46 protein-coding genes, 1 tRNA gene and 1 pseudogene (1 of these 48 running past the window's edge) are annotated in these 57,671 nt (G+C 61.6%); 25 read left to right on the top strand and 23 right to left on the bottom strand.

The window, feature by feature from the left end:
• Together KGA88_RS02725 and KGA88_RS02720 are read left to right on the top strand one after the other, a co-directional pair.
• Positions 1-520: the 3' portion of an ATP-dependent DNA helicase gene (locus KGA88_RS02725; protein ID WP_223588770.1), read on the top strand. Its footprint begins 1,769 nt before the window's first position; only the last 520 of its 2,289 coding nucleotides appear in the window; its start codon lies beyond the left edge, outside the window; the stop codon is at positions 518-520.
• Between the two features lie 13 nt (positions 521-533).
• Positions 534-2,453 carry a PAS domain-containing sensor histidine kinase gene (locus KGA88_RS02720; protein ID WP_223588766.1) on the top strand — a complete coding sequence of 640 codons (1,920 nt, stop codon included), beginning with the start codon at positions 534-536 and terminating at the stop codon, positions 2,451-2,453.
• Here KGA88_RS02720 and KGA88_RS02715 read toward each other — a convergent pair.
• The 4 genes from KGA88_RS02715 to KGA88_RS02700 all read right to left on the bottom strand — a co-directional run bounded on the left by KGA88_RS02715 (position 2,431) and on the right by KGA88_RS02700 (position 6,699).
• Positions 2,431-3,792: a cation:proton antiporter gene (locus KGA88_RS02715; RefSeq protein WP_110659177.1), complete on the bottom strand. Its 1,362-nt coding sequence runs from the start codon at positions 3,790-3,792 to the stop codon at positions 2,431-2,433. The two genes, KGA88_RS02720 and KGA88_RS02715, sit on opposite strands and share 23 nt — an antisense overlap.
• Complete coding sequence (locus KGA88_RS02710; protein ID WP_110659175.1) at positions 3,792-4,403, bottom strand: Yip1 family protein; 612 nt, start codon at positions 4,401-4,403, stop codon at positions 3,792-3,794. Before KGA88_RS02710 ends, KGA88_RS02715 begins: the two co-directional genes overlap by 1 nt.
• A gap of 74 nt (positions 4,404-4,477) precedes the next feature.
• The gene (locus tag KGA88_RS02705) at positions 4,478-5,335 is read right to left on the bottom strand and encodes an SDR family oxidoreductase (RefSeq protein ID WP_110659173.1); all 858 of its coding nucleotides are present in this window, start codon (positions 5,333-5,335) and stop codon (positions 4,478-4,480) included.
• Between the two features lie 209 nt (positions 5,336-5,544).
• Positions 5,545-6,699, bottom strand: a complete 1,155-nt coding sequence (locus KGA88_RS02700; protein ID WP_223588762.1) for a MalY/PatB family protein — start codon at positions 6,697-6,699, stop codon at positions 5,545-5,547.
• 323 nt (positions 6,700-7,022) lie between these two features.
• Between KGA88_RS02700 and fdnG the strand changes: the two genes are divergently transcribed.
• The 7 genes from fdnG (at position 7,023) to KGA88_RS02660 (ending at position 16,117) form a co-directional block, all read left to right on the top strand.
• A complete protein-coding gene (gene fdnG / locus KGA88_RS02690; RefSeq protein WP_223588757.1) occupies positions 7,023-10,088 on the top strand; it encodes a formate dehydrogenase-N subunit alpha in 3,066 nt (1,021 codons plus the stop codon).
• Complete coding sequence (fdxH, locus tag KGA88_RS02685; RefSeq protein WP_102701380.1) at positions 10,089-11,024, top strand: formate dehydrogenase subunit beta; 936 nt, start codon at positions 10,089-10,091, stop codon at positions 11,022-11,024.
• Positions 11,021-11,686, top strand: coding sequence for a formate dehydrogenase subunit gamma (locus KGA88_RS02680; protein WP_110660707.1), 666 nt, complete (start codon positions 11,021-11,023; stop codon positions 11,684-11,686). Before fdxH ends, KGA88_RS02680 begins: the two co-directional genes overlap by 4 nt.
• 3 nt (positions 11,687-11,689) lie before the next feature.
• The gene (gene fdhE / locus KGA88_RS02675; RefSeq protein WP_223588754.1) at positions 11,690-12,616 is read left to right on the top strand and encodes a formate dehydrogenase accessory protein FdhE; all 927 of its coding nucleotides are present in this window, start codon (positions 11,690-11,692) and stop codon (positions 12,614-12,616) included.
• Between the two features lie 51 nt (positions 12,617-12,667).
• A complete protein-coding gene (selA, locus tag KGA88_RS02670; protein ID WP_223588750.1) occupies positions 12,668-14,098 on the top strand; it encodes an L-seryl-tRNA(Sec) selenium transferase in 1,431 nt (476 codons plus the stop codon).
• The gene (gene selB, locus KGA88_RS02665; RefSeq protein ID WP_223588747.1) at positions 14,095-16,002 is read left to right on the top strand and encodes a selenocysteine-specific translation elongation factor; all 1,908 of its coding nucleotides are present in this window, start codon (positions 14,095-14,097) and stop codon (positions 16,000-16,002) included. Before selA ends, selB begins: the two co-directional genes overlap by 4 nt.
• A 19-nt stretch (positions 16,003-16,021) precedes the next feature.
• A tRNA-Sec gene (locus tag KGA88_RS02660) sits at positions 16,022-16,117 on the top strand.
• 180 nt (positions 16,118-16,297) lie between these two features.
• Here the strand turns inward: KGA88_RS02660 and KGA88_RS02655 are convergent.
• Positions 16,298-17,068: a DUF3313 domain-containing protein gene (locus tag KGA88_RS02655; RefSeq protein ID WP_181432163.1), complete on the bottom strand. Its 771-nt coding sequence runs from the start codon at positions 17,066-17,068 to the stop codon at positions 16,298-16,300.
• 294 nt (positions 17,069-17,362) lie between these two features.
• Here KGA88_RS02655 and KGA88_RS02650 point away from each other — a divergent pair, with 294 nt between their 5' ends.
• Positions 17,363-18,388, top strand: coding sequence for an NAD-dependent epimerase/dehydratase family protein (locus KGA88_RS02650; RefSeq protein WP_223588744.1), 1,026 nt, complete (start codon positions 17,363-17,365; stop codon positions 18,386-18,388).
• Positions 18,389-19,454: 1,066 nt separating this feature from the next.
• Here KGA88_RS02650 and KGA88_RS02645 read toward each other — a convergent pair.
• The 10 genes from KGA88_RS02645 to KGA88_RS02600 all read right to left on the bottom strand — a co-directional run bounded on the left by KGA88_RS02645 (position 19,455) and on the right by KGA88_RS02600 (position 32,911).
• Positions 19,455-21,812, bottom strand: a complete 2,358-nt coding sequence (locus KGA88_RS02645) for an efflux RND transporter permease subunit (protein ID WP_411740831.1) — start codon at positions 21,810-21,812, stop codon at positions 19,455-19,457.
• Entirely contained in the window at positions 21,809-22,942 is a 1,134-nt protein-coding gene (locus KGA88_RS02640; RefSeq protein WP_223588740.1) for a WD40/YVTN/BNR-like repeat-containing protein, read from the bottom strand. The genes KGA88_RS02645 and KGA88_RS02640 overlap by 4 nt, the downstream gene beginning before the upstream one ends.
• A gap of 80 nt (positions 22,943-23,022) precedes the next feature.
• Positions 23,023-24,375: a DUF1329 domain-containing protein gene (locus KGA88_RS02635; RefSeq protein WP_223588737.1), complete on the bottom strand. Its 1,353-nt coding sequence runs from the start codon at positions 24,373-24,375 to the stop codon at positions 23,023-23,025.
• Positions 24,376-24,391: 16 nt separating this feature from the next.
• Positions 24,392-26,263 (bottom strand): DUF1302 domain-containing protein, encoded by a 1,872-nt coding sequence (locus KGA88_RS02630; RefSeq protein WP_223588733.1) that lies wholly within the window; start codon positions 26,261-26,263, stop codon positions 24,392-24,394.
• A gap of 247 nt (positions 26,264-26,510) precedes the next feature.
• Complete coding sequence (locus tag KGA88_RS02625) at positions 26,511-27,989, bottom strand: DUF1254 domain-containing protein (RefSeq protein WP_223588731.1); 1,479 nt, start codon at positions 27,987-27,989, stop codon at positions 26,511-26,513.
• Positions 27,990-28,365: 376 nt separating this feature from the next.
• A complete protein-coding gene (locus KGA88_RS02620; protein WP_223588728.1) occupies positions 28,366-29,433 on the bottom strand; it encodes an alpha/beta fold hydrolase in 1,068 nt (355 codons plus the stop codon).
• A 164-nt stretch (positions 29,434-29,597) separates the two neighbouring features.
• Entirely contained in the window at positions 29,598-30,956 is a 1,359-nt protein-coding gene (locus tag KGA88_RS02615) for an ATP-binding protein (protein WP_223588727.1), read from the bottom strand.
• Positions 30,932-31,597: a response regulator transcription factor gene (locus tag KGA88_RS02610; protein ID WP_223588726.1), complete on the bottom strand. Its 666-nt coding sequence runs from the start codon at positions 31,595-31,597 to the stop codon at positions 30,932-30,934. Before KGA88_RS02610 ends, KGA88_RS02615 begins: the two co-directional genes overlap by 25 nt.
• A gap of 83 nt (positions 31,598-31,680) precedes the next feature.
• Entirely contained in the window at positions 31,681-32,118 is a 438-nt protein-coding gene (locus KGA88_RS02605; RefSeq protein WP_223588725.1) for a hypothetical protein, read from the bottom strand.
• A gap of 28 nt (positions 32,119-32,146) precedes the next feature.
• Positions 32,147-32,911 carry a hypothetical protein gene (locus tag KGA88_RS02600; protein ID WP_110659732.1) on the bottom strand — a complete coding sequence of 255 codons (765 nt, stop codon included), beginning with the start codon at positions 32,909-32,911 and terminating at the stop codon, positions 32,147-32,149.
• A gap of 164 nt (positions 32,912-33,075) precedes the next feature.
• Between KGA88_RS02600 and KGA88_RS02595 the strand changes: the two genes are divergently transcribed.
• Positions 33,076-34,080 carry a helix-turn-helix transcriptional regulator gene (locus KGA88_RS02595; protein ID WP_223588721.1) on the top strand — a complete coding sequence of 335 codons (1,005 nt, stop codon included), beginning with the start codon at positions 33,076-33,078 and terminating at the stop codon, positions 34,078-34,080.
• Here KGA88_RS02595 and KGA88_RS02590 read toward each other — a convergent pair whose 3' ends face one another.
• Positions 34,081-34,947 carry a LysR family transcriptional regulator gene (locus KGA88_RS02590; protein ID WP_110659734.1) on the bottom strand — a complete coding sequence of 289 codons (867 nt, stop codon included), beginning with the start codon at positions 34,945-34,947 and terminating at the stop codon, positions 34,081-34,083.
• A gap of 118 nt (positions 34,948-35,065) precedes the next feature.
• Between KGA88_RS02590 and KGA88_RS02585 the strand changes: the two genes are divergently transcribed.
• The 7 genes from KGA88_RS02585 to KGA88_RS02555 all read left to right on the top strand — a co-directional run bounded on the left by KGA88_RS02585 (position 35,066) and on the right by KGA88_RS02555 (position 42,230).
• Positions 35,066-36,301, top strand: a complete 1,236-nt coding sequence (locus KGA88_RS02585; RefSeq protein WP_223588717.1) for a cyanate transporter — start codon at positions 35,066-35,068, stop codon at positions 36,299-36,301.
• Positions 36,302-36,386: 85 nt separating this feature from the next.
• The gene (locus tag KGA88_RS02580; RefSeq protein ID WP_110659735.1) at positions 36,387-37,157 is read left to right on the top strand and encodes an ABC transporter substrate-binding protein; all 771 of its coding nucleotides are present in this window, start codon (positions 36,387-36,389) and stop codon (positions 37,155-37,157) included.
• Positions 37,158-37,291: 134 nt separating this feature from the next.
• Positions 37,292-37,981 carry an ABC transporter permease gene (locus KGA88_RS02575; protein ID WP_223588714.1) on the top strand — a complete coding sequence of 230 codons (690 nt, stop codon included), beginning with the start codon at positions 37,292-37,294 and terminating at the stop codon, positions 37,979-37,981.
• Positions 37,978-38,691 (top strand): ABC transporter permease, encoded by a 714-nt coding sequence (locus KGA88_RS02570; protein ID WP_110659737.1) that lies wholly within the window; start codon positions 37,978-37,980, stop codon positions 38,689-38,691. Before KGA88_RS02575 ends, KGA88_RS02570 begins: the two co-directional genes overlap by 4 nt.
• Positions 38,692-38,716: 25 nt before the next feature.
• Positions 38,717-39,484, top strand: a complete 768-nt coding sequence (locus tag KGA88_RS02565) for an ABC transporter ATP-binding protein (protein WP_223588712.1) — start codon at positions 38,717-38,719, stop codon at positions 39,482-39,484.
• A gap of 80 nt (positions 39,485-39,564) precedes the next feature.
• Positions 39,565-40,764 carry an amidohydrolase family protein gene (locus KGA88_RS02560; protein WP_223588710.1) on the top strand — a complete coding sequence of 400 codons (1,200 nt, stop codon included), beginning with the start codon at positions 39,565-39,567 and terminating at the stop codon, positions 40,762-40,764.
• A complete protein-coding gene (locus KGA88_RS02555) occupies positions 40,761-42,230 on the top strand; it encodes an amidohydrolase family protein (protein ID WP_223588708.1) in 1,470 nt (489 codons plus the stop codon). The genes KGA88_RS02560 and KGA88_RS02555 overlap by 4 nt, the downstream gene beginning before the upstream one ends.
• A gap of 513 nt (positions 42,231-42,743) precedes the next feature.
• On the opposite strand, the gene KGA88_RS02550 is transcribed toward KGA88_RS02555, so the two are convergent.
• The 4 genes from KGA88_RS02550 to KGA88_RS02535 form a co-directional block, all read right to left on the bottom strand.
• Entirely contained in the window at positions 42,744-43,916 is a 1,173-nt protein-coding gene (locus tag KGA88_RS02550) for a helix-turn-helix transcriptional regulator (RefSeq protein ID WP_223588706.1), read from the bottom strand.
• Between the two features lie 153 nt (positions 43,917-44,069).
• Positions 44,070-45,962, bottom strand: coding sequence for a sulfate adenylyltransferase subunit CysN (gene cysN, locus KGA88_RS02545; RefSeq protein ID WP_223588704.1), 1,893 nt, complete (start codon positions 45,960-45,962; stop codon positions 44,070-44,072).
• Positions 45,962-46,906: a sulfate adenylyltransferase subunit CysD gene (cysD, locus tag KGA88_RS02540; protein WP_223588702.1), complete on the bottom strand. Its 945-nt coding sequence runs from the start codon at positions 46,904-46,906 to the stop codon at positions 45,962-45,964. Before cysD ends, cysN begins: the two co-directional genes overlap by 1 nt.
• A gap of 65 nt (positions 46,907-46,971) precedes the next feature.
• Positions 46,972-47,442 carry an SRPBCC domain-containing protein gene (locus tag KGA88_RS02535; RefSeq protein WP_223588700.1) on the bottom strand — a complete coding sequence of 157 codons (471 nt, stop codon included), beginning with the start codon at positions 47,440-47,442 and terminating at the stop codon, positions 46,972-46,974.
• A gap of 209 nt (positions 47,443-47,651) precedes the next feature.
• Here KGA88_RS02535 and KGA88_RS02530 point away from each other — a divergent pair, with 209 nt between their 5' ends.
• The 4 genes from KGA88_RS02530 to KGA88_RS02515 are packed head-to-tail and all read left to right on the top strand — an operon-like array spanning position 47,652 to position 51,746.
• Positions 47,652-48,767, top strand: a complete 1,116-nt coding sequence (locus KGA88_RS02530; protein ID WP_223588698.1) for a hypothetical protein — start codon at positions 47,652-47,654, stop codon at positions 48,765-48,767.
• A complete protein-coding gene (locus KGA88_RS02525) occupies positions 48,764-49,933 on the top strand; it encodes a sulfotransferase family protein (protein WP_223588695.1) in 1,170 nt (389 codons plus the stop codon). Before KGA88_RS02530 ends, KGA88_RS02525 begins: the two co-directional genes overlap by 4 nt.
• 37 nt (positions 49,934-49,970) lie before the next feature.
• Entirely contained in the window at positions 49,971-50,759 is a 789-nt protein-coding gene (locus KGA88_RS02520) for an SDR family oxidoreductase (protein ID WP_223588691.1), read from the top strand.
• Between the two features lie 12 nt (positions 50,760-50,771).
• The gene (locus KGA88_RS02515) at positions 50,772-51,746 is read left to right on the top strand and encodes a DHH family phosphoesterase (RefSeq protein WP_223588689.1); all 975 of its coding nucleotides are present in this window, start codon (positions 50,772-50,774) and stop codon (positions 51,744-51,746) included.
• A 235-nt stretch (positions 51,747-51,981) separates the two neighbouring features.
• On the opposite strand, the gene KGA88_RS02510 is transcribed toward KGA88_RS02515, so the two are convergent.
• The 3 genes from KGA88_RS02510 to KGA88_RS02500 all read right to left on the bottom strand — a co-directional run bounded on the left by KGA88_RS02510 (position 51,982) and on the right by KGA88_RS02500 (position 54,739).
• Positions 51,982-52,587, bottom strand: coding sequence for a class I SAM-dependent DNA methyltransferase (locus tag KGA88_RS02510; protein ID WP_223588687.1), 606 nt, complete (start codon positions 52,585-52,587; stop codon positions 51,982-51,984).
• 138 nt (positions 52,588-52,725) lie between these two features.
• A complete protein-coding gene (locus KGA88_RS02505; protein ID WP_223588685.1) occupies positions 52,726-53,358 on the bottom strand; it encodes a dTMP kinase in 633 nt (210 codons plus the stop codon).
• A gap of 163 nt (positions 53,359-53,521) precedes the next feature.
• Positions 53,522-54,739: a M24 family metallopeptidase gene (locus KGA88_RS02500; RefSeq protein ID WP_223588682.1), complete on the bottom strand. Its 1,218-nt coding sequence runs from the start codon at positions 54,737-54,739 to the stop codon at positions 53,522-53,524.
• A gap of 160 nt (positions 54,740-54,899) precedes the next feature.
• Here KGA88_RS02500 and KGA88_RS02495 point away from each other — a divergent pair, with 160 nt between their 5' ends.
• The 3 genes and pseudogenes from KGA88_RS02495 to KGA88_RS02485 form a co-directional block, all read left to right on the top strand.
• On the top strand, positions 54,900-55,466 hold the full coding sequence (locus KGA88_RS02495; RefSeq protein WP_110660713.1) for a helix-turn-helix domain-containing protein: 567 nt from the start codon (positions 54,900-54,902) through the stop codon (positions 55,464-55,466).
• A 264-nt stretch (positions 55,467-55,730) separates the two neighbouring features.
• Positions 55,731-57,332: an ABC transporter substrate-binding protein gene (locus tag KGA88_RS02490; protein WP_110660714.1), complete on the top strand. Its 1,602-nt coding sequence runs from the start codon at positions 55,731-55,733 to the stop codon at positions 57,330-57,332.
• 206 nt (positions 57,333-57,538) lie between these two features.
• Positions 57,539-57,671: pseudogene (locus KGA88_RS02485) on the top strand (peptide ABC transporter permease); the annotation flags it as partial.

The following is a 57,671-nucleotide window of genomic DNA, read 5'->3' as shown; positions in this document are numbered from 1 at the left end:
GCGCCCCGGCAACTACCTGGCGTTTTTCAGCAGTTTCGATTATCTGCAGCAGGTGGCGCAGTTACTCGCCGAGAAACACCCGAACATCCGTCTGTGGTCGCAGTCCCGCGGCATGGACGAAGCGCAACGTCAGCAGTTTCTCGATCAATTCCACGCCGACGGCCAGGGTGTCGGTTTTGCCGTGCTGGGCGGGGCCTTTGGTGAAGGCATCGATTTGCCCGGTGCCCGGTTGATCGGCGCATTTATCGCCACCTTGGGGCTGGCCCAGCTCAATCCGGTGAACGAACAACTGAAACGACGCATGGCCGCCATTTTTGGCGCCGGTTACGACTATACCTATCTGTTTCCCGGCGTACAGAAAGTGGTGCAGGCCGCTGGCCGGGTGATCCGCACCCAGCAGGATCAAGGGGTCGTGATGTTGATCGACGACCGTTTTGGCGAGAGCAAGGTCAGGCAACTGCTGCCGCGTTGGTGGGCTTTCCAAATTCCCGCTATGACGCATACTCCAGAGAAACAATGAATTGGTGGGATCAATGAGCGAAGATCGAAACAAGGTCAGTGCCATCGAAGACGGCCGTTTTCGGCTATTGATCGATGCGGTGATCGACTACGCGATCTACATGATTGATCCGGACGGCATCATTACCAGTTGGAATGCCGGCGCCAGGCGTTTCAAGGGCTATGAGGAGGCCGAAATCCTCGGTGAGCACTTCTCGCGCTTCTACACCGATGAGGACCGCCGTGCCGGCTTGCCCCAGCGGGCACTGGACACGGCGATCCGTGAAGGACGTTTCGAGGGAGAAGGCTGGCGGGTGCGCAAGGACGGCACGCATTTCTGGTCCCACGTGGTGATCGATCCGATCCTCGATCCGTCGGGCACCTTGCTGGGTTTCGCCAAGATCACCCGGGACCTCACCGATCGCAAAATGGCCGAGGAAGTCCTCAAGCAAAGCGAACAACAGTTCCGCCTGCTGGTGCAGAGCGTTACCGACTATGCGATCTACATGCTTTCCCCGGATGGTCGGGTGAGCAACTGGAACCCCGGCGCCCAGCGCATCAAGGGTTACTTGCCGGAGGAGGTCATCGGCCGGCACTTTTCGATGTTCTACACCCCGGAGGATCGCGCTGCCGGCGAGCCGCAACGGACACTGGAGATCGCGGTCCGTGAGGGGCGCTTTGAAAACAAGGGCTGGAGGATGCGCAAGGACGGAACGCGGTTCCTCGCCCATGTGATTGTCGATCCGATCAGGGGGGACACCGGCAAATTGCTCGGTTTTGCCAAGATTACCCGGGATATCACTGAGGCCACGCACGCGCAGCAGGTTCTGGAGCAAACCCGCGAAGCCTTGTTCCAGGCGCAGAAAATGCAGGCCATCGGCCAGCTCAGCGGCGGGATCGCCCACGACTTCAACAACCTGCTGACGGTGATCCTCGGCAATCTGGAGATCGTACGGAAACGGGTGACAGAAGATGCAAAAGTTACCCGCCTGATCGACAACGCCACCCAAGGTGCCTTGCGCGGTGTTTCCCTGACCCAGCGCATGCTGGCGTTTGCCCGACGCCAGGAACTCAAGTCGGAACCTGTGCGGATACCGGCGTTGGTGGAAGGCATTTCCGGGCTATTGCGCAGTTCCCTCGGGCCTTCGGTGAACGTCGAAACGCGCTTTCCCGAGGGTCTCGAACCGGTGATGGCTGACCTCAACCAGCTTGAGCTGGCGGTATTGAACCTGGCGACCAATGCCCGTGATGCCATGCCCAACGGCGGGACCATCATCTTCAGTGCCAGGACCGATGCAGTGAACGACAGCGCCACCTCATCCCTTGCGCCGGGGCGTTATGTTTGCCTGAGTGTGACCGATACCGGCGAGGGCATGGATGAAACCACGCTGGCCTCGGCAATGGACCCGTTCTTCACCACCAAGGGCGTCGGCAAGGGCACCGGCCTGGGGTTGTCGATGGTCCACGGTTTTATCGAACAATTGGGTGGGCGCTTCATCCTCAAAAGCAACCAGAACCAGGGTACGACGGCCGAGTTGTGGCTGCCGGTCGCCACCCGGGATTCAGCGACCCGACCTGTCGTCGAAACACAGGCCGTGAGCGTGCCGCGCATAAGCGTACTGGTGGTCGACGATGACAGCCTGGTGTTGACCAGCACCAGCTTGCTGCTCGAAGACCTCGGACACAGGGTGATCAGTGCGGCATCCGGTGCCATGGCGCTGGAGCTGTTTGTCAGTGAGCCGGATATCGATCTGGTCATAACCGACATGGCCATGCCGCAAATGAATGGTGCACAACTGGCCCATGCCATCCGGATCATACGGCCGAATGTGCCGATCATCCTCGCCACCGGTTATGCCGAGCGCCTGGAAGGCTTTGCCGCTCACTTGCCGCGCTTGCCGAAGCCATTTACCCAACTCAACCTGGTCGAGATCATTGCCCAGGCGATGAAATGACGCGGCGATTGTGCTGTTCATAACGGGCCAGCATCGGCTGGGTGCTGATGCCGTGGAGCAGGATGCTCATGGCTACCACCGAGAGCGTCAGGTCGGCACACAAGGTGGCCACTGATGGCAACAGATCGTGGTTCAAGGCGTAGAACAGGTAGTAGAAACTGCCGATGCCGCGAATGCCGAACCAGCCGATCAACCAGCGTTGCGGGCCGTTGAGCAGCGAGCCCCATGGCATCAGCCAGACCATCAGCGGACGAATCACCGCGAACAGCATCAGCGCGACCACCAGCGCCCGCCAGTCCCAGTGTGCAGTCAGCACGACCCCGAGCAAGGTCACCAGAAACACTTCCATGGCCCGTTCCACCAGGCTGCCGAACGACAGCATGTCGCCCATCATGATCCCGGCGGCGACTTGCTTGTCTTCCAGGTGGTCGACATTGCCGGCCACGGCCGCCTCCGGTTCGACATGCTGATGACCGACCACCGGCTGGACCAGATGTTCGGCCGGTGTACGGGTGTCACTGCTGGTACTGACCTCGGCCTGGCGCAAGCCAAGGCCGGCGGCGAATACCGAGAGAAACCCGTAGCCCTGAAGGGTTTCGGCCACGACATAGGCCAGTGCGATCAAGGCCAGGGCCAGGTAATCATTGGGGGAAAAGGTGCTGTCGGCATTCTTGATGCGCATGAACAGGGTCAGGCGGCCGATACCGCGCCCCATCCAGTAACCGGTCAGCAATCCGGCGGGCACTGCCCATAGCAGCCGCTTGAGCGCCCATTCGTCGAGCCATGGACCCGCGTGCTCACCTTGTTGCAGAATCAGCAAACCGAGGATGACAAAAGGGAATGCACTGCCGTCGTTGAGACCGGCTTCGCCCGTGAGCCCGAACCTGACCGGGTCGTAGTCCTTGGCATCGCTGACCTGCACCAGGGAGGCCAGGACCGGATCGGTGGGTGCCAGAATCGCCCCGATCAACAGCGATGGCCCCCAGGCGAATCCAAACCCGAAATGCAGCAACAGGCTCACACCGGCAATCGTCAGGATCATCACCGGTCCCGCCAGCGTAAATGCCACCCGCCATCGGCGATCGCCCAGGGGCAAGCGCAACTTCAACCCGCAGACGAACAGGGAAAAAAGCACCGCTACTTCCGACAGATGCTCCATCCAGAAGGCGGCGTCCTTGATATCCAGCCTGAGCAAACCCAGGCCCGACGGACCGATGGCCACGCCCAGCACCAGACAGACCGCCGAGGTGGTCACGGGCAACCAGCGCAAGTAGGACGAGGTGAGCGCCAGTGTCAGCAATACGGCGCCCAGCACCGCCACCCACGCCGTGAAGCCCATCAACCGACAGGCGCGCGCAGGTACTCAGGGGTGAGCACGTTGAACCACACCAGGATCATCGTGACCAGGATCGTTACCAACACCAACAACCCGACACCCCACACGCAGGCGGCGTTGAGCAGACCTTGCTCCTTGCGCTCGTGCATGAAGGTCGGCAAGCCGATGAACAACAGGAACGTCGAATAAGCCGATGCTGCCGCCAGCACCGCAATCGCCAGCCAGCGACTGGGGTACAGGCCTGCCAGGCCGGCAATGAAGAACGGCGTTACGATGTAGGCAGCAAAGCCGATGCATTGATTGAGCGTTGGCTGCGCCTCGAAGGTGCGAGACATCCAGCGGATGAACGCGCCGATGACCACGACGCCGGCAACGATGGTCAGGTACAGCAACACACACAGTTGAAGTGCGCTGTGGGTGCTGAGCCGCACGGTTTCGTTTTCCGCCAGGCTCCAGCCCACGTAAGTCGTACCGAAAAACAGGCAGACGGCGGGAATCAGGGCCAGCAGCAACAGATGCGCGAGGTAATGACGTGGATGGGCTTCTTCTTCCTTGCGGATATCCAGCCAGGCGAAGTTCGGTTGAGTGAACAGTTTGACAATGGGTGCGGACATGACGACCTCCAGCGATCAGTGTCTATACGCTGTGGAGCGCCGGAGGACGTCGCCGGTTCAATTTTTCGACGCGGTCACAGGATCGGTTTGCCGCCGGTGACGCCGTAGCGCTGGCCGGTGATGTAACTGGCCTCATCCGAGGCCAGCAGCACGTAGATCGGCGCGACTTCCACGGGTTGGCCCGGCCGCCCAAGGGAGGTGTTGGCGCCGAAGTTCTGTACCGTCTCCTCAGGCATGGTCGAGACGATCAACGGCGTCCAGATCGGTCCGGGGGCGACGCTGTTGACGCGGATGTTCCTGGGCCCAAGCATTTGCCCGAGGCCGGCGCTGAAATTGGCGATCGCGCCCTTGGTGGTGGCGTAGGCCAGCAGTGTCGGGTTCGGCAGGTCGGAATTGACCGAACTGGTGTTGATGATCGAACTGCCGGGCTTCATGTGTTTCAGGGCTGCCTGGCAGATCCGGAAGATGGCGGTGATGTTGACGTCGAAGGTCATCACCCATTCCTCGTCCGATATGTCTTCGAGGCTGTCATGCGTCATCTGGTACGCGGCATTGTTGACCAGTACGTCGATGCGGCCAAAGCGCTCCACGGTTTTCTCCACCAGGGCCTGGCAGTGTGCCTTTTGCGCCAGGTCTCCCGGCAGCAACAGGCACTGACGGCCGGCCTGTTCGATCCAGTGCGCGGTTGCCTTGGCGTCTTCATGTTCGTTGAGGTAGGCGATGGCCACATCGGCGCCTTCACGGGCGAAGGCGATGGCGACCGCACGGCCAATGCCGCTGTCGCCGCCGGTGATCAAGGCGATTTTGTCGGCCAGGCGACCGGTGCCCTTATAGGAATGCTCGCCGCAATCCGGAACGGGGTCCATGGTGCGCTGAGTGCCGGGAACCGGCTGATGTTGTTTGGGGAAGGGCGGTTTTGGATAGTCGGTCATCATCGATCTCCAGTCTCGAGGCCAGGGTGTCAGAAGGTTGACCCTGGCGTTTTGGCTGGAGTTCGACTGGATTTTCGATATCGAAAAAACACCAATCTCCCTGTAGGAGCGAGCTCGCTCGCGATGGTCGCTAACGATAACGCGTGTTTGCTGAATAAACGCGGCGCTCTTGAGTCCATCGCGGGCAAGCCCGCTCCGACAGGGATCGATCAGGCCTTGAGATTGCGCAAACTGCGCTCCATCCGCGCAATGCCTTCTTCCAGCAACGACCGTGGGCAGCCGAAGTTCAGGCGCACGAACTGCTGGCAGTCATCGCCGAAGTCCAGGCCGGCGCTCAAACCGACCTTGGCCTGTTCGAGGAAGAACTGTTGCGGATTGTCCAGGCCCAGGGCCGTGCAGTCGAGCCAGGCGAGGTAGGTGCTTTGCGGCAGGTTCATGGTGACGCCCGGCAGACGAGTGCGCACGGCCTCGGCGAGGAAATCGCGGTTGCCTTGCAGGTAGGTCTTCAGCTCGGCCAGCCAGGGCGCGGCTTCGCTGTAGGCGACGCGGGTGGCTTCCATGCCCAGCGGATTGACGCTGTCGACCATGCCGCAACGGGCGTGGTTGACCTTCTCGCGCAGGTGGCGGTCCTGGATGATCATGAACGAGGTCTTCAGGCCGGCGATGTTGTAGGCCTTGCTCGCCGACATCAGCGTGATGGTGCGCTGGGCCACTTGCGGGCTCAAGGTGGCCATCGGAATGTGTGTGCGGCCGTCGAAGCACAACTCGGCGTGGATCTCGTCGGAAATGATCCAGGCATCCTGCTCAAGGCAAATGTCGGCAATGGCTTGCAGCTCTGCGCGGGGGAAGGCCTTGCCCAGCGGGTTGTGCGGGTTGCTCAGGAGCAACGCGCCGCCACCTTGCAACGACTGGCTCAAGGTATCCAGCGGCGTGGTGTAGGTGCCATCGGCTTGCGCATCGAAACTCAGTTCGACCTTGTTCAGGCCCCAATGCCCGGGGGCGTGGCGCAGCGGAGGGTAGTTGGGCACCTGCACGACGACGTTCTGTGGCGCCTGCACCAGGGCCTTCAACGCCATGTTGAAGCCCGACTCGACGCCCGGCAGGAAGATCAGCTCTTGCGGTTCGACGCGCCAGGCGTACTTGTTCCAGAGGTCGGCGACGATGGCCTCGCGCAGGTCATCCTGGGCCACGCTGTAGCCGACCATCGGGTGTTCCAGGCGTTTTTGCAGGGCCTGGATGATCACCGGCGGCGCGGCGAAATCCATGTCGGCGACCCACATCGGCAACACATCGGCCGGGTAGCGGCTCCACTTGGTGCTGCCGGTGTGGTGGCGGTCGAACACCTGATCAAAATCGAAAGTCATGCGGGATCTCGTGAAGGCGGGGTTAATCATGCCGGCCATGATAAGCGCGCAAGCAAGTCTGCACACCCCCCCTGTGGGAGCGGGCTTGCTCGCGAAGAGGGCGTGTCAGCCGACATCAATGCTGACTGACACACCGCATTCGCGAGCAAGCCCGCTCCCACAGGTTTTGTATCAACCCCGGGCAGAGGGGCCGACGGTCGGCTGTCATGGTGAATTCGACAGCATTGACTAAAGTTTTTAGTGTCGGCAGCCAGACTGCCGAAACCGTGTTTGTTCAAAAAGGCCCGGCCACGTACCGGGTCCCACCTGATCAGGAGTGCACGATGGATCTCAGCCGTCGTCAGTTCTTCAAGGTCGCCGGTATCGGCCTTGCAGGCTCTAGCCTGGGTGCGTTGGGCATGGCCCCGACGCTTGCCTTTGCCGAACAGGTGCGTCATTTCAAGCTCGCCCACACCCATGAAACCCGCAACACCTGCCCGTATTGCTCGGTCGGTTGCGGCTTGATCATGTACAGCCAGGGCGATACGGCCAAGAATGTCGCGCAAAACATCATCCATATCGAAGGTGACGCCGACCACCCGGTCAACCGCGGCACCCTTTGCCCCAAAGGCGCGGGCCTGCTGGACTTCATACACAGTCCCGGGCGCCTGCAATATCCGCAGGTGCGTAAACCCGGCAGCACTGAGTGGACCCGCATTTCCTGGGATGAAGCCCTCGATCGCGTCGCCGACCTGATGAAGGCCGACCGTGACGCCAACTTCATCGAGAAAAATGCCCAGGGCCAAACAGTGAACCGCTGGCTGACCACCGGTTTCCTCGCGGCCTCGGCGGCGTCCAACGAAGCCGGCTACATCACCCACAAGGTGGTGCGCAGTCTCGGCATGCTGGGGTTTGATAACCAGGCGCGTGTCTGACACGGCCCGACGGTGGCAAGTCTTGCCCCGACGTACGGCCGTGGTGCCATGACCAATACCTGGACCGATATCGCCAACGCGAATCTGGTCCTGGTGATGGGCGGCAACGCAGCAGAAGCGCATCCGTGCGGCTTCAAATGGGTGACCGAAGCCAAGGCGCACAACAAGGCGCGGCTGATCGTGGTCGACCCGCGTTTTACCCGGACCGCCTCGGTGGCCGACTACTACGCGCCGATCCGTACCGGCACCGACATCGCCTTCATGGGCGGGTTGATCAATTTCCTGCTGACCGAGGACAAGATCCAGCACGAATACGTGCGCAACTACACCGACGTGTCGTTCATCGTCAGGGCCGGCTATGGCTTCGAGGACGGGATCTTCAGCGGCTATGACGCCGAAAAACGCCTGTACACCGATAAATCCGGCTGGGGTTATGAACTCGGCGAGGACGGTTTTGCCAAGGTCGATCCGACTTTGCAGGACCCACGCTGCGTCTATCAATTGATGAAGCAGCACTACAGCCGCTACAACATCGACCTGGCGAGCCAGATCTGCGGCATGCCGGTCGATGCCATGCAGAAGATCTGGGACGAGATCGCCACTTGCTCGCAACCCGGCAAGACCATGACCATCCTCTATGCGCTGGGCTGGACCCAGCACTCGATCGGCGCGCAGATCATCCGCAGCGCGGCGATGGTGCAACTGTTGCTGGGTAACGTCGGCATGCCGGGCGGGGGCGTGAATGCCTTGCGCGGCCACTCCAACATCCAGGGGCTGACGGACCTTGGGCTGTTGTCCAACTCACTGCCGGGCTACCTCACGCTGCCGGGCGATGCCGAACAGGATTACAACGCCTACATCGTCAAGCGCACGCAGAAACCGTTGCGCCCGGGGCAGTTGTCCTATTGGCAGAACTACGGCAAGTTCCACGTCAGCCTGATGAAGTCCTGGTACGGCGCCAATGCCACGGTCGAGAACAATTGGGCCTACGACTACCTGCCGAAGCTGGACATCCCCCAATACGACATCCTCAAGGTGTTCGATCTGATGGGGCAAGGCAAGGTCAACGGCTACATGTGCCAAGGGTTCAACCCTATCGCTGCACTGCCGGACAAAAACCGCGTGATGCTGGCGCTGGCCAAGCTGAAGTGGCTGGTGGTGATGGACCCGCTGGCCACCGAGACCTCGGAGTTCTGGCAAAAGGTCGGGCCGTATAACGATGTCAAGAGCGCCGACATCCAGACCGAAGTGATTCGCCTGCCCACTACCTGCTTTGCCGAGGAGGACGGCTCGCTGGTCAACAGCAGCCGCTGGCTGCAATGGCACTGGAAGGGCGCCGACGGCCCTGGCGAAGCGCGCACCGACATTCGGATCATGAGCGAATTGTTCCTGCGTCTGCGCCAGCGCTACCAGGCCAATGGCGGCAAGTTTCCCGACCCTCTGCTCAAGTTGACGTGGCCGTACAAGATCCCCGAAGAACCTTCGCCGGAAGAACTGGCCAAGGAAATCAACGGCTCAGCCACGGTGGACTTTACCGACGCCACGGGCGCTGCGATCAAGGCCAACGCGCAGTTGGCCGGATTCAGCCAGCTAAAGGACGATGGCAGCACGGCGTCCGGCTGCTGGATTTTCTGTGGCAGCTGGACCGAACTCGGCAACCAGATGGCCCGGCGCGACAATGCCGATCCTTACGGCATGCATCAACACCAAGGCTGGGCCTGGGCCTGGCCGGCCAACCGGCGGATTCTCTACAACCGCGCCTCGGCCGACCTGCAAGGCAAGCCATGGGACCCGAAAAAACGCCTGGTGTGGTGGAACGGCAAAGCCTGGGCTGGCACCGACGTGCCGGACTACAAGGCCGACGTGCCGCCGGAAGCCGGGATGAACCCGTTCATCATGAACCCCGAGGGCGTGGCGCGGTTCTTCGCCGTCGACAAGATGAACGAAGGCCCGTTCCCCGAGCACTACGAGCCATTCGAAACGCCAATCGGGATCAACCCGCTGCACCCGAACAACAAGAAAGCCACCAGCAACCCGGCGGCGCGGATCTTCGATTCGGTCTGGGATTCCCTCGGCGTGGCCAAGGACTACCCGTACGCCGCCACCAGTTACCGGCTGACCGAGCATTTCCACTTCTGGAGCAAGCACTGCAAGCTCAACGCGATTGCCCAGCCCGAGCAGTTCGTGGAAATCGGCGAAGTGCTGGCCAAGGAAAAAGGCATCGCCGCGGGCGACCGGGTACGGGTCAGCAGCAAGCGTGGCTTCATTGAAGCGGTAGCGGTGGTGACCAAGCGGATTCGACCGCTGCAGGTCAACAATCAGGTGGTGCACCAGATCGGCATTCCGCTGCACTGGGGGTTTACCGGCCTCACGCGGCACGGTTACCTGACCAACACCCTGGTGCCGTTCCTCGGCGATGGCAACACCCAGACCCCGGAATCCAAGTCATTCCTGGTCAACGTGGAGAAAGTCTAAATGGCCAGCCAAGACATCATTGCCCGCTCGGCCACCACCACACCCGCGCCCTCGGTGCGCGGCATGGAGGAAGTCGCCAAGCTGATCGACACCACCAAATGCATCGGCTGCAAGGCCTGTCAGGTGGCCTGCTCGGAATGGAACGAGCTGCGCGACGAAGTCGGCCACAACCATGGTACCTACGACAACCCGCAGGACCTCAGCGCAGAAACCTGGACCTTGATGCGCTTCACCGAGCACGAGACCGACGCCGGCAACCTCGAATGGCTGATCCGCAAGGATGGCTGCATGCATTGCGCCGAACCCGGTTGCCTGGCGGCGTGCCCCAGCCCCGGTGCGATCATCAAGCACGCCAACGGTATCGTCGATTTCGATCAGGACCATTGCATCGGCTGCGGCTACTGCATCACCGGGTGTCCGTTCAACATTCCACGGATCTCGCAGAAGGATCACAAGGCCTACAAGTGCACCTTGTGCTCGGACCGGGTGGCGGTAGGGCTGGAACCGGCCTGCGTGAAAACCTGCCCGACCGGTGCCATCGTGTTCGGCTCCAAGGACGACATGAAGGAGCATGCCGCCGAGCGCATCGTCGACCTCAAGAGCCGGGGCTTTGAGAACGCCGGCCTGTACGATCCCGAAGGCGTGGGTGGCACCCACGTGATGTACGTGTTGCACCACGCCGATACGCCAAGACTGTACGCCGGCCTGCCCGATCACCCGGCGATCAGTCCGTTGGTGGGGTTGTGGAAAGGCATCAGCAAACCACTGGCGCTGCTGGCCATGGGCGCGGCGGTGCTGGCCGGGTTCTTCCACTACGTGCGCGTCGGGCCGCAAATCGTCGAAGAGGATGAGCATCCGGAGCCGCCGGACAACGCCGTGCATGAAGTCGATCCGTCGGTGCACACCTTCGATCCCCGTGGGGAGGGCAGGCCATGAGCAACAAGACGATCCTGCGCTACACCAGCAACCAGCGCACCAATCACTGGCTGGTGGCGATTCTGTTTTTCATGGCCGGGTTGTCCGGGCTGGCGCTGTTCCACCCGGCACTGTTCTGGCTGAGCAACCTGTTCGGCGGCGGGCCATGGACACGCATCCTACATCCGTTCATGGGCGTGCTGATGTTCCTGTTGTTCCTTGGCCTGGTGATTCGCTTTTGGCGCGCCAACTACTTCATCGCCAACGATCGGCTTTGGCTCAAGCGCATCGACCGGGTGATGCTGAACCAGGAGGAGGGCGTCCCGCCCATCGGCAAGTACAACCCCGGGCAGAAGCTGCTGTTCTGGACTTTACTGCTGTGCATGCTGGGGCTGTTATTCACCGGGCTGGTGATCTGGCGTGCGTATTTCAGCGCTTATTTCGGCATTACCGTGATCCGTTGGGCCATGCTGTTGCACGCACTGGCCGGGTTTGTGCTGATTCTGAGCATCATCATCCACATTTACGCAGGCATCTGGATCAAGGGCTCCGTCAGCGCCATGGTGCATGGCTGGGTCAGCCGCGGTTGGGCGAAAAAACACCACGAACTCTGGTATCGCCAAGTGACTCAAGATGAGACCCGCGACGAAGCTCCCTCGCGACCGATCACCAAGAAGGGCTGACATTTGCCAACCATCCTCGAACCCGGAGAAATCGAAGCGGCGGCCAGTTCGCCGCCGTTTCTGTACATGCCACCGCACAACCTGTTCAGCCTGCGCGCTCAACGGCTGGAGCAACTGGCCGAAGGGCACGCGCTGACCGATTACCTGCGCCTGATTGCCGGATTGTGCCGGGTGCAGCAACAGGTGCTGGACGACCCGCCCTCAAGCGACCCCCTTGACCGACAACGCATCGAGTTGTGCCAGCAACACGGCTTGCCGCCGTTCGCGGCCGACAGCCTGGCGCGTGAAGATGATTGGCAGCTTTACCTCGATGCCTTGCTGCAGCGCTATCGCGCACCGTCGCCATCCGTCGTGGCCGATGCCGTACAAACCTTGCGCCTGACCAGTGCCGGGCAACGCCGCGCATGGGCGGTGGCGTTGGTCAGCGGCCAGTATTCGCTGGTGCCGGCTGCGTTGGTGCCGTTTCTCGGCGCGGCGTTGCAAACCGCCTGGAGCCACTGGCTGTTGAGCACGCCCAATCTGCAACTGACCCCCGGCGACAGCCTCAGCCAGTGCCCGGCCTGTGGCTCGCCGGCCATGGCCGGGGTCATCCGCCATCGCGGCAAGCACAATGGCTTGCGTTATCTGGTCTGTTCGCTGTGTGCCTGCGAGTGGCATGTGGTGCGGGTCAAGTGCGTGTATTGCGAGCAGAGCAAGGGCCTGGAATACCTCAGCCTGGAAGATGACCGCCATGCCGCCAACCAGGCGCCGTTGCGCGCCGAAGTCTGCCCCGGTTGCAACAGCTATCTGAAGTTGCTCTATCTGGAGAACGATGCGGACGCTGAGGCGTTGTCGGCGGACCTGTCCAGCCTGATGCTCGACATGCGCCTGGCGCAGGACGGTTATCAGCGCCTGGCACCCAATCTGTTGCTGGCACCGGGAGACGAGTAACCGCAGCGTCTACACTCTGGCGCGACGGCCATTCGTTTTCAGGAGCGCCAGATGTCTGCACGCGGTGCCAGCCAACCCCTGCGTCTACCTTCCATTGACAGTCTGTTGCGTCATCCCGCGTGCCTGCCACTGGCCGAGCGCTATGGACGCGACACGTTGCTGGGTGCCTTGCGGCTATTGCTGGATGAATTGCGCGAAGGGGTACGGCAGGGTTTGCTCGAAGCGGTTGAAGTCAGCCCTGAGGTACTGGCGGGCAGGGTCGGGGAGCGATTGGCAGTGCAGCATCGCAGCCATGTACGCAGGGTGTTCAACCTCACCGGCACGGTCTTGCACACCAACCTCGGCCGCGCGCTGTTGCCCGAAGAAGCGATTGAAGCGGTGCAAATGGCCGCGCGCTATCCGCTCAACCTCGAATTCGACTTGCGCAGCGGCAAGCGCGGAGATCGCGACGACCTGATCGAGGGCCTGATCCGCGAACTGACCGGCGCCGAAGCCGTGACTGTGGTCAACAACAATGCTGCCGCGGTCCTCTTGAGCCTCAACAGCCTGGGCGCGCGCAAGGAAGGGATTATTTCCCGGGGCGAACTGATTGAAATCGGCGGCGCCTTCCGCATCCCCGACATCATGGCCCGCGCCGGGGTGAAGCTGCATGAGGTCGGCACCACCAACCGCACCCATGCCCGCGACTACGAGGCCGCGATCGGCCCGCGCAGTGGTTTGATCATGCGCGTGCATGCCAGCAACTACAGCATCCAGGGCTTCACCACGAGCGTGCCGACCGCCGAACTGGCGCAACTGGCCCACCTGCACGGTCTGCCGCTGCTCGAAGACCTCGGCAGCGGCAGCCTGCTGGACTTGACCCGTTGGGGTTTGCCCGCCGAACCGACGGTACGCCAGGCGCTGCTCGATGGCGCGGACATCGTCACCTTCAGTGGCGACAAACTGCTCGGTGGGCCGCAAGCCGGGCTGATTGTCGGCCGCAAGGAACTGATCGCCAGGATCAAGAAGAACCCGCTCAAGCGTGCGCTGCGGGTCGACAAAATGACCCTGGCTGCGCTGGAAGCGGTGTTGGGTCTGTATCGCAACCCGGAGCGACTGGCCGAGCGCTTGCCGAGCCTGCGCCTGTTGACCCGGCCACAGGCCGATATCCTCGCCCAGGCCGAGCGCTTGCAGCCAGCGCTGGCCCGGGTGCTGGGCAATGGCTGGAGCGTCAGCGCCATGCCGGCACTGGGCATGATCGGCAGCGGCAGCCAACCGGTAGCGCGGCTGGCCAGCGCCGCGCTGTGTCTGCGCCCACTGACATCCAAGCGCTTGCGCGGGCGCTCGCTGTTGACGTTGGAAGTAGCCTTTCGCGCCTTGCCGATTGCGGTCCTCGGGCGTATCGACGATGACGCCCTGTGGCTGGACCTGCGGCAACTGGACGACGAGCCGGCATGGCTGGCGCAACTCGATCAATTGCAAGTGGAGGGCCGGGCAGGGTGATCGTCGGCACCGCAGGGCACATCGACCATGGCAAGACGGCGCTGCTCCAGGCACTGACCGGCCAGGCCGGGGACCGGCGCCGGGAAGAGCGTGAACGCGGCATGACCATCGACCTCGGCTACCTGTATGCCGCGCTGGAGCCGGGTGCGCAGTTGACCGGTTTCATCGACGTTCCTGGGCATGAACGCTTCACCCACAACATGCTCGCTGGAGCGCAGGGTATCGATCTGGTGTTGCTGGTGGTGGCCGCCGATGACGGGGTGATGCCGCAGACCCGCGAGCACTTGGCGATTGTCGAGTTGCTCGGCATTCCCCGGGCGCTGGTGGCCATCACCAAATGCGACCGGGTCGACGGCGACCGGGTGCAGGCCGTTCGTGAGCAGGTGGGCGCGTTACTGGCACCGGGGCCGTATGCCGATGCGCCGCTGCTGGCGTTGTCGAGCGTGACGGGTGAGGGCGTCGAAACCCTGCGCCAGGCGTTGCTCGACGCACAACGGCAGGTGTCGCAACGCAGCACCGAAGGTGGTTTTCGCCTGGCGATCGATCGGGCCTTCAGCGTGGCCGGGGCCGGTATCGTGGTGACCGGTACGGCGCTGTCCGGCCAGGTCGCGGTGGGCGATACCCTGCTGCTGGGCCCACAAGGCAAACCAGTGCGCATTCGCGGCCTGCATGCGCAAAACCAGGCCGCCGACCGCGCCCGTGCCGGCCAGCGCGTGGCGTTGAACCTGAGTGCCGATCGGCTGGCGCTGGAGCACATCCATCGCGGTCACTGGTTGCTGGCCGAGGGCTTGTATGCGCCCACCCAGCGCCTGGACATCGATATGCAGTTACTCCCTGGCGAATCCCGGGCCTTCGATCACTTTCAACCGGTGCACGTGCACCTCGGCACCCAGGACGTCACCGCTCGAGTGGCCTTGTTGGAGGGCGCCAGCCTGGCCCCCGGCGGGCGGATGTTTGCGCAACTGCTGCTCAATACACCCGTGCATGCGGTGAAGGGCGATCCGCTGATCCTGCGCGACCAGAGTGCCCAACGCACGCTGGGCGGCGGCCGGGTGCTCGATCCGTTTGCCCCGACACGCCAGCGCCGCAGTCCGGAACGGCTGGCGCAACTGGCCGAGCTGGCGAACAGCGCCGGTCTGGAAGAGGTACTGCCGGCCTTGCTGGCCCACAGCGACACCGGGTTCGATCCGCGGCGCCTGGAGCGACAATTCAACCGCCCGCGCGACCGTTGGGTGTTGCCCGCTGGCGTGCGCTTGATCGACACCCGCCAAGGCGCGGTGCTGTTCAGTACGAGTCGTTGGGAAACCTTGAAGGCCGCAGTGCTGGAACACCTCGCACGCTTTCATCAGCTCGAACCGGATCAAATGGGGCCAGACCGCGATCGCCTGCGCCGATTTGCCGGCAGCACGCTGGAGCGCCCGAGGTTTATCAGCCTGCTCGATGAACTGCTGGCCAGTGGCGCTATTGCCAGCAGAGGGCCGTGGTTGCACCTGCCCGAACATCAGGTGCGCTTGAGCGAAGAAGATCAAGCCTTGTGGCAACGCTTGCAGCCGTTGCTCGACCAAGCCGGTTTCGACCCGCCCTGGGTGCGCAACCTCGGGCATGAGGAGGCAACCGCCCGCGCATTGCTGCTCAAAATGGCCCGGCTGGGGCTGCTCCATCAAGTGGTCCGCGATCTGTTTTACACCGACAGCATGATCCACCAATTGGCGGCTATGCTGTTGCAACTGGCGGACGCCAACCCGGTGATCCAGGTGGCGGCGTTTCGTGATGCGGTGGGCCTGGGGCGCAAGCGCAGTATCCAGATACTGGAGTACTTTGATCGTATCGGCCTGACCCGGCGTTTTGGCGATCGACGGCAGATTCGCCTGGACAGTGCGTTGGCCCGGCGCAACGAGCCCTGATTCAGGCGCAGGAATTCAAGGAAGGCAATCGCGCCCGGTGGCGCGGCCGGGCTTCAAACCCGGTTGGGGACGGCATCCGTTCCCGGGCAGGTTCGACTCCGGCTGCCTTCCGCCAATCAACCCCCAACTCTCCGAGCCCACCCAATCCCCCTGTAGGAGCGAGCTCTGCTCGCGATGGTCACCCGTTCGCCGCGTATACCCAGGGGGTACGCGTCATCGTTGACGACCATCGTGAGCAAGCTCACTCCTACAGGGATCGCGGGTTCTCAATGCGAGCGCAGTCACGTTGCAGGATTTACTCGGTGGCTACGACGCAATTGGTTGCGCCACGCCGCTCGCAGAGCCGATTACGCAAGCGTTCGGCCCAGTAGCGGCCAGCCTCGTTGACATCGCTCCAGGAGTCGTAGGTGCTGCTTTCGAACAGGCCGATGATCGGTTTGCGGGCACCCACGCGCCGGTCGATCTCGGCGGCGATGACTTCACCGGTTTGTGCATCCGCCAGTTTGCCTTCGATGGTCACTTGCCCGCTGAACGGCGGTTTGCCGGTGGTGTGGGTCATCGTTTGCATGGCCGCGGCCTTGGCACCTGGCAGACCGAGGGGGATGGGAATGTAGGACGCCGCTTTCATCGACGAGTCTGCCGCTTCCGCATCGACAATCGCCACCGAAATTCGCAGGGTGTCCGGCCCCGGTTGATCGACGATCTTGTAGTCCTTGCCCAGTTGGTCGGCCACCAGTTTATGGAAGTTCTGCGATATCGCGGCGGTGTCGCCCGCGGGCGCGTCCTTGAGTTTGGACTTGGGCCCGCCGTACAACTTGATCGGGTCCAGGAGCACTTTGTTGTACTGGGCAAAAGCCGTCTTGTCGGCGTATTTCGGGTTGCGATACAGACGCAGCGCTTCGTCCCCCTGGCCATCTTTCATTTTCGGGTAGACGTCCTCCATGAAGCCGGAACCGGTCAGGTTTTCCCCCAGGGTGGTGCTTCTGCCTGGCTGCGAGGTTGACGAACAACCGGCCAATACGATCAGTGCGACACCGAGTGTCAATGTATTCAAGCGTGGTTTCATGCAGTTCTTCCTTAGTCGCATCATGGATTGCCGGGTTGGTTGACACACCAGGTTCAAGGGTAGCCCAGCGGATCGATCAGGCAATGCGTGTGCCGTGGATCTTTGGATGCGAAGCCCAACCTTTGCATAGTCTCGGGCGGTCTTTACTACGCTGGCATGAACTGATGGGAAATTGGCGCGAAATGGACAATCCGCATGGCCAAGGTGCATCAAGCTAGGCATGGATCTGCGTGATCCCTCACTCTAAAAACAGCACTCAGCGCGACGGCCCTGGGCACGTCGCAAGGATCTCGTATGACGAAAGCAAGCATGCCCGTTGGCGCGGGCGGGCAAACACCGGAGGTTCCCCGTTCGGTATTCATCACCGGGGCCAACGGTTTTATCGGCAAGGCACTGCTCAAACGCTACAAGGATCTGGGTGCGCACGTGCGCGGCATGGACCTGTTTGCCGACCCGGCGAACGATGTGGTGGCCGGTGACCTGACCCAACCACAGGCCTGGGCCGAGCACGCCAGGGGGTGCGACCTGTTCATCAACACGGCAGCGGTGGTGTCGCTGGCGGCGCCCTGGAAACTCTACCGCGAGGTCTCGGTGCAGGGAGTGCGCAATTGTCTCAACGTCGCGATTGCCGGCGGTGCCAAGCGTTTCGTGCACATCTCTTCGATTGCGGCGCTGGGCTGGACCTATCCGGACATGGCCGACGAGTCTTGCGATGTGGTGATCGGCGAGCAGTATCGCTATGGCGTGGCCAAGGGCGCGAGCGAGCATGTGGTGCTGGCCAGCCATGCCGCCGGGGAAATCGATTGCACCGTGGTGCGTCCGGGGGATGTGTACGGGCCGGGGTCGCGGGCCTGGCTGATCGAGCCCCTGAAAATGGCCAAGGCCGGCGCACTGATTTTGCCCAATGGCGGCAAGGGTGTCTTCACCCCGGTGTATGTCGATGACCTGCTTGACGGCATCATGCTCGCGGCGGGCCTTGACCAGGGGCGGGGACATATTTTCCACCTCAGCAGCGCCAGCCCGACCACCTGCAAGGCGTTCTTCGCCAATCACTGGCGCTGGGCAGGACGCAGCGGTGCACCGCGCACGCTGCCCCTGCACCTCGCGGCAGCGTTGACCCGCCTGATCTGGCGGGTCAACGGCTTGCTCAAGATCAAGAGCGAAGTCACCCCGGACACGATGTACATGCTCGCCCGCACCGGCGATATCTCCATTGCCAAGGCCCGGCGCTTGCTCGGTTATGAACCGAAGGTGTCCCTGGCAGATGGCTTGCGCCGCTCTGAAGACTGGTTGCGGCTGAGCGGCCAGATCACCCCCTGAAAGGCACCACACCTCCCACAGAGGGGTGTGGTGATCAAGAAAAAAAGGTTCTTCACGCAATCCCGGGAAACACGCACAACCTGTAGGAACCGGCTTGCCGGCGATGGATTCAAGTGCGCCGCGTTTATCCGGTTTACCTGCGTTATCGTTAGCGTCCATCGCGAGCAGGCTTGCTCCTACAAGGGACCGCGCAGTACCTGTAGGAGTCGGCTTGCCGGCGATGGATTCAAGTGCGCCGCGTTTATCCGGTTTACCTGCGTTATCGTTAACGACCATCGCGAGCAGGCTCGCTCCTACAAGGGACCGCGCAGTACCTGTAGGAGCCGGCTTGCCGGCGATGGATTTAAGTGCGCCGCGTTTATCCGGTTTACCTGCGTTATCGTTAGCGTCCATCGCGAGCAGGCTCGCTCCTACGAGGGACCGCGCAATACCTGTAGGAGCCGGCTTGCCGGCGATGGATTCAAGTGCGCCGCGTTTATCCGGGTTACCTGCGTTATCGTTAGCGTCCATCGCGAGCAGGCTCGCTCCTACAAGGGACCGCGCAAAACCTGTAGGAGCCGGCTTGCCGGCGATGGATTCAAGTGCGCCGCGTTTATCCGGTTTACCTGCGTTATCGTTAGCGTCCATCGCGAGCAGGCTCGCTCCTACAAGGGACCGCGCAGTACCTGTAGGAGCCGGCTTGCCGGCGATGGATTCAAGTGCGCCGCGTTTATCCGGGCTACCTGCGTTATCGTTAGCGTCCATCGCGAGCAGGCTCGCTCCTACAAGGGACCGCGCAGTACCTGTAGGAGCCGGCTTGCCGGCGATGGATTCAAGTGCGCCGCGTTTATCCGGGTTACCTGCGTTATCGTTAGCGTCCATCGCGAGCAGGCTCGCTCCTACAAGGGACCGCGCAGTACCTGTAGGAGCCGGCTTGCCGGCGATGGATTCAAGTGCGCCGCGTTTATCCGGTTTACCTGCGTTATCGTTAGCGTCCATCGCGAGCAGGCTCGCTCCTACAAGGGGCCTCCAAACCAGTGAAGCCAAAAACGGCAGCCAATGGCTGCCCTTTTTGCCTTTGCCTAACCTACCGCGTGTGTTTGTTGAACATTAGCATCGACGCCAGCGCCGGCATCAACAGCAGTGCACCGACCATGTTCCACAGGAACAACAGCACCAGCAGCAGTCCCATGTCGGCCTGGAATTTCAGGACCGAGAACGACCAGGTCGCCACGCCCAGCGCCAGGGTGATGCCGGTGAACGCCACCGAAGTACCGGTGGTCTTCAGCGCTTCAAAGAACGCGGCCTGGAACTTCAATCCCTGATGCAGGAAGCCTTCGATGCGGCTGTACAGGTAGATCCCGTAGTCCACACCGATCCCCACGCCGAGGGCAATCACTGGCAGCGTGGCGATTTTCACCCCCAGGCCCATTTTCGCCATGACCGCTTCGCACAACACCGTGGACAGGTACAACGGCGCCATGAGGGCGAAGGTGACCTTGAGCGAGCGGAACTCCCACAACACCACCAGGCTGATGATCACGAACACCAGGATCAGCATGGTTTTTTCCGATTGCTGGATCGTCATGTTGGTCGCCGCTTCGATCCCCGCGTTGCCGGCGGCTTGCAGTATCTCGAAATCGCCAGTGTCGTAGCGCGCGGTGAAGGCGTTCACGGCGTCGACCACCCGGGACAGGGTTTCAGCCTTATGGTCGGCCAGGTACAGGCTGATCGGCGCGACGCTGCAGTTGGGGTCGACGAACTCGCCCGAGACACTGGAGCGGGCGTTGTTCATCACGAACTGGTCACGGGAAAACTCGGCCCATTTCGGATTGCCCTCGTTGCGCGCCAGGATGTTGAAGCGCATCGCGTTGTACAGCGATTGCACCGACTCCACGCCCGGCACTTCACGCATCTGCTGCTCGAACTGGTTGGCCAGGTCGGCGGCGGCATACCGCGAGCACTGCTCTGCCGGGGTCTTGAACATCACCACGAACACATCCGTGCTGGTGGTGTAGTGGTCGAGCAGGTAGGCGTTGTCCTGGTTGTAGCGCGATTCCGGGCGGAACTCCGGGGCGCCTTTATCCAGGTCGCCGATCTTCAGGTCCTGGCGCGCGTAATAACCGACCCCGAGTAGCATCAGGCTGACCACGATCAACGCCGTCGCACGCCGTGGCTGGACGATGCCCGCCACCCGGCGAAACACCGGCCATGAGGAGCGGCTGCGCTTGAGTTGCTGGCGCATGCCCCGAGGGCTGACGCCGACATAGGACATCAACACCGGGAGCAGGAACATCTTGGTGAAGATCGCTACGAACACGCCGATGCTCGCAGTGATCGCCAATTGCTGGATAACGCCGATGTCGATCACCAGCAAGGTGATGAAACCCACGGCATCGGCCAGCAAGGCGGTGGTGCCGGGAATGAACAGGGCGCGGAAGGTACGCCGCGATGCTTGCACGGGCGTAGCGCCCTGGCTCATTTCGCTCATCATCAGGTTGATGTTCTGTACCGCGTGGCTGATGCCGATGGCAAAGATCAGGAACGGCACCAGGATCGAATACGGATCCAGGCCAAAGCCCAACAGGCTGAGCAGGCCCAATTGGCAGGCCACCGTCAGCAGGCAGGTCAGCACCGTGACCGCCGTGCTGCGCCAGCACCGGCAATAGCCGTACAACAGCGCGCTGATCAGGCCGACGGTGAGGGCGAAGAACAACAGGATGTCCCTGGCGGCGGCGAGCAGATCGCCGATGATCTGCGCAAAACCGATCACCCGGATCGTCACGCCTTGCCCGGCGAAGTGCTCGCGCACCTGGGTTTCCAGGGCCTGGGTGAGGGCGCCGTAGTCCAGGGGCTTGCCGGTTTGCGGGTCGCGTTCGAGCAACGGCACACGGATGATCGCCGACTGAAAGTCATTGGCGACGAAGCTGCCGATCATGTTGGCGCGCTGGATGTTGCGCCGCACCTGCTCCAGCGAAGCGGCACTGCCGTCGTAGGTGTCGGGGATCACCCGGCCGGCGCGCAGGCCTTCGGTGGTCACTTCCGACCACAGGGCGTTGGGCGTCCACAAGGACTTGAGGTTGCTGCGGTCCACGCCAGGAATGTAGAAAACCTTGTCGTTGACCTCTCGCAAGGTCTCCAGGAACTCCTTGCTGATGATGTCGCCCCCGGGGTTCTGCACCAGCACCCGCAGCACGTTGCTCTGGGGGCGCAGCACGTCTTCGAACTTCAGGTAATTGGCAATGAACGGATGCCCGGTGGGAATCATCCGGGTGAAGCTGGCATCCGGCCGCAACGACAGCGCTGCAATGGCCAGTACCACCGAGGCGATTGCGAAAAAAGCCAGGACCAACAGGCGATGACCGAACAACAACCGCTCGGTGAAGCCAACGGCGCGTTGCATGGCCCCGATCCTGGTCGGTTCCTGATGGAGTGGGGCGTTCATTGAGCGTGTTCCTTGAAGGGGATCATGGGCAGTACTTGCAGGCCGGCATTGCCGACCAGCAACAGTTGGCCGGCCCGGGTTTCACTGACGTTGAGCAGTGCAGCCTTGCCCGGCGCGCGCCACTCTTCGAAGGTTTTTCCGTCGGCGCTGTACAGCAGCACCCCCGCCTGGCCGGCGAGGACCACGGCGCCCGAAGACAACTGCTTGATGCCATACAGGCTGGCTTTGACCGGCAATCGGCGGGCTGTCCAGCTGGCGCCATGGTCATTGCTGACCAGCAATGTGCCGCCGAAACCGCTGGCCATGATCTGCCCGCCGGACAGTTCAGCCAGGGCGTACAACGAGGCGTCGGTCGGCTGTTGCGTGGGCTGCCAGTGCTCGCCACCGTCGGCGCTGCGATAGAGGCGGCCGCCTTCGCCCGCCACCAGCAGGCTGCCATCGGCCAGGCCTAGGACACTGTTGAGGTGCAGGCGATCCGGGTTATCCAGGCCATTGACGGCCCGCCAGGAGGCGCCGCCGTCGTCGGTCTTGAGGAAGATGCCATAGGCACCCACCACCCAGCCTTCGCGGGCGTTGCGAAACCACAGGCCCAGCAACGGCCGCGATGGCCCCGAGGCGCTGGCGGCCTGCGCGTCGTCGAGGGCAAAGCGTGCATTGTCCAGGGCAGTTGCCAGTTGCTCGTCATCCGGGGCGGCGCTCGCGGCCTGCTCCGCGTGGTCGACTTGCGCTTGCGCCGCCTTGAGCAGCAACGGATTGACGGCCCGGCCATCGAGCTGCTTGCTCCAGGATTGGCCGCCGTCGGCACTGTGCAGGACCACGCCGTCGTGACCAACCGCCCAGCCGTTGTGGGCATCGACGAACTGCACGGCGGTCAGCAGCAGGTCGACCGGCACCTTGGCCTGTTGCACCTGTCCGCTGTTGTCGCGCAGCAATATATGGCCGGCAGCGCCGACCATGACCTGTCGATCACCGACCGCCTGGACATCGCTAAGCAGTGCATCAGTCGCCAGCGCCGTGGGTTGCGACGCACGCTCCAACCGGTCGTTGAGCATCGCGGCCTGTGCGGTGAGTGCCCCGCCCAGACCAAGCAGCAGGGCAAAAGCGGGGCGTAGGGGGAATTTGAGTGTCATGGAGCACCCTGTTTTTCTGGGGGGAATACGTCGAAACGGGCGATCAACCGGTACTGACCGCCCGACAGGCTGTGAAAGACTTAGCGGCCGCTGCGGCGCAGGGCGGCGGTGCTGAAGTCCTTGAGCTCGGCCTTGATGCCGAACTGGGCGCGTTTTTCTTCGTTTTCCAGACCCGAGACGATGTAGCGACGGGCCTGCAAGTCATAGGAAACGTCGCTGATGTGGATCGCCGAGAGCACGTCATAACGCTGCAGGCTGTGGGCTTCCTGCACGCGCCAGAGTTCGCCGCGACCGTCATACAGATCGGCGGCGAGGATTCCCCAGGTGTCTTCGTCGATGTAGAACACGCGCTTGCCGTAGATATGGCGCTGGCCAGGCTTGAGCGTGGCTTCCACCACCCAGACACGGTGCGGTTCATAGCGGATCAGATCCTGATTGAGGTGATCCGGCTGGATGATGTCGCCGTACTTGAGGGTGTGGGAGGCCAGTTTGTAGGTGTTGTAGGGCACCAACATGTCTTTCTTGCCGACCAGCTTCCAGTCATAACGATCGGGCGCGCCGTTGAACATGTCGATCATGTCGTTGGTGCGCAGGCCTTCGGAAGTCGCCACCGGCGAGTCATAGGAGATTTCCGGCGCGCGCAGCACCCGCCGCTGGCCCGGGTTGTAGGTCCAGGCGAGGCGGGTTTCAGTGGTCTGGTCGATGGGCTCGTGCACCAGGTTCTGGCTACCCGCCACGCTTTCCGGCGAAGTGACCTTGCCCAGGTAGTAATACAGGCGGTTCGGTTCCGGGTTGCCCATGGCCGACGCCATCATCACCGAGACGTCACGGCGCACCGGGGTGAACTTGCCGTTGGCCTGCACCACCATTTCGGTCGGGTAGTAGTGATAACCACCGGCCCGATAGCGAACCATGTGGTTGTAGATGGCTTCCAGACCGGTTTTCGGGATCGGGAACGGCACCGAGGTGCTCTGGTAATTGAGCATGCCGTTGCCATTGTCGGCCAGGGACACCGTGGCCGCTTCCTTGCGGATTTCGGCGTATTCGCCTTGCGGCAGAGCCGCGCTGCGATGGCTTGGATACACCTGCATCTTGAAGGTCGGGTACTTCGCCAGCATGGCCTGATAGCCGGGTGTCAGCTCGGCCTTGTACTGCGCCATGTTGGCGGCGGTCACGGTGTACAGCGGTTTTTCACTGGCGTACGGATCGACATAGTCCTGGGCCGGGTTGTAGCCGGCCGGCGCGGCGCTCAGGCCGCCGGTCCAGGCCGGGATGGTGCCACTGGCGTTGCCGGCTTTTTCTGCGCCCACGGGCGTCAGGTCAGTGCCCAGGCGGGCGATGTCCTTGGCATCGAGGGCGGCCAGTGCCTGGGCGCTGGCAACACTGATCAAGGCGCCGAGGAGGGTGAGGCGAAACAGTTTTTTAGGGTTCATGCTGAAATCTCGTGTACTAGAAGCCCATGCGCAGGCTGAGGGAGATGAAATCCTTATCGGTGGGCGCGAAAGGGGTGTTGCCAGTGCCCGACCAGGACACCTCGGCGGAGTAGTCCTGCAGGTAGTCAGCACGCAGGCCGACCGAACCCAGCAGACGGTCTTCGACGAAGTTGCCGTCGTAGGACCAACCCTGGACGTCCTGGCCAAACGCCATGAACGGCGACAGGTTGACCCCGGCGAATACGCCCGGGTAGTTCAACTGGGCACGCAGGCGATAGCCCCAGGAGAACTGCGTGGTGTAACCGTCCTTGGAGCAGGCGTACTGCTTGTATTGCTGCACCGTGACTCCGCCGGCACAGCCGGTTGCGCTGCCGGAAGCCAGGTCGCTGCCGTAGATTTCGGTCTTGTTGTAGCGACGATCCGCCTGGTCCGGCAGGTCGTGCATGTACTTCATGGCCGCTTCGCCCATCAGGTTCAGGCTGTCGGCGCCCAGCACCTGCGGGATCGACTTGATGAAACCCAGGGAAAACTGGGAAATCTTCAGGCGGTCGTAACCGTTGTAGACCGAACCCGGGGCGGCATTGATGGCGTCGTTGCCCAGGGTCAACGGCTGGCCAATGAGCGCGGCAGTGCCAGCGGCATTGCCGGCGAAGGCCGGGATCAGGTCACCGGTCGCCAGTTGCACCGGCTGGTTGGGGCGATAGCTGTACTCGCCGAACACCGAGGTGCCCCAGACGTTGGTGGAGAAACTCAAGCCGAAAATCCGGATGTCTTCAGGGAAGTCGGCAAAGTAGCTGGCGTTTTTCGCCGCGTTACCGGGGGCCAGGTTGGGATCGCGCCAACCAGCACCCGTCGGGCCGTAAAGATCGGTGTTGATGCTGGCGTAGGGCGTTCGTGAATGAATGTTCATGGCGTAGGCGCCGAACTCGGTGTCGATGGTGTCGGCGAAGTAGCGCAGCGACACACCGTACTGGCCGCTGTCGCGGGGATCGTTGTCCGGCCCGCGGGTGATGTACTGGCTGGCTGCGTAGGAGGCCGGGTCATTGGCACCGGCGCGCGGCACGCCGTAGCAACCGTCGGTGATGTAGTCGTTGCTGGAGAAGAACGTGCCGCAACCTTCCAGGGTCGAGGCCTTCCATTGCAGTTGGTAGAAGGTTTCCAGGCTCAGGTTGTCGGTCAGGCCGAGGTTGCCATAGAGCATCGGCACCGGCACCAGCGCTTCCTTGAGCTGTGCACCGGGGCGACGCAGGGCGGCGGTATCGACCGGGTTGATCGCGTTGATGCCGTTCTGGAAGAACAGGCCTTCGCCCCAGTTGACCACCTGATTACCCGCCCGGGCATTGAGCGGGTGATCGGCAATCTCGAAGTCGCCAAACACGTAGGCATCGAGCAGCGCCACACCCTGGAACCGGGCGAGGGTATCGAAGTGGCTGTCATCGAGCGTGCTGTTGGCCTGGTAACCATTGGAGGAATGGCCAAAGTCGACGTTGTGATGGTTCAGCGTGTAGTCGTACCAGGACTTGCCGCGAATGAACGCGCCGTAGTTTTTCCAGTTCAGCTCCATCTCACCGAGTACGGTGATGGGCGAGGACACCAGGTCGCCCTTGCGCCAGTTCAGTCGGCCGTCGTCGACGTTCCGCGCGCTGTTGGGGTTGAACTGTCCGGCATGGCCGCGCCCGATGCTGTCGGCGTTGGCCTGGTTGATGAAATTGCCGTTGGGGTTTTCCGCGCTCCAGATGGCGCCCACGCTGATGCTGCCGTTGGCGCGGCCAGTGACTTCTCCCCATTCAAACTCACCGGCGTGTGCCGACTGCATGACAGCCAGAGCCAGTGGCGAGAGGGCTAAAACAGTACAGGCCAGCAAGGTGCGACCACGGATTGGGGTCATAAAGATGCCCTCCTGATTTTTATTGTTGGGGGCTTGAGACAGGTGCGGTTTACCTGGTGCCTCAACGCCGGCGCTTCACGCGGTGGCGGCAAGGAGGACAAGCTGGAGGAGATGATGGATAGCGAGGCGGGGGATTTCAGCGCATATCACGCCAGGGACTTACCAAATGCTGACAGGGGGGGAGCGAGGTGTGCATCAGTGGGAGCGAGCCTGCTCGCTCCCACGGTTTTTTATTTTCCGGTCCGGTTCAATTGGCTTTCACTACGGCCGGTGGCGTCCAGTCGCCGTCGAGGGCATCGGCTTGCGGCCAGTAGGCGCGAATGTACAGTGAGAATTCGGCGCCTTTGGGCGATGGCAACCAGTTGCTTTCCTTGTCCTTGCCCGGCGATTCACTTTGCACGTAAAGGGTCAGCGAGCCGTCAGGGTTGGTTTGCAGGGATTTGTTCTTGGTGCCGATGGAATAGCGCTTGAGGTCATTCGGAGCGAAGAAGTGTTGTTCGTTGTACAGCGTCAGCGACCAGAAGCCCTTGACCGGCGGCAGCTTGCCCTTGGCGAAGGTGACGCTGTAGCCGTACTGGCCGTTGAGGCGCAGGCCGTTCTCATCCAGGTCCTGGTAGAAGTACTTGGTCTCTTTCTGCTGATTGACGAATATGTTCGAGCGCGCCACGGCGGTACGGGTGAAATAGTCGGTGCCGAACGCTGCGCCGTTGCTGACCGTGCTCCAGTAATTAGGCAATTGCAGGCCGTAGTTGCGGAACTGCAACAGCGGGTCGATGACTTCGCTGTCGGCCTTTTTCGCCTCGTCGATCATCGCGGCGCGCAGTTGCGGGTCGGCCTTGGCGATGGCACCCAGGGCGGCCATTTGCGCATAACGGGCTTCTTCGCCCGGCAATGGCTTGGCGTCCTTGAGCAGGGCCGGCAGTTCGTCGAAGAACTTCTCCGGGTCCACCCATTTGGTTTCGGCATTGCCTTCAGCAGCCTGGGCCGGGAATTTCGGTAGTTTGTTCCAGTCGCGCCGCTTGGCCTTGCCGTCGTATTGCGACAGTGGGTACATGTCGATGCCTGCCAGTGCCGGCTGCACGGCCTGGCGGTCGGCGGCGGTGTCGTCCTGGAACACCCGCGGGATCACGAACCCGGTGTTCGTGCGCGCCCGGTACACCCGCCGGATGCCAGGCGGCACCTTGCCGTTCCAGTCCGGGCCGACCAGCAGGTAGAAACCTGGCTGGGTGTTATACATTTTGCCCAGTTCGGCGAAGCTGTCCGAACGCAGGTCAACTACCTGGTACACCCAGAAGCGGCCGTTGAAGTCCGGCACTTGCAGCACCACTGGCTCAATGTCCAGGGCGATACTGCCGGCGCCATACACCACGTCCTGGTTCGGGCAGGCCACCAACCGCTCGGCCGGGTCGATGTAGTCACTGAGCATCGACAAGCGATTGATCGGCGCCACGGGCACAATGCCCCCCATCAAGCCAGGCTCGGGCAGGTTCTTGAAGGTCTGGCGGCGGTTGTAAATGTTGGCCATTGGCCAGGCCCAGAAATACGCCTCGCGCGCCATCATGCGTACGTACGGTTCGGTTACCTTGGTGCCGGCGACAGGACCGGAGACAGGGCTGGCGACGGTGGCTTCGACTGCTTTGCTCTGGGCCGCCAGCAGGGGAGTGGCGGTGAGCACACTGACGAAGGTCAGGGCAAAGAGGGCATGGTGCCGGGTCAAACGAATCATAGAGCGTCCTTACTTGATAGCAGCCACCGGATGCAGGTGAGTTGCTGAAAAGATAGCTCATGTTTGCCGCCGCAATACCTGTAGGAGCCGGCTTGCCGGCGATGGACCCACGTGCACCACGTTCATCCGGGTCACACGCGATTTCGTTAACGACCATCACCTGTAGGAGCCGGCTTGCTGGCGATGGACCCACGTGCACTGCGTTCATCCGGATCACACACGTTATCATTGACGACCATCACCTGTAGGAGCCGGCTTGCTGGCGATGGACCCACGTGCACCGAGTTCATCCGGGTCACACGCGTTATCATTGACGACCATCGCTGGCAAGCCAGCTCCTACAAGGGATCGTGCCCGCGATGGTGGTTATCAGCTCTCAAAGATGGTCCGCATCGATCACCGCCTTGGCGAACGCCTGCGGATCTTCCTGCGGCAGGTTGTGGCCGATGCCGCCGTTGATCAGGCGGAACTGGTACTTGCCGGTGAAACGCTTGGCGTAATCCTCGGGGGCCGGGTGCGGTGCGCTGTTGGCGTCCCCTTCAAGGGTAATGGTTGGCACGCTGATGGACGGCGCCGTGGCCAGTTTCTGCTCCAGCGCTTCATACTGGCTCTCGCCCTCGACCAGGCCCAGGCGCCAGCGGTAGTTGAACACGGTGATGTCGACATGATCGGGATTATCCAGTGCCTTGGCACTGCGGTCGAAGGTGGCGTCATCGAACGCCCATTTCGGCGAAGCCAATTGCCAGATCAACTTGGCGAAGTCGTGGGTGTTTCTTTCGTAACCGGCGCGACCGCGGTCAGTGGCGAAGTAGAACTGATACCACCACTGCAGTTCCGCCTTGGGTGGCAGCGGGTTCTTGCCGGCCGCCTGGTTGCCGATCAGGTAACCGCTGACCGAGACCAGCGCCTTGACCCGCTCCGGCCACAATGCCGAGACAATGTCCGCCGAACGCGCACCCCAGTCATAACCACCGAGCACCGCTTGCTTGATCTTCAGGGCATCCATGAAGTCGATGACATCACTGGCCAGCGCCGCCGGCTGGCCATTGCGCAGGGTTTTCTCGGAGAGGAAACGCGTATCGCCATAGCCGCGCGCATAGGGCATCAGCACCCGATAGCCCTTGGCGGCGAGCAATGGCGCCACTTCGTCATAGCTGTGAATGTCGTACGGCCAGCCATGCAGCAGGATCACCACCGGCCCGTTGGCCGGGCCTGTCTCGGCGTACGCCACGTCCAGCAACCCGGCGTTGACATGCTTGAGCGGGCCGAACGGCAAGGACGCGGCCTGGGTGGTGCCGGCAGGCGTCGCCGCTGGCTGCGCGGTGGCGGCCGTTTGCGCGTGGGCCGCGCCGAGCACGCCGAACAGGGTGAGCGCGAGAATCGAGGGGCCGACCAGGTGGCGGCGAGTCTTGCCGGTGTTGCTGTTGCGCAGTGCCATCTTCATGGGATGTCTCCATTACCAGCCATGGGTCAGGGGTGCGGTCTGTGCCCCTGCAAACCTTGCTTGCATTGAAACGCGGCAACGTATCCGGCCTGTGTCCAATCCGCCGGCTGGATGAAAGTCTGTGTATCGAGTTGTCGCTCCGACACACTGTGATACATAGAGATTCAGCCAGAGGCGCTTCTCAACTCGATCGTCACACATAACCCGCGCCGCGTGGTCTCGTCCGAGAAACTCAAGTGCACGCGCGCGCCCGTGCGCTCGGCGATGGCCTTGACGATGGACAAGCCTAGCCCGGAGCCTGCTTCCTCGGTGCCCACAGTGCGGTAGAACGGGTCGAACACGCGCATTTGTTCATCGCTGGCAATTCCCGGACCGCAATCCTTGACCTGCAGGATCACCGTGTCCTGCACCCGCTCCACCGACAGGTCGACACGCCCGCCGCAAGGCGTATAGCGAATCGCGTTGTCCGCCAGATTCTTCACCAGGATCAGCAGGTCCATTTCGTTGATGACGAGCTGTACGTCCGCGCTGCTTTCAACACCAATGTCGATGTTCTTGCGCTCCGCCAGGGGCAACAGGTCCTCCAGCACCCGTCGATAAACCTCAAGCACCGAGACCGTGGTCTGCGACCGCTCGGCGGTCGATTGCGCGGCGGCCAGGGCCAACAACTGATCGATCAGCTGTCTGCTGCGCTCTATGCCTCTGGACAGCGGCAGCAGGCGCTCGACGGCTTGCGTCGGCATGGGCGAGGCTTTCAGTCGCTCGGCTTGCAGCGACAGGGCGGTCATGGGTGAGCGCAGTTCGTGGGCGGCGTCGGCGATGAAGCGGCGCTGGGTTTCCATGGACTGCGCAACCCGCGCCAGCAAGCGATTGATGGCCACGACGAACGGGCGGATCTCGGTGGGCAAATGGAGTTCATCGATCGGATGCAGGGCCTGTTTGTCCCGTCGATCCATTTCATCGGAGAGGGTGGCGATGGGACGAAACAGCTTACGCACCAGATCGCCCACCACCAGCAACAGCACCGGGAACAGAATGAGAAACGGCAACAGGCTGCGCAAGGCGCTTTCGCGTGCCTCCTTGTCGCGGATGCCGGTTTCCTGGGCGACTACGATGCGTTCGCCGCGAGCGGTGGTGCGCACCAGCGCGCGAAAGTCTTCGCCAGCAATCTTCAGGGTCGACAAGCCATCTGCCAGCGTCGTGGGGAAGGGCAGTGGCATGACGTTGTCGTCGTTGTTGCCGACGGCTTTGCTGCTGTCGGCCAGATATTGCACGATGACCCTGGATTCTTCGTCGTCACCGGCGATTCTTTCAGCCGCGGGGTAGTGCAGGGTCATCTGCTGCCGATCGAACAGGATAGCCACTTGATGCAAGGTTTCATCCTGCATTTCGTGGGCCTCGTCGAGGGCCGAGGCGAACGCAAACAGGCCGGCCAGTATCGCCACGATCAGGATGGCCAGCGACAGTGCGACCGACAGCCGTAACTGGACCGAGTCGCTCAAGCGCTTTTTGAAACCATCCATCCCATACCCCTGACGTTCTTGATGACCTGGTTGCCCAGCTTGCGCCGCAGTGAATGAATCAGAAACTCCACGGCGTTGCTCTCCACTTCATTGCCCCAGCCATAGAGGCGGTCTTCGAGTTCGCTGCGCGACAGGATCGCCCCCGGACGAATCAACAGCGCCTGCAACAGGGCGAACTCGCGGCTGGACAACGGCATGTCGGGGTTGTCGGCGGTGCTGGCCAGTTTCGACACCAGGTCCAGCGTCACCACGCCGTTGTCCAGCAATGACTGGGCACTCCCGCCTTTACGGCGCAGCACGGCGCGCATACGGGCTAGCAGTTCGGCCATGTCGAAGGGTTTGAGCAAGTAGTCGTCGGCGCCACCGTCAAGGCCGCGAAGGCGGTCATCGAGACTGTCCCGTGCGGTGATGATCAGCAACGGCACCGGGTTGTTGCTGGCGCGAATGCTGTCGAGCACATCGAGCCCGTCCTTGCCCGGCAACCCGAGGTCCAGCAGTACCAGGTCGTAGGGCTGGGTCTGCAGTGCCGAGAGCGCGGTCAGGCCGTTTTTCACCCAATCGGTCGCGTAGCTCGCATCAATCAGCACGCCCTGGATGGCGTCTCCAATCATCGGGTCATCTTCGACCAGCAATATGCGCATGTCCCGCTCCGGAAAAAAAAGGCGCGGCGGTCGTGACCGTCGCGCCTGTATTGAAGCACCTGTACCGGCGTTTGTCCGCCCGGTTATTGCGTGCCTTTCATTGAATCGAAGGCTTTCATCAGTTCGTCCATGCGGGCCTTGCACTCGCTCTGTTGCGGGCTGCCGGCACGCAAGGCGTCGAGCGCACGGTCAATGGCTTTATCCAGGACATGCCAGTCGCTGGCGGCGCGAGGCTTGATCCCGGCTTCGGCCGAGTCCCAGGCGCTCTCCAGGTCCTTGATGCGGGCTTTCGCGCCGGGCAGGTCGTTTTTATCGACGAGCGCGGCAACGTCGGCGGCGATGGTGCGGAATTCGGAGAGATCGCCCAGTTTCGAACCGGACTGGGTTTGAGCACTCATCGCTGCGGAGGACGAACCTGCAGCGGGCTTGTCGGCCGGTTTCGAGCAGCCGGCAGCGATGCTGAGCAGAAAGATCGACGAGACAATGGCGACGTGGCGAATGATGTTTTGAAAAAGGCGCATGACGATTCCTTGATGGACTATTGAAAGGTTATTCAGTGACGGATTTGCGGTTGCCGACGCTGATCTGCGCGACCGCCACCAGCAGGACGATGACGCACAGGAAGATCGCGCTGGTCCAGGTGGCGCCCATGCCGAGGCCACCGTAAGTCTTGGATTGGGTCAGCAAATCGCCGAGCGAGGCCCCGAACGGCCGGGTCAGGATGTAGGCGATCCAGAAGGACAGCACCACGTTGGCTCCCAGGCGCCAGGCCACCAGGGTCGCGGCGAGCAGTGCGGCGAAAATCACGGCACCGAGGGTGAAGCCCAGACCCAGTGCTTCGGTGGCCAGGTCACCGGCGGCCGTACCGAGGGCAAAGGTGCAGAGCACGGTCGTCCAGTAGAACCATTCCCGTCGTGGCGTGACGATCTCGCGGATCGACAGGTTGTGTTCCATCCGGTACCAGAGCAGAAAATTGAGTGCCAGCAGGACAGAAAACACGGCGGTGCTGGTGTACAGGCTGACGTCGAGAACGTCGGTCAGGATATCGGTGAGCTGGGTCCCGACGATGCTCACCAGCACTACGGTCAGCCAGTAGATCCAGGGCGAACAGGCGGTCTTGCGCATCTGTATGAACAGTGCGATGGCCAGCAATGTCGCCATGCCGAGGCTGGTCCAGCCCAGGCCGAGGCCGGCATCGACAGCGAGGAAGTCCGCGCCGGTTTCACCCACCGTCGTGGACAAGATCTTGATCACCCAGAATGACAACGTCACCTCGGGTACTTTGTTGAGCCATCCGGCTGTAATGGGTTTCATGGGCGGGTTGCCTCTCCTGTGCAGCGCCAAATTTTGCGCAAGGGAGACGATACGGCTCGAAACTTAGCTGAGACTGAGCAGGCGTTGATGTCTTTCACGACGTCTTGACTTCAGGGGCGCAAAACTTGCTTTATTGCGAACCTTGACGTGGATGACTATGGACGATGTTTCTACTACGCAGTGGCGCAATCGAGGGCTACAGCACCCTGGTGTCCCAACTCGGGCAGAACCCGGTGAACCTGCTGCGTGACGCCGGGATGGTCGTGGCCCAATTGCGCCAACCCAACAGCTACCTGTCCTACGAGAAGACCGCCGACTTGCTCGATGAGACCGCGCGTCAATGCCAGGAGCCGCTGTTCGCGTTGCGCCTGGCGTCGCGCCAGAACCTGTTGGCGATTGGCGACGTTGCGCTATCTGGCAGCCGGCAGCCGACGGTGGGGGACGCGTTGAGCTTTGCCCGGCAATACCTGTATTTGCACGCCAGCGGGTTGCACCTGGAGATAGGCCAGCGGGGAGAGCGCGCCGAGATCCGCTTGAGTTTCGACTTCAGCAATGACAGCGGTCTGCTGCAGCTGAGCCAGCTCAGCGCGGCGCAACTGTTCAACGCGGTGAAAATCCTCGCCGGGGCCGATAGCCCGCAGATCCGCCTGCATCTGCAACAAGGCGCGGCGAAAAGCGCCCTGTGGCAGGCGACAGGGGTCTACGGCAGGCTGCGTTTCGACAGCACCTTCGACGGCATCAGTTTTCCACTTGAATTCCTCAAGCGCTCACCGCAGGCCAATGAAGAGCTGATGCGCGAACACCTGCTGCATCGCATGCAACTGCTCAAGAACCAGTACCCGGACAACCTCAAGGCGCAAGTCTGCCATCTGATCGGCGGTCTCCTGCACACGGGCGAGTGCAGTATCGAGGCGGTCAGCAACTCACTGGGCTTGCAACCACGGGTCCTGCAAAAACGCCTGCAGGCCGAAGGCAGCCGTTTCAGTCAGTTGCTGCAGGAGACCCGTCTGGAAATCGCCAAGCAGAACCTGTTGCGGGACAAAACCAGCATCACCGATCTGGCGTTGAACCTGGGTTACGCCGATGTCTCGGTGTTCAGTCGACATTTCAAGCAGTGGACCGGGTTTTCTCCGAGAAACTGGCGGGGCCAACATACATCCGAAGACTGATCATTGGGCGGTCACCTGGGCGCAGAGTTTTTTCAGCTGTTCGGCCAGGTCGATCACCCGGCGTGGGGCGTCGGGGCGCAGGTGCAGGGCGATTTCCAGTGGCGCCAGTTCGGGGAAGGATTGGGCTGTACCCAAGCGTCGGTGGCCGGGCAGGGCCAGTCGCGCCGGGAGCACGCTGACGCCGAGACCATCGGCAACCGCCGAGCGTACGCTCGCCAGGCTCGCGCTGCTGTAGCCGATGCTCCAGCGTCGGCCGGCGCTCTCGAGCGCGTGGATCATTTCATCGCGATACAAGCCGCCAACCGGAAACACCACCAATGGCAGCGGGTCGCGTTCGTAGGTCGGCTCGTTGAGGCTGTCGAACCAGGCGAGCGGTTCGGGCCAGGCGGCGTGCCCCACGACCTGTCCCGGGCGCTGCTTGACCAGCACCAGGTCGTAGTCGCCGGCACTGAATTGCTGCCAGAGCGTGTTGCTCAGCCCGCTGCTGATTTCCAGCCTTATCGACGGATTCGCGCGTGCGAAGGCGCCCAGCGTCGGCGTCAGCAAGTCTGAGGCAAAGTCTTCCGGCACGCCGATGTGCAATTCGCCCTGTGCGTGGCCTTTGCGAAATTCTTCGACGACTTCTTCCATCAGCCCCAGGAGCCGGCGCGCATAACCGAGCAGGCGTTCGCCGTCCTCGGTGGTGCCGACGTAGCGCCCGTTGCGGTTGACCAGCTCGCAGCCGAGTTGCTCCTCGAGCCGCTTCAACTGTTGGCTGATGGTCGACTGGCTGAGGTGCACGCGCTCGCCGGCGCGGGTGAAGCTGCCGCTCTCGACCACCGCGACGAAACTCTTGAGCAGCAACGGATCGATCAGTGCCGAAGTCATTACATTCCCCACTAATAGTCATTCGATCATTTCATTTCCGAATAATAGCACCTGCTTTTAATCTTTAAGAACAGCCGCTGATGCGGACTTCTTGACCAGAATGACCAGGGTAAATGTGATGACCACTGACGTGACTGACCGCGGATCGGCTTGCATCGCTACGCACGTGCCGCGCGCTGGTGAGGTGTCCCTGGTCGCACTGGTGCTGCTGGTGTTGCTGGGCTTGAACCTGCGGCCATTTCTGACTTCGGTAGGGCCGGTGCTCGACCTGGTGCGCGCCGACATTGGCCTCGATTTTCGCGCCGCCGCGATGCTGACCACCTTGCCCTTCGTGCTGATGGGCCTGATTGCCTTTATTGGCATCGGTGTCGCACGGCGCTTCGGCGAGAAGCGCGCGCTGGCCGGCGCTTTGTTGCTGTTGATGCTCGGTTGCGCGTCGCGCGCCGTGGTCAAGGACGGGGCACAGTTGATCATTGGCGCCGGTATCGCCGGCACCGGCGTGGCGGTGATCCAGGCCTTGATACCGGGTGTCGCCAAGCGCTGGTTTCCTGAACGGATTGCGATGGTGATGGGGCTCTACTCGGCGGCATTGGTCGGCGGCGGGGCGCTAGGCTCGCTGGCCAGCACCTGGCTGCATGCGTATGGCGGCTGGAGGCTGGGGCTTTCCGTCTGGGCGTTGCCAGCGCTTGCGGTGTTTTTGCTTTGGCTGGTGTGTGCACCACGCAATGCGCCGATTGCCGCTGGCGGACCGGCACCGATCAAGACCTTCAGCTTCTTCAAGAATCGCCGCGCGTGGCAGTTGGCCGCCTACTTCGGACTCACCAACAGCGGCTACTCAAGCCTGGTGGCCTGGCTGCCGTCCTTCTACCAGCAGCAGAACATGAGCCTGCAAGCCTCGGGCAACCTGCTCGCGTGGCTGGCGATGTTCCAGGCGACGGCGGCGTTCGCCATGCCGATGCTCGCCCGCCGCAGCATTGACCGGCGCGCTGCCCTGTGGCTGACGATAGCGCTGCAGGCCGTGGGTTTCGCCGGCTTCGCGCTGGCCCCCAACGCCGCACCGTGGTTGTGGGTCGCATCGGCCGGTTTCGGCCTTGGCGGGTTCTTTTCGCTCAGCCTGATTGTCAGCCTCGACCACTTGCCCGGCGCGCAGGCGGCCGGGACCTTGGCGGCTTTCGTCCAAGGCATCGGGTTTGTGCTCGCCTCGACTGCTCCCTGGTTGATCGGCTGGCTGCGCGACTCCGGTGCCAGCTTCACCACCGGCTGGTGGCTGCACCTCGGGGTGCTCGCCGTGATGGCGGTGCTGACCTTCACGTTCTCCCCGGCGAGCTACCGACGCAGCATGCAAACGTTGTGACCTAGGTTAAACAATACAAATACAAAAAACCAAACAGAACTGGCCACCCTTAAACGCCAGTACCACTGTGCCTACGGAGATTGATATGAAGAAGTTAGCCGTTTCAGTTGTTCTCGCGTTGGCCGCCAGCGGCGTCTATGCGAAAGACTTGCAAGTCATTCGCTTTGGCGTTGACCCCACTTACGCCCCGTTCGAGTCGAAAGCGCCCGATGGCTCGCTTGTGGGTTTCGATATCGATCTGGGCAATGCGATCTGCGAAAAGTTGAAGGTCAAATGTGTATGGGTCGAGAACGCCTTCGACGGCATCATCCCGGCGCTGAAAGCCAAGAAGTTCGACGGCATTCTTTCTTCCATGAGCGTGACCGAGAAACGCCAGGCGCAAATCGCCTTCTCCGACAAGATCAGTAATGTCCTGCCGCGTCTGCTGGCGAAAAAAGGCTCGGATCTGCTGCCAACGCCCGAATCCCTTCAAGGCAAGCGGGTAGGGATCGAGCAGGGCTCGACGTCGGAAACCTATGCCCGGGCTTATTGGGCGCCCAAGGGCGTCACCGTCATGACCTACCAGAACCAGGACATGGTTTACCAGGACTTGATGGCCGGCCGCCTGGATGCAGCGCTGCAATCTTCCGTGCAGGCCGACCTGGGCTTCCTGAAAACCCAGAACGGTCGTGATTTCGCCTTTGCCGGCCCGGAGATACGCGACCCGAAAACCCTCGGCGTGGGTGCGGGAATCGGTTTGCGCAAGGATGACAATGAACTTCGCGAACAGATCAACGGGGCGCTGGCCGAGATCATCAAGGACGGCACTTACCAGACCATCTCCGACAAATACTTCTCCTTTGATGTGTACAACTGATTGATTTCAAGTTGCAGGCAGTGAGCCTTCGAACACGTTGCGAATCCAGGCTTTTGCGGCATTCAAAAACAAGAACAACACAATTGAAAAAGATAGCCGGCACTGGCTGGGCTATCGAACTCAAGGAGAATGCAATGTCCTTGGTAGACTATGGGCCGCTGATCGCAAGCGGCACCTGGATGACACTGAAGCTGGCCATGTTATCGCTGCTGACCGCAGTAGTGATCGGTCTGGCAGGCGCCAGCTCCAAGTTGTCAGGCAATCGGTGGCTGCGCAATGTCGCCACCCTCTATACCACGCTGATACGCAGTGTTCCGGATCTGGTGACCATGCTGTTGCTGTTCTACAGCATCCAGATTGTCCTCAATCAGGTCACCGAAGGGCTTGGAATGGATCAGATCGATATCGATCCCTTTCTTGCCGGTGTAGCGACGCTGGGGTTTATCTACGGCGCCTACTTCACCGAAACCTTTCGCGGTGCTTTCCAGGCGGTCCCGCGTGGCCAGACAGAGGCCGCCATGGCCTATGGCCTGAGCCCATGGCAGGCGTTCTACCGGATTCTGTTCCCGCAAATGATGCGTTTTGCCTTGCCCGGCATTGCCAACAACTGGCAGGTGATGATCAAGGCGACCGCGCTGGTGTCCATCATCGGTCTGTCCGATATCGTCAGGGCCACCCAGGACGCCGGGAAAAGCTCCATGCAGCTGTTCTATTTCACCGTGATCGGTGCGCTGATCTACCTGTTCATTACCACTGTCTCGAACGGCGTCTTGATCTGGCTCAAGCACCATTACTCCGTCGGTGTTCGGGAGGCTGAACTGTGATTGAGATTATCCAGGAATACTGGCAAGCGTATTTGTGGTCGGACGGCGCCAACTTTTCCGGCCTGGCAATAACCCTGTGGCTGCTGGTGCTGTCGATCGCGATCGGGTTCGTGCTGTCGGTGCCGCTGGCCGTGGCCCGCGTATCAAAAAACCGCTTTGTCCGGCTTCCGGTCTGGTTCTACACCTATGTGTTTCGTGGCACGCCGCTCTATATACAGCTGTTGATCATCTACACCGGTGTCTACAGCCTGAGCGTGGTGCGCGAGCACGAATTCCTCGACATGTTCTTTCGCGAAGGCTTCAACTGCACGGTGCTGGCGTTCGCGCTCAATACCTGCGCCTACACCACGGAGGTCTTCGCTGGCGCGATCAGGTCGGTGCCGTACGGCGAAGTAGAGGCGGCCCGGGCCTTCGGCCTGTCGAGGTTCAACCTGTACCGGCGCATCATCCTGCCCTCGGCGCTGCGTCGCGCACTGCCGTACTACAGCAACGAGGTGATCATGATGCTGCATTCAACCTCTGTGGCATTCACCGCCACGGTTCCCGACCTGCTGAAGGTCGCCCGCGACGTCAACTCGGCGACCTATGCGTCGTTCGAGGCTTTCTTCATCGCTGCACTGTTGTACGCGGCGATTGCGCTCTCGCTTGTCTGGCTATTTCGTCGCGGTGAAACCCGCTGGCTGGCCTTCCTGAAACCACAGGCCGCCTGAAGGCCGCATACGCAAGGTCAAAACCATGTACAAACTGACCGTAGACGATCTGTACAAGAACTATGGCAACCACGAAGTGCTCAAGGGCGTGTCGATCAAGGCCAAGGCCGGCGATGTGATCAGCATTATCGGCTCCTCGGGTTCGGGCAAGAGTACGTTCTTGCGTTGCATCAACTTCCTCGAACAGCCGTGTGCCGGGCGAATTACCGTGAACGCCGAGGAAATCCGCACCGAGAAGGACAGGAACGGCGGGCTGCGGGTGGCCAACCAGAAGCAGCTGCAAAGCATGCGCACCAAGCTGTCCATGGTGTTCCAGCACTTCAACCTGTGGGCGCACATGACCGTGCTGGAAAACGTCATCGAGGCGCCGATGCATGCGCTGGGCCTTAGCCGCGAAGTGGCGGTGGCCCGCGCCCGCAAGTACCTGGCCAAAGTCGGCCTGCCGGCCAGCATGGAGGATAAGTATCCGTCGCACCTGTCCGGCGGCCAGCAGCAGCGCGTGGCCATCGCCCGAGCCCTGGCGATGGAGCCGGAAGTGATGCTGTTCGACGAGCCGACCTCGGCGCTCGACCCCGAGCTGGTCGGCGAGGTGTTGAAGGTGATGCAGGCCCTGGCCGAAGAGGGCCGGACCATGGTGGTGGTGACGCACGAAATGGCCTTTGCCCGCGAAGTGTCCAACCACGTGATCTTCCTGCACCAGGGCAAGATCGAGGAAGAGGGCAACCCGGAGCAACTGTTCAAGCACACCAGGAGTGAGCGCCTCAAGCAGTTCCTGGCCGGCAACTTGAAATAGCCCTTGCGGTGATTCCGTAAACAGAGCCCCTGTCGGTTATCGTGCGACAGGGGCTTGCTCGAAAGTTTGATGAGGTTCCAATGATCCAATCGTTCTGGTTGCGTAATGTCCGCCCCTATGGCGGCGAAATGGAAGACCTGCAGATTGTCGACGGTCGTATCGGCGACCGTCAGCCAGCCGGTGGCAATCCGGTTGCCGGGCCTGACCTTGACGGGCAAGGTCAACTGCTCGTGCCGTCGCTGGTGGAAAGCCACATCCATCTGGACAAGACCCTGTGGGGCCAACCGTGGCGGCCGCACAGTGCCGGTCCGAACCTCAAGGCGCGCATAGCGAACGAACGGCAAATCCTGCGTGAGCTCACATCGCCCATTGCCGAGCGGGCGGGTGCCCTGCTGGAGCAATGCATCGCGCGCGGCTCGCTGACGTTCCGTTGTCATGTAGACGCCGATCCGGAGCTGGGTATCGAGCATGTGCAAGCCATGCTGGAGCTGCGCGAGCGCTACGCCGACCTGGTCGATATCGAGTTCGTCACCTTCCCTCAGGTTGGCCTGGTCAACCGCCCCGGGGTTGAAGCATTGATGCGCGAAGCCCTGGAGCTTGGGGTCGAGGTGGTAGGGGGGCTGGACCCCTGCGGCATAGACAACGATCCGATTGCGCACCTGTCGATCCTCTTCGAGCTGGCGGACAGGTTTGATCGCGGTATCGACATCCACCTGCATGACGGTGGGGAACTGGGGCTCTGGCAGATTGCCCGGATCATTGACTTCACCGAGCGCTATCAGCGTCAGGGGCGGGTGATGATCAGCCATGCCTTTTGCCTGGGCATGAAAGACTGGGCCCAGGTACTGCCGTTGGCTGAGCGCCTGGCTGCCAACCGGATTTCAATCATGACCACGGCGCCTTCCGATATTGCCATACCGCCCTTTGCAGAACTGCTCTCGGCGGGGGTAAACGTCTGCCTCGGTTCCGATGGCATTCGCGACGCCTGGACCCCGATGGGCAACGGCGACATGCTCGAGCGCGCGATGCTGCTCGCATTGCGTTGCGGCATGCGCACCGACCCTGAAATCGGCACGGCGTTCGAAGCCGCCGCCAGCAACGGCGCCCGGGCACTTGGGCGCAGTGATTACGGATTGGCAACGGGGCAATCCGCCAACCTGTTGTTGCTGCCTGCAGAGACGCTGGGTGAAGCCGTCGTGGCGCGTCCACTGGCGCGCACGGTGATCAGCCGCGGAGTTGTCGTGGCGAAAAATGGCCATCTGCTGCGGAGCCGCTTGTGACTCAACCTACGCTCACCAAAGTAGACCTGTTGATCGAGCACGGCGTGGTCATCACCGTGGACGAACAACGCCGGGTCATCAACGACGGCGCAGTAGCCGTGCTCGGCAACCGCATCGTCGCGGTGGGGCGCACGGATGAACTGCGGGCGCGCTTCACTGCTGACAAAGTCATCGATGCACGCAACAAGGCGGTGCTCCCGGGCTTGATCGACAGCCACGCCCATGCCGGCCATGCCATGCTGAAAACCATCGGCGGCGGGCAGGGCGATGCCTGGATGGACGCTTGCCAGGCCATCTACACCTCGGCCTCTGGCGTCGAATTCTGGGAGGCCGATGCCAGGTTGTCGGCGCTGGAACGGCTCAAATGCGGCACCACCACTGGCGTATCGCTGCTGGGCGGAGGCGATTCGATCATGCGCGTCGACGACCCGGTCTACGCGCAACGCCATGCCCGGGCCATCGCCGAAATCGGTACCCGCTCGGTGGTCGCGGTCGGGCCGTCGCGGGCGCCAGGGCCGCATACTTACCTGGACTGGTCGAGCGAACCGCCGACTCGGCGCGACGTCAGTTTCGAGACCATGTTCGAGACCTGCGAAGAAATCGCCAGGAGCTGCGACGGCATGGGTGACGGCCGGGTGCGCATTGCCATCACCTTGCCGGTGTACGCGCCACAATACGAGCCCGGCCATCTTCAGTTGGCTCCGCTGTTTCGCCAGCAAGCACAGGACTACCTGGCGCTGGCCCAGCGCCATAGCCTCACGTTCACCCAGGATGGCCACCGCGCCGGTACCCTGGCGCTTGCGCATCGTGAACTGGGGCTGCTCGGCCCGACATCCTTCATGTCGCACTGCATTGACCTGACCGAGGAAGACATCGCCCTGTGCCGAGAGACACAGACCAAGATCGTGCACAACCCGAGCGCCATCATGTCGATCCTGGGTCGCTGCCCGGTACCGGAACTGATCGAGGCCAATGTAACCGTCGCCATCGGGTCAGACGGCGCGGCCCCGGACCGTGGTTATGACATGTTCCGCCACATGTTCCAGTGCATGCACTACCACCGCCGGCATTTCCGCGACCCGGACATCCTGCCCCAGGGCAAGGTGCTGGAAATGGTCACTATCGACGCCGCCAAGGCACTGTCGATGGACCATGAGATCGGCTCGCTGGAAGTCGGCAAGAAAGCCGACATCATTCTGATCGACCTGTACAAGCCACACCTGATGCCGATGAACATGCCGGTCCACCGTGTCACTTGCTTCGCCAACGGCGCGGACGTGTGTACCACCATCGTCGATGGCAAGATCCTGATGGAGGACTACACCGTACACGCCGTCGACGAAGCGGCGGTACTGGCGGCGGTGCAGGAGGAGTCGGAACGCATGCTCGACCGCAGCGGCCTGCGCCATCTGACCGAAGAATCGCAAAACCTCTGGCGCACGGCCCGCTATCACCCGGCCCTGTAGGCGCGAGCCTGCTCGCGAGGGTCGTTAACGATAACGCGTGTAACCTGGATAAACGCGGCGCACTTGAGTCCATCGCCAGCAAGCCGGCTCCTACAGTTTGGCGTTCACATCATTTCGACCAGGACATGGTTCCTTGTAGGAGCGAGCCTGCTCGCGAGGGTCGTTAACGATAACGCGTGTAACCTGGATAAACGCGGCGCTCTGGAATCCATCGCCAGCAAGCCGGCTCCTACAGAGGGTCGCGTTGAACCTGTAGGAGCTGGCTTGCCAGCGATGGTCGTTAACGATGACGCGTGTAACCTGGATAAACGCGGCGCACTGGAGCCCATCGCCAGCAAGCCGGCTCCTACAGAGGGTCGCGTTGAACCTGTAGGAGCTGGCTTGCCAGCGATGGTCGTTAACGATGACGCGTGTAACCTGGATAAACGCGGCGCACTGGAGCCCATCGCCAGCAAGCCGGCTCCTACAGGGGATCGCGTTGGAGCTGGAGGAGGTGGCTTGCTGGCGAATCGATTACCCGAGCGACGCCACGCTGTTGAGCAGTGTCTTGACCAATTGCGCCTGGCGGGTGGCGCCGGTCTTGGCGAACACGCCGCGCAGATGGGCGCGCACCGTGTTGCGAGAAACCCCGAGTGCATGGGCTGTTTCATCGAGGGTTTGCCCGTCCATGACGAGCATGGCCACTTCCGTTTCTGTCGGCGTCAGCTGGAACAGGCTACGCAGCAGGTTGCGCGATGCCTGGGGTGAGTCCGCCGGGTCGCGGATGAACACCACTACGGCTGGCCGTCGCGCGCCGTTGCGGGCTTGATAGCTCATGGGGATGGGCCGCAGCAGTAGATTGAGTGGCATCTCGCCGCTTGGCCGGGTCAGGGCCAACACCTCGATGTCATCGAGACCACGCTGGCGTTGTTTCAACACTGCCTGGATGGCTTGCTGCACACTGCGGTTCTGCTGGCTGGTGAAGGCACAAAGCTTGTCGTGCCGGCATTCCAGGCCGTCACGACTGTCGAACAGTCGCTGGGCGGCGCGGTTGCAGCGCATCATTCGACCGTCTTCGTCGAGGATCGCCGTGCCCACCATCAGACGGTCAATGGTCGCGGCATAGAGTTGGCGTTCGGAGTCCAGTTGCTCTACCGCCGAATGCAGGTCCACCGCTTGTTGCAGGTGCGGCAAAAGCAGACGAATCAGGGCAATTTCTGCTGTATCGAAGTCTCGGCTGGCGTGGTTGCGGCAAGCGAACAAGGCGCAGTGCATGCCCGTGGGCGTGTGCATGTTGGCGACCAGAACATGGCGCAGATCCAGTGGTTGCAGATAGTTACGGTAGAAGTCGTGGGCGAGCCAGGCATCGCTGCCGAGTACCTGATCGGCACTGGCCACCTGGTCCACAGGCCAGTCGATGAAGGGGCAGATTGCGTAGTACTGCTCGCTGTAGAACGGCTCACCAGGCAGCTGGGGCCCATGAATCGAAGCATTGACGATCAGCCCTGGCCGTTCATGGTCGGGGTTGCGCAGCACCAGGGTGAAGAAGCTGGCCTCGAAACGCTGGCGCAGGTTTTCCAGCAGGCCGGACCAGGGTGTGGACTCCAGGGGGCCTTGATAGACCAGGGCGAGCAGGCTGCTGAGCTCTGAAGAGGGAATGTCGGTATTTGGAGGAAGGTCCTTGCAGACCGGAAAAGGGAGGGTCATGTATGCGCCTCACTACTGCTTGTTTTTGTCATTCGAGTATTGATCGCGTCCCTGGCGGGAAAATCGTCCGTTTGGCTTAGGCAGCTTGCCGGGCTATGTGATAGAGGCAGCGCTACACCGTTACATGCCGGTATAGCGCTGTGCTCATTGGCTTTACAGTGCCAGCAGCGCCTCGACGATACGTTCGGCGGCAACCTCGGCCGACTCATTCTGGGTATCGATATGGATGTCCGGCGCTACGGGCGGCTCATAGGGCGAGTCGATCCCGGTGAAGTTTTTCAACTCACCGCGCCGGGCTTTCTGGTACAGCCCCTTGGGATCGCGCTGTTCGGCCAGGGCCAGCGGCGCATCGACGAAAATTTCAAGGAAATTACCGTCTCCCGCCAGGCGCCGTGCCATCTCGCGCTCGGCACGGAAAGGCGAGATGAACGACACCAGGGTGATCAGACCGGCATCGAGCATCAGCTTCGCCACTTCCGAGACCCGGCGGATGTTCTCCACCCGGTCGGCTTCAGTGAAACCCAGGTCGCGATTCAAGCCATGGCGAACATTGTCGCCATCGAGCAGGTAAGTGTGCCGGCCGAGGGTATGCAGCTTGCGTTCCACCAGGTTGGCGATGGTCGACTTGCCTGCGCCGGATAATCCGGTGAACCACAGGATTCGCGGTGACTGCCCCTTGAGCGTCGCATGGGCTTCGCGGTTCACGTCGATGGCCTGCCAGTGCACGTTCTGCGCGCGACGCAAGGCAAAGTGCAGCATGCCGGCGCCGACCGTGCGGTTGCTCAAACGATCGATAATGATGAAGCCACCCGTATCGCGGTTGTCGGCGTAAGCATCGAAGGCGATCGGCCGGTCCAGGTGCAGGTTGCACACGCCGATACCGTTCAGCTCCAGGGTTTTCGCAGCCAGGTGTTCCAGACTGTTCACGTCAACCCGGTGCTTGAGGTTGGCGCAGCTCATGCTGACGGTCCGGCAGCCGATCTTCATCAGGTAAGGCCGCCCGGGCAGCATCGGCTCTTCGTCCATCCACACCAGCGTCGCTTCAAACTGGTCGGCAACGGCCGGCGGAGCATCGGCCAGCGCAATCAAGTCGCCGCGGCTGATATCGATTTCGTCCTTGAGGGTCAGGGTGACGGCCTGGCCGCAAACGGCTTGCTGCTGTTGCCCGGCGCTGCCGAGGATTGCAGTGACTTCACTCTGCTGTCCCGAGGGCAGCACGCGGATACGATCACCGACGCTGACGCTGCCGGCCGCGACATTGCCGCAATAACCACGAAAATCGAGGTTCGGCCGATTCACCCATTGTACGGGCAGGCGGAACGCGGCCGAGACTTGTCGAGCCTGCTCAAGGGGGACGTTTTCCAGATGCTGGAGCAAGGTCGGCCCCTGGTACCAGGGTGTATTCGGGCTGGCTTCAAGCATGTTGTCGCCACGTAGCGCAGAGAGCGGGATGCACTGGATGTCATGCAAGCCAATCTGCGTGGCGAACGCGCGATAATCCGCTTCGATGCGTTCGAACACCGCCTGGGAATAGTCCACCAGGTCCAGCTTGTTGATGGCGACCACGACCTTGCGGATGCCCAGCAGGGACACCAGGTAACTGTGTCGACGGGTCTGGGTGAGTATGCCCTGGCGGGCATCGATGAGGATCACCGCGAGGTCGGCAGTCGAGGCGCCAGTGACCATGTTGCGCGTGTATTGCTCGTGGCCGGGGGTGTCGGCGACGATGAACTTGCGCTTGTCGGTGGCGAAGAAACGGTAGGCCACATCGATGGTGATGCCTTGCTCGCGCTCAGCGCTCAAGCCATCGACCAACAGGGCGAAATCCAGTTCGTCACCCTGGGTGCCGAGTTTTTTCGAGTCGGCTTCCAGTTGACCCAACTGGTCCTCGAACAGCACCTTGGACTCATAGAGCAGGCGGCCAATCAGGGTGCTTTTGCCATCGTCGACACTGCCACAGGTAATGAAACGCAGCAGCTGCTTGTTCTGTTGCTGTTGCAGATAGGGCGTCAGTTCGTCATTGAAGGTTTCGTTCAGCGCGCTCATCAGAAATACCCCTCTTGCTTCTTTTTCTCCATGGAACCGGCCGAATCGCTGTCGATCAGTCGACCCTGGCGTTCAGAGGTACGGCTGACCAGCATTTCGCCAATGATCGCCGGCAGGTTGTCGGCGTCGCTGTCGATGGCGCCGGTCAGCGGGTAACAGCCGAGCGTGCGGAAACGCACCTTGCGCATTTGCGGGGTTTCGCCCGGCTTGAGCGGCAGTCGCTCGTCGTCGACCATGATCAGCGTGCCGTCGCGCTGCACGACAGGCCGCTCCTTGGCGAAATACAGCGGCACGATGGGGATCTGTTCGAGGTAGATGTACTGCCAGATATCCAGCTCGGTCCAGTTCGACAAGGGGAATACCCGCAGGCTTTCGCCCTTGCGCTTGCGGGTGTTGTACAAGCGCCAAAGCTCGGGACGCTGTTGCTTGGGGTCCCAGCGATGCTGTTCGGAGCGCAGGGAGAACATGCGTTCCTTGGCCCGCGACTTCTCTTCGTCACGGCGGGCACCGCCGAAAGCCGCGTCGAAACCATAGTGGTCCAGGGCCTGCTTCAGACCTTGGGTCTTCCACACGTCGGTGTGCAGGGCCGAGCCGTGGGTAAAAGGATCGATGGCCTTTTCCACGCCCTCGGGATTGATATGCACCAGCAATTCCAGGCCCAGGCGTGCAGCGGTCTGGTCGCGGAAAGCGATCATTTCGCGAAACTTCCAGGTGGTGTCCACGTGCAGCAAGGGGAAGGGCGGTTTGCCTGGAGCGAAGGCTTTCATCGCCAGGTGCAGCATGACGGCGCTGTCCTTGCCGATGGAGTAAAGCATCACCGGGTTTTCACATTCGGCGACCACTTCGCGGATGATCTGGATGCTTTCCGCTTCCAGCCATTGCAGATGAGTCAACATCGGATACCTCCTCGAGTTCTGCCGGGTTGGGCTCCGGCTGGACGTCACGGTAGGTAAAGCGCAACTGGCGCTTCTTCGTCTGCTCGGACGAAGAGGGCGACAGCGGCTGAAGGTCACGCGACGGACGCGTAAAGCGACTCGGCACGGACCTTGAGGGCCAGGGCAACGGCGTCGAAGCCCTGTTGCACCCAGGGGCCATGGTTGGCCATGACCTGGTCAGCGGTCGCGCCAAGGAACTGGTCGGTGGTGTGGTAGCGGCAACTGTTCGCGCCGGTGCGTTCGATCAGTTGCTCGCGCCGGGCAGCGTCGGGATTGTCGGCGTTGGCGTACATCTCCCAGGCGAGTAACCGGTGGGGCTCGAAGTCCGCCAGGTACTCGATCACGTGCAGCAGCTCACCTGGCCGGCGAGGATCGGGCAGGAACAGATTGACCGCTTCGCCCAATTGCAGGCTCGACTCGACCTTGACGGTGTACGGGTTCCACTGCGGATAACAGGCAAGGTCGATCAGTATCGACCAGACAAGTTCGGCCGGGGCGGCGATGTCCACGGTCACTGAACGGACCAGGTTTTTCTCTGCGGTCATGGGTAACTCCTCTGAGGATGACTGCGCGCCGCGAACAGCGGCGCGAACAAGCCTTGGGCTCAGGCGCGATCCTCGCCGCTCAGGGTCAGACCGATCCTCGTCCAGGCGGACTAGGCGGGCACTTAGTCCGCTCGGACGAAGAACCGGCAAGCGGGTACTCCCTAAGGTCACTGGCAGCGGCGGGATGTCCGCCGACAGAGGAGAGCGACATGGTTACAGACAGGATCGATCAGGAGGTTCTCAGCGGTGAGAGCTGGAACCTCTTTTGCGAGCAGTTGCGCCGCAGTGGCGAGCAGATACTGCGCCGCGAAGCGCCGGCCGATGCGCAGACCCGTGCCGAAGGCTTTCGCTATCTCACCCGGTTACTGCGGATTGCCCTGGAAATGCACCTGGAATTTGCCGATCCGGACTTCCCGGGCTTCATCACCCCGTCCCATGAAACGGCGAAAATTGGCGCTGACAACCCCGACAATTTGTATAGCTATGCACGCCTGAACGGCGAGCATGAGTACCGGGTCAGCGGTCACCGTGGCAGCGTTGCCTACCTCAGTTTCGGCTCCCAGAAAGGGGGTTACGAGACGGATGGCAAGATGATCCAGACCGGTTTCCTCGATGCCGGGCTACTGGCGCTGGATGCCGAGGGCAACTTCGAAATCATCCTCAGCCAGCGCCCGCCGGCCCAAGGCAACTGGCTGCGACTGGAGCCGCAAAGCAATGCCCTGATCGTGCGCCAGACGTTTCTCGACCGCAGCACCGAGCAACCGGCACAACTGCGAATAGAGCGCCTGAATGCCGGGCAGACACCCGAACCGCTGACTGCGCCGCGCTTGCAGCAAAGCCTGCAAAGGGTGGGCAGTTTCGTCGAGAACACCGCCCGATTGTTTGCCGATTGGGCCCAGGGTTACCAGGCGCACCCCAATCAACTCCCGGCCGCCGACCAGGCGCTGTGCCAGTCGGTGGGGGGCGACCCGAACATCTTCTATTACCACTCCTACTGGGCCCTGGCCGCAGACGAGGCATTGCTGATCGAGGTTGATCAGGTGCCCGACTGCGACTTCTGGAATGTGCAGATCAACAACTACTGGATGGAGTCGCTCGACTACCGCTACCACCGCATCTGCCTGAACAAGCACTCGGCGCGCCTGGACGCCGATGGCCGCTTGCGCATGGTGCTCTGCGGCTTTGATCCCGGCCTGGAAAATTGGCTGGAAACCGCCAGCCATCCCCATGGCACCCTCTGCCTGCGCTGGGTGGGGGCAAAGCATCCCGTGCACCCGACCACTCGCGTAGTCAAACGCAATGAGTTGAAGGAGCTTGTGCGATGAGCGCCAATGATTTCGCCCTTGATGCCTTGCTGGCCGAAGCCAGCGCCCGTGCTGGGGGAATCGACGATTTCGGTCCCGGCGATTTTCGCCAGGGTCTGCTGGTACTGGCTGACGCCCTGAACAATGAAGCGAGCCTGTCGGCCCCCGGGCGGGGCCTGTTGCGCGAAAAACTGCTGGGGCAACTGGTCAACCGCCTGGTCATGGAGGATCACCTTCGGCGTCACCCGGAAATCCTCGATCAACCCATTGATGACCCGTTGGTGATCGTCGGCCTGCCGCGCACCGGCACCACGCTGCTGCAGCGCACGCTGGCGGTGGACCCGCAGTTCAGCAAGGCACAGTGGTGGGAAACCCGTTACCCCGCACCCTTGCCCGGTGAAACACTGGAGCAGCCCGTCAAGCGCATCGCCCGGGCACACGCCGAAGTCGCGGGAATGATCGAGTTCCTCCCGCAGCTGCTGGCCATCCACCCGTTGGACGCCGAGCAGCCCGATGAGGAGTTCATGCTCATGGAACACTCGTTCCTGTGCGCCATGGATTCCTACGTCAATGTGCCGAGCTATACCGCCTGGCTTGACGCCCAGGATCAGACCCAGGTGTATCAGTACCTCAAGCGAACCCTGCAGTTCCTGCAATGGCAGCAGGCTCGTCGTGGCATCGAGCCTGGCCGTCGCTGGTTGCTCAAAAGCCCGCAGCATCTGCATACCCTGGAGCTGCTGTTCGAGGTTTTTCCAAAAGCGCAGGTTGTCCTCACCCACCGCGAACCCGCCAAGACCATTCCTTCGCTGGCCAGCTTTATCCATACCCTCTGGTTGCTCTACAGCGACAAGGTCGATGCCGAGGCCGTAGGCGAGCAGTGGAACCGCCGTATGGCCCGTGCATTGCGCCATGCGATGGCGGTCCGCGAGCGTATGCCCAAGGAGCGCTTCCTTGATGTGCACTTCGAAGACACCGTGGCCGAGCCACAGGCTGTGGTCGACAGGATCTATCAATTTGCCGGCCTCGAATTGACGCCGCAGACCCGATCGGCCATGGGGCAATGGTTGCAGGCAAACGGCCGTGAAAAACGTGCGGTTCATCACTACAGTCCCGGCCAGTTCGGCCTCAGTGAAGCGATATTGCAACGCGACTATGCCGAGTATCGAGCCCGGCATATCCAGGCCTGAAACCTTCGCAGTTCATAACAATAAGAGGAGTTTCCCCATGCTGTTGAAAGACAAGGTCGTGATGGTCTCGGGTGTCGGCCCCGGGCTGGGTATCAAGTTGGCATTGGAAGCGGCGCGCGAAGGTGCGCGTGCCGTTGCCATCGGGGCGCGTGACAAGGGGCGCCTGCTGGAGGCACAACAACGTATCCTGGCGCTGACCGACACCTGCGAGGTGTTGTGCGTCCCCACGGACATTACCGATGTCGATGCCTGCAACCACTTCGCCGCAACCACCCTCGAACAATTCGGACGCATCGATGCGCTGATCAACAGCGCCTTCTCCCATGGTGGCTTCCAGGCCGTGGAGGAGGGCGACAACGCCCCCTTGCGCGAGGCCCTGGAAGTCAATCTGCTGGGCTCGTTGAACATGAGCCGCGCCGTGCTGGGGCCAATGCGCACCCAGGGCGCCGGCGCCATTGTCATGATCAATACCCTGGGCGTGCGCAAGCCCTATCAGGGCGGTGCCGCCTATGCCGCATCGAAAAGCGCATTGGCTGCAACAGTGCGCTATCTGGCGAGCGAGCAGGCGGTGCATGGCCTGCGGGTCAACGGCCTGGCGTGCGGCTGGATGTGGGGCGAACCGGTCCAGGCGCTGGTACGCCAGACCGCCGCCGCACGGGGCGTCAGTGAAAAACAGGTGCGTGCCGAATTCAGTGCCGGGATTCCGGGCGGGCGCATGCGCACCGATGACGAGTGCGCGCGGGCGGCGCTGTTCCTGGCATCGGACTACGCCAGTGCAATCAACGGTGCGCAACTGGATGCCAACGGCGGCGAAGTGATGCACTGAGGAACCTGACAGATGATTGATCACTGCGCTTTTAACGGCGATGCGGATGGCCTCTGTGCCCTGCAACAATTGCGTCTGGCCGGCGAACTGGAGCGCGAGGTGCGCTTGATCAGTGGGGTCAAGCGCGACATCGAACTGCTCAGCCGGGTCACGGCCGCTCATGGAGAGCGAGTCACTGTGCTGGACGTGGCCCACGAACAGAACCGCGAGCAGACGCAGCGTTTGCTCGACGCCGGTGCCAGGGTGCGTTACTTCGATCACCACTATGCCGGTGAACTGCCGCGACATCCGGCCTTCGAGTCATTTATCGACACCGCGGCCCACGTCTGCACCAGCATCCTGGTCGACAACTACCTCGCCGGACGCGAGCACCGCTGGGCGGTGGTCGCCGCGTTTGGCGATGGCCTGGCCGGTCCGGCGCGTACGTTGGCCGAACGGCACGGGTTGAACGCTGATGAAGTGGTGGCGCTGGAAGAGCTGGGCCAGTTGTTGAACTACAACGCCTACGGCGACAGCCTCGAGGACCTGCATTTCGATCCGTTGGCACTCGCCGGCGAACTGTTGCCTTACCGCAATCCAGTCGACTTCGTCCGCGACAGCTCCAGCTTCACGATCCTCAGAGAGGGGCATGCCGCGGACATGGCGGCCGCCGCAGACCTGACGCCATGGTGCGAGGGCCACGGCGCGCGGCTCTATCGCTTGCCGGCGCAACCATGGGCGCGCCGGGTCAGCGGGGTGCTGGCCAATCAACTGGCCGCTCAGGCTCCGCGACAGGCCATTGGCCTGCTCAGTGCCAGGGGCGATGGTGATTGGACGTTCAGCTTGCGTGTACCTGAAGGCGCTGAGCTGACGGCAGATGCGTTCTGCCGTCAGTTCGCTACGGGGGGAGGACGCAAGCGTGCGGCCGGGATCAACCGGTTGGCTGAGGCGGATCTGGCTGCGTTTGCAGATCGCTTGCTCGTGAGTTATCCGTGCAGAACTTGCTGAGAGCATCTTCTGGAGGGGTTTTACACCTGTTTCACGCAAACGCCCGATGCACCGCATTGGGCGTTTTGCATTTTAGCGATAGAAAAGAAATCGGGCGAACAGGGCACAGAGAGCGCTATTCAGATGTACGGAGTATTAGCCGGTGCCAGAGTACTTAAAGTTAAATCAACTAAATAGACGTTTAGTTGAGTTGTAACTAGAACGCAGATGTAATGTGTAGGGCAGCGAGGCACTTTCAGCTGAAAACAGCCAACCAAATCGTGTGCCCACCACAGGCCGGGTCTTCTGTAATTTGCTCAATGACGGTGAAACCATGGGTATTGAGCAATGCAGTGTACTCATCGTGATCCAGGCTGGCGTGATACAGCGTCTCACCCTCGAAAGTCCCCAACGCAATGCCGTGTGCGGGTCCGCTGGTAAACATCAGTGCCGCGCCAGGTTGGGCATGGGCCTGGAATATCGGAAACATTCGACGCTGATCCTCAGGCGTCAGATGAAAGAAACTGTCCCACGCCAGAATGCCTGCGTAACGTTGATCGAGCGCCAACTGACGCATATCGGCAATGCGCCAATCGTGCTGCGGGAAACGTTGCCGACACAAGCTGATCATTGCGCTGGATGAATCGATGCCGCATACAGCGTGTCCCACGCTGATCAGGTAACGCGCCATCGGTTCGGCGCAACCACAGCCAATGTCGAGAACCTGGCCATCGTCGGCAGGCATGGCCTGGCGAAAACGATCCAGCCATGATTGCTCGACGAGATGACGGGAACGAACTCGATCCCATGTGTGAGAGTGACGCTGGTAGAGATCGATGACCTGATGGGCTGCTTCATGCATGGAGAGAATCCTGGGGGGTGCGTTCCAGAGAGAACGCCTGGGTTTGAAATGTACGCGGGAGACGGCCTGAATGGAATATATGATACTACGCATAATGTATATTATGTTAAATCATGTATTAAGTCAGATAGGCTCAGCTCAAGGATTTGTAGTTTCCGCGCTATCGAGCACTTTGTAGATCTCGGCAACGACCTGCATCGTTGCGTCTTCGATCGTTCCTTCGTTACGGCACAAAACCCAGTCGTGATCTGCCATCGCTCGCTCGAACGCCTGGGTACACGCGATCTGTTCTTCCAGGTTATGGATCACGGTACTGCCCAACCCACGGGATCGTGCCGCTGCCCTTGCCCATGAAATATCAGGGTCGGTGACAACTCCCACATGCAGATCCGGCACTTGCACGCCTCGATCAATGTTCAACCGTAGAATCTCTGCAAACGGGATCATCCGGCGAAACGCAGCATCTGATGGGTACCAACGATCCATCAGGATAATGCTGCCCGGTGGCTGTTCCGGCAGCACGTGCCGGGAAATCCACCTACGGCTATCAGCAAAGCGCTCACAAACCTCCAACTCCAGATCCCTGTCGGGATTTCTGGCGAGTTCGTTAACGAGAGCCATTGTTTTCCCCCTGTAGGGATCGCTATTTCTCTCGCAAAGCCGGATTACTTTCTTGTTGTCTGCCCTCAGTGCCTTCGTGACGGCTTCCAGCAGTGTGGTTTTTCCGGTGCCCTTGGGCCCATCCAGAGAAACAAACCAAGGACGGTTCATTCTTCAAATGACGATTGATGGACGGTTTTTCCATGACTCAAATCGTGCAGTGGCATCTTTTTTCCGGAGCTTGTGAACAGGTATTGATGAGCATTCTAACCTGCGCTCCGGCTAACGAGCCGCAAAATCCAGGGTTACGGCAACCTCGGACAATCGCCTGCCCTCAGGCGTCCAAACCGAACGGGTCGTCTACGGAATGGCTCGGCTGGGTAAACCAGCGCGGGCCAGTGGCGGTCATGTAGAAATGATCTTCCAGGCGAATGCCGAACTCGCCCGGCACACAAATCATCGGCTCATTGGAGAAGCACATGCCCTCGGCCAGCGGCGTCTGGTCACCACGCACCAGGTAGGGCCCTTCGTGAATGTCCAGGCCTATGCCATGCCCGGTGCGGTGCGGCAGTCCGGGTAACTGGTAGTCCGGGCCGAGACCGGCGGCTTCCAGGCCTAGCCGTGCGGCGGCATCCACCACCTGGCAGGGTTCGCCCAGGCGGGCGGCGTCGAAGGCGGCCAGTTGGGCGGCCTTTTCCAGGTTCCACATGACGCGCTGGCGGTCGCTCGGGGTGCCGAACACGTAACTGCGAGTGATATCCGACTGGTAGCCGTGGAGCAGGCAGCCCGTGTCGATCAGCACCATGTCGCCGTCCTTGAGCACCTGCGCGTGCTTCACCCCATGGGGGAAGGCGCTGGCTTCGCCGAACAGCACAATGCAGAAGGTCGAACCTGGCGCGCCGACCTTGCAGTGCGCCTCGCGGATGAACTCGGCAACCTCGGTGGTGCTGATGCCTGCTCGCAGGATGCTGGCGGCAGCCTTGTGCACTTGCAGGGTCATGTCTTTGGCGCGCTGCATCAGCGCCAATTCTGTAGCGGACTTGTGATAGCGACACAGGTTTGTCACGCAAGAAGCGTCTACGAACTCGTAGCCCGATCCGAGGCGGCGGATGGCGTCGAACATGAAGAACGCCAGGGACGGGCACAGCCCCACTACTGCGTCGGCGGCGATGTCCATTCCAGCGAGCATGTCGAGCAGCAGGCGGTAGGGACTCTCGTGCTCATGCCAACCATGGATGACCCCATCCACCTCGCGCAAGTCGCGGATGGTGCCCTCTTCGAAGGCCGGGGCGATATAGGCCAGCGGGCCGTTGGCGGGAAGTACGGCGCCGACCATGCGTTCGCTCGGGCTCCACTTCACCCCGGTGAAGTAGTACAGGTTGCTGCCAGCGTTCAGGTAGAGGGCGGCGATGCCCTGCTCTCGCATCAGGCCCTGGGCCTTGGCAATGCGTGACTGGTATTCGTCGAGGCCGATGGGCTGCATGCCCGCGGTCATCTTCGTCAGGCCGGCCAGCGCCTGTTCCGGAGTTTTGCCACCTACACCCACAGTCATCTCGTTCTCCCGAATTATGTTTCAGTGCTTGAAATTTAAGTCAGGCTTAAATCATCGTCAACGCATATTTTCAGTGACACTTAATTTCAGTGAGGCGAAAAGCCTTTTCTGCAGTGCGCCGCCCGCTATACTGGCGCCTTTCAGAATACGAGCCACGCCAATGACCGTAGAACAGATCGGGGAACGGTTGCGCCGCCACCGCCGCGCCGCCAACAAGACCCTGAACCAAGTCGCCACTGAAACAGGTCTCACAGCCAGCTTCCTGTCCCAGGCGGAGCGTAACCTCACTGGCGTGTCCATCTCTTCGCTGGCGAGAATCGCAAGTGCCTTGGGCGTTCCGCTCAACACCCTGTTCGACCAGCCCGCCCAGCCGCAGCCCGACTCCCATCAGGGCCAGCGCGTGCGGTACTCCATCGGCAGCCAGCCGCTGGTCTACGAGCGCCTGTCCAGCAACTTCCCCGGCAACCTGATCAACGCGATGAAGATGACCATGGCGGTGGGCTACCAGTCCGAGCTCATCTCCCACGAAGGCGCAGAGTTTACCTATGTGCTCTCCGGGCAAATCGTCTACACCATCGAAGGCCATACCTACCCGCTCGGCCCGGGAGGATCGGTGCATTTCGATTCCACCAAACAGCATTCCATCGCCAACTCTGGCGACGATGTTGCCGAAGTGCTGGTCGTCACCACCATGGGCGGCCTGCTCGACGACCATCCCACGGCCTGACCGCTCGCGCTCAAAAAGTAAGTACCACTGAATTTAAGTTGTATTTAATTTTAGAATCACTTAAGTTTTGCCTCGGCCGGTGGCGGCGCGAGCATCCCTCTCCCCCCCTTCAGCGCTAGCGCCCGAGCCAGGATGTCGGCCTTCGGCTCCCCGTTCGCAAATGACGGGCAGCCTGCATTCCGTAAAGCCGCAGGATCAGGTGCATCCCCCCAGGAATGGACTACCTGATCTGCCGCCCTCAAAAATAACAACAATGAGGTTCGCATGCGCAAAACAACCACGCTCAAGACCATGATTGCCGCAGGCCTGATCTTCGGTTCCGGCTTCACCCACGCCGCCAGCAACCTGGTGTTCTGCTCCGAAGGCAGCCCGGCGGGTTTCGACCCAGGCCAATACACCACGGGAACCGACTTCGACGCCTCAGCCGAAACCGTGTTCAACCGTCTCTCGCAGTTCGAACGTGGCGGCACCAAGGTCATCCCGGGCCTGGCAACCCGCTGGGACGTTGCTCCCGATGGCCTGACCTACACCTTCCACCTGCGGGACGGGGTCAAGTTCCACACCACCGACTACTTCAAGCCGACCCGCGACTTCAACGCCGACGACGTGCTGTTCACCTTCGACCGCATGCTCGACAAGGACATGCCGTTCCGCAAGGCCTACCCCACCGAATTCCCCTACTTCACCGACATGGGGATGAACGAAAACATCACCAAGGTCGAAAAAGTCGACGACCATACCGTCAAGTTCACCCTCAAGGGTGTCGACGCAGCCTTCATCCAGAACCTGGCCATGAGCTTCGCCTCGATCCAGTCGGCCGAATACGCCGACCAGTTGCTCAAGGAAGGCAAGGCCCAGGACATCAACCAAAAGCCGATCGGCACTGGCCCGTTCGTGTTCAGCAAGTACCAGAAAGACGCCCAGATTCGCTACAAGGGCAACAAGGATTACTGGAAGCCTGAAGACGTGAAGATCGACAATCTGATCTTCGCCATCACCACCGACGCCTCGGTGCGCATGCAAAAGCTGAAAAAGAACGAATGCCAGATCACCTCCTTCCCGCGCCCGGCCGATATCAAGCCGCTGCAGGAAGACAAGCAGCTCAAGATGCCTAGTCAACCAGGCTTCAACCTTGGCTATATCGCCTACAACTTCACCCACAAACCGTTCGACAAGCTCGAAGTACGCCAGGCGCTGGACATGGCGGTAAACAAGAAAGCCATCATCGAAGCCGTTTACCAGGGCGCCGGCCAGTTGGCCGTCAACGGCCTGCCGCCGACCCAGTGGTCCTACGACGAGACCATCAAGGACGCCGCCTACAACCCGGAGAAGGCCAAGGAGTTGCTGAAGGCTGCAGGCGTGAAAGAAGGCACGCAAATCACCCTCTGGGCCATGCCGGTGCAGCGCCCCTACAATCCCAACGCCAGGCTGATGGCTGAAATGCTCCAGGCCGACTGGGCCAAAATCGGCATCAAGGCCAACATCGTCAGCTACGAATGGGGCGAGTACATCAAGCGCGCCCACGCCGGCGAGCACGACGCCATGCTGATCGGCTTCACTGGCGACAACGGTGACCCGGACAACTGGCTGGGCACCCTCTACAGCTGCAACGCCGTCAACGGCAACAACTTCTCCAAGTGGTGCGATGCTGGCTACGACAAACTGGTGAACGCCGCCGAGGCCACGGCCGATGTGGAACAGCGCACCGCGCTGTACAAAGAAGCGCAACATGTCCTCAAAGCGCAGGTGCCGATGACCCCGATCGCCCACTCCACGGTGTACCAGCCGATGCGCGCCAGTGTGAAGGACTTCCAGATCAGCCCCTTCGGACTCAGCAGCTTCTACGGCGTCTCCAACGAACAGTGAGCGACAGGGGCCGGCCAAGCCGGCCCCTTCGCCTTCCTCGAGCCGGCGCCAGACCGGCGAGGACTGTCTCACCCGCCACAACGAAAAAAACCAGGTACCACACCGGGAAACGTCGAGCCGGAGCCTTTACCTGCGCGGCGTGAACTGCTGTGAACGGTCAGCGCGCTGTCCGCCATTACAAAAACAATAAGGAGTGATAAGCCCAAATGCTGAGTTTTATTGCCCGCCGACTGGGGTTACTGATCCCCACGTTTTTCGGCATCACCTTGCTGACATTCGCGTTGATTCGCATGATCCCTGGCGACCCCGTGGAAGTCATGATGGGCGAACGCAGAGTCG

The sequence above is a fragment of the Pseudomonas sp. A-R-19 genome, from assembly GCF_019956575.1.
GTDB lineage: Bacteria > Pseudomonadota > Gammaproteobacteria > Pseudomonadales > Pseudomonadaceae > Aquipseudomonas.
This window is presented reverse-complemented; position numbering and strand designations above follow the sequence as displayed.

Excerpts from the sequence above, each read along its gene's own strand:
- KGA88_RS02720 (WP_223588766.1), top strand. The coding sequence starts at position 534 with ATGAGCGAAGATCGAAACAAGGTCAGTGCCATCGAAGACGGCCGTTTT.
- KGA88_RS02715 (WP_110659177.1), bottom strand. The coding sequence starts at position 3,792 with ATGGGCTTCACGGCGTGGGTGGCGGTGCTGGGCGCCGTATTGCTGACA.
- KGA88_RS02710 (WP_110659175.1), bottom strand. The coding sequence starts at position 4,403 with ATGTCCGCACCCATTGTCAAACTGTTCACTCAACCGAACTTCGCCTGG.
- KGA88_RS02705 (WP_110659173.1), bottom strand. The coding sequence starts at position 5,335 with ATGACCGACTATCCAAAACCGCCCTTCCCCAAACAACATCAGCCGGTT.
- KGA88_RS02700 (WP_223588762.1), bottom strand. The coding sequence starts at position 6,699 with ATGACTTTCGATTTTGATCAGGTGTTCGACCGCCACCACACCGGCAGC.
- fdxH (WP_102701380.1), top strand. The coding sequence starts at position 10,089 with ATGGCCAGCCAAGACATCATTGCCCGCTCGGCCACCACCACACCCGCG.
- KGA88_RS02680 (WP_110660707.1), top strand. The coding sequence starts at position 11,021 with ATGAGCAACAAGACGATCCTGCGCTACACCAGCAACCAGCGCACCAAT.
- selA (WP_223588750.1), top strand. The coding sequence starts at position 12,668 with ATGTCTGCACGCGGTGCCAGCCAACCCCTGCGTCTACCTTCCATTGAC.
- KGA88_RS02655 (WP_181432163.1), bottom strand. The coding sequence starts at position 17,068 with ATGAAACCACGCTTGAATACATTGACACTCGGTGTCGCACTGATCGTA.
- KGA88_RS02650 (WP_223588744.1), top strand. The coding sequence starts at position 17,363 with ATGACGAAAGCAAGCATGCCCGTTGGCGCGGGCGGGCAAACACCGGAG.
- KGA88_RS02645 (WP_411740831.1), bottom strand. The coding sequence starts at position 21,812 with ATGAACGCCCCACTCCATCAGGAACCGACCAGGATCGGGGCCATGCAA.
- KGA88_RS02640 (WP_223588740.1), bottom strand. The coding sequence starts at position 22,942 with ATGACACTCAAATTCCCCCTACGCCCCGCTTTTGCCCTGCTGCTTGGT.
- KGA88_RS02635 (WP_223588737.1), bottom strand. The coding sequence starts at position 24,375 with ATGAACCCTAAAAAACTGTTTCGCCTCACCCTCCTCGGCGCCTTGATC.
- KGA88_RS02630 (WP_223588733.1), bottom strand. The coding sequence starts at position 26,263 with ATGACCCCAATCCGTGGTCGCACCTTGCTGGCCTGTACTGTTTTAGCC.
- KGA88_RS02625 (WP_223588731.1), bottom strand. The coding sequence starts at position 27,989 with ATGATTCGTTTGACCCGGCACCATGCCCTCTTTGCCCTGACCTTCGTC.
- KGA88_RS02620 (WP_223588728.1), bottom strand. The coding sequence starts at position 29,433 with ATGAAGATGGCACTGCGCAACAGCAACACCGGCAAGACTCGCCGCCAC.
- KGA88_RS02615 (WP_223588727.1), bottom strand. The coding sequence starts at position 30,956 with ATGGATGGTTTCAAAAAGCGCTTGAGCGACTCGGTCCAGTTACGGCTG.
- KGA88_RS02610 (WP_223588726.1), bottom strand. The coding sequence starts at position 31,597 with ATGCGCATATTGCTGGTCGAAGATGACCCGATGATTGGAGACGCCATC.
- KGA88_RS02605 (WP_223588725.1), bottom strand. The coding sequence starts at position 32,118 with ATGCGCCTTTTTCAAAACATCATTCGCCACGTCGCCATTGTCTCGTCG.
- KGA88_RS02600 (WP_110659732.1), bottom strand. The coding sequence starts at position 32,911 with ATGAAACCCATTACAGCCGGATGGCTCAACAAAGTACCCGAGGTGACG.
- KGA88_RS02595 (WP_223588721.1), top strand. The coding sequence starts at position 33,076 with ATGTTTCTACTACGCAGTGGCGCAATCGAGGGCTACAGCACCCTGGTG.
- KGA88_RS02590 (WP_110659734.1), bottom strand. The coding sequence starts at position 34,947 with ATGACTTCGGCACTGATCGATCCGTTGCTGCTCAAGAGTTTCGTCGCG.
- KGA88_RS02585 (WP_223588717.1), top strand. The coding sequence starts at position 35,066 with ATGACCACTGACGTGACTGACCGCGGATCGGCTTGCATCGCTACGCAC.
- KGA88_RS02580 (WP_110659735.1), top strand. The coding sequence starts at position 36,387 with ATGAAGAAGTTAGCCGTTTCAGTTGTTCTCGCGTTGGCCGCCAGCGGC.
- KGA88_RS02575 (WP_223588714.1), top strand. The coding sequence starts at position 37,292 with ATGTCCTTGGTAGACTATGGGCCGCTGATCGCAAGCGGCACCTGGATG.
- KGA88_RS02565 (WP_223588712.1), top strand. The coding sequence starts at position 38,717 with ATGTACAAACTGACCGTAGACGATCTGTACAAGAACTATGGCAACCAC.
- KGA88_RS02560 (WP_223588710.1), top strand. The coding sequence starts at position 39,565 with ATGATCCAATCGTTCTGGTTGCGTAATGTCCGCCCCTATGGCGGCGAA.
- KGA88_RS02550 (WP_223588706.1), bottom strand. The coding sequence starts at position 43,916 with ATGACCCTCCCTTTTCCGGTCTGCAAGGACCTTCCTCCAAATACCGAC.
- cysN (WP_223588704.1), bottom strand. The coding sequence starts at position 45,962 with ATGAGCGCGCTGAACGAAACCTTCAATGACGAACTGACGCCCTATCTG.
- KGA88_RS02535 (WP_223588700.1), bottom strand. The coding sequence starts at position 47,442 with ATGACCGCAGAGAAAAACCTGGTCCGTTCAGTGACCGTGGACATCGCC.
- KGA88_RS02530 (WP_223588698.1), top strand. The coding sequence starts at position 47,652 with ATGGTTACAGACAGGATCGATCAGGAGGTTCTCAGCGGTGAGAGCTGG.
- KGA88_RS02525 (WP_223588695.1), top strand. The coding sequence starts at position 48,764 with ATGAGCGCCAATGATTTCGCCCTTGATGCCTTGCTGGCCGAAGCCAGC.
- KGA88_RS02520 (WP_223588691.1), top strand. The coding sequence starts at position 49,971 with ATGCTGTTGAAAGACAAGGTCGTGATGGTCTCGGGTGTCGGCCCCGGG.
- KGA88_RS02515 (WP_223588689.1), top strand. The coding sequence starts at position 50,772 with ATGATTGATCACTGCGCTTTTAACGGCGATGCGGATGGCCTCTGTGCC.
- KGA88_RS02510 (WP_223588687.1), bottom strand. The coding sequence starts at position 52,587 with ATGCATGAAGCAGCCCATCAGGTCATCGATCTCTACCAGCGTCACTCT.
- KGA88_RS02505 (WP_223588685.1), bottom strand. The coding sequence starts at position 53,358 with ATGAACCGTCCTTGGTTTGTTTCTCTGGATGGGCCCAAGGGCACCGGA.
- KGA88_RS02500 (WP_223588682.1), bottom strand. The coding sequence starts at position 54,739 with ATGACTGTGGGTGTAGGTGGCAAAACTCCGGAACAGGCGCTGGCCGGC.
- KGA88_RS02495 (WP_110660713.1), top strand. The coding sequence starts at position 54,900 with ATGACCGTAGAACAGATCGGGGAACGGTTGCGCCGCCACCGCCGCGCC.
- KGA88_RS02490 (WP_110660714.1), top strand. The coding sequence starts at position 55,731 with ATGCGCAAAACAACCACGCTCAAGACCATGATTGCCGCAGGCCTGATC.